This is a genomic window from Bacillus atrophaeus (assembly GCF_001584335.1).
Classification (GTDB): domain Bacteria; phylum Bacillota; class Bacilli; order Bacillales; family Bacillaceae; genus Bacillus; species Bacillus atrophaeus.
Map to the genome: position 1 here is coordinate 862,687 of NZ_LSBB01000001.1, position 57,671 is coordinate 920,357.

56 protein-coding genes (2 of these 56 only partly in view) are annotated in these 57,671 nt (G+C 46.0%); 39 read left to right on the forward strand and 17 right to left on the reverse strand.

The features are described 5' to 3' along the window. Window positions 1–923, reverse strand: the 5' portion of a protein-coding gene (locus AXI57_RS04255; protein ID WP_061669329.1) for a PucR family transcriptional regulator. Its footprint begins 673 nt before the window's first position; 923 of the gene's 1,596 nt are visible here — the first part of the coding sequence; the start codon lies at window positions 921–923; its stop codon lies off the left edge, out of view. Window positions 924–1,095: 172 nt separating this feature from the next. On the opposite strand from AXI57_RS04255, the gene AXI57_RS04260 reads away from it, so the two are divergent. Further along, a complete protein-coding gene (locus tag AXI57_RS04260) occupies window positions 1,096–2,439 on the forward strand; it encodes an allantoinase (RefSeq protein WP_061669330.1) in 1,344 nt (447 codons plus the stop codon). Between the two features lie 271 nt (window positions 2,440–2,710). Here the strand turns inward: AXI57_RS04260 and AXI57_RS04265 are convergent, their stop codons facing one another. Beyond that, complete coding sequence (locus AXI57_RS04265; RefSeq protein ID WP_010789839.1) at window positions 2,711–3,877, reverse strand: MFS transporter; 1,167 nt, start codon at window positions 3,875–3,877, stop codon at window positions 2,711–2,713. Between the two features lie 779 nt (window positions 3,878–4,656). On the opposite strand from AXI57_RS04265, the gene AXI57_RS04270 reads away from it, so the two are divergent. The 6 genes from AXI57_RS04270 to yunB all read left to right on the forward strand — a co-directional run bounded on the left by AXI57_RS04270 (window position 4,657) and on the right by yunB (window position 9,390). Next, on the forward strand, window positions 4,657–5,016 hold the full coding sequence (locus AXI57_RS04270; RefSeq protein WP_003327079.1) for a YunG family protein: 360 nt from the start codon (window positions 4,657–4,659) through the stop codon (window positions 5,014–5,016). Between the two features lie 37 nt (window positions 5,017–5,053). Next, window positions 5,054–5,905, forward strand: a complete 852-nt coding sequence (locus AXI57_RS04275; protein ID WP_003327080.1) for a DUF72 domain-containing protein — start codon at window positions 5,054–5,056, stop codon at window positions 5,903–5,905. An 18-nt stretch (window positions 5,906–5,923) separates the two neighbouring features. After that, window positions 5,924–6,745, forward strand: coding sequence for a sulfite exporter TauE/SafE family protein (locus AXI57_RS04280; protein ID WP_010789836.1), 822 nt, complete (start codon window positions 5,924–5,926; stop codon window positions 6,743–6,745). Between the two features lie 19 nt (window positions 6,746–6,764). After that, window positions 6,765–8,153, forward strand: coding sequence for a bifunctional metallophosphatase/5'-nucleotidase (locus AXI57_RS04285; RefSeq protein ID WP_061669331.1), 1,389 nt, complete (start codon window positions 6,765–6,767; stop codon window positions 8,151–8,153). A 63-nt stretch (window positions 8,154–8,216) separates the two neighbouring features. Continuing rightward, window positions 8,217–8,522, forward strand: a complete 306-nt coding sequence (locus AXI57_RS04290) for a YunC family protein (RefSeq protein ID WP_003327083.1) — start codon at window positions 8,217–8,219, stop codon at window positions 8,520–8,522. Between the two features lie 67 nt (window positions 8,523–8,589). Next, window positions 8,590–9,390 carry a sporulation protein YunB gene (gene yunB / locus AXI57_RS04295; protein WP_003327084.1) on the forward strand — a complete coding sequence of 267 codons (801 nt, stop codon included), beginning with the start codon at window positions 8,590–8,592 and terminating at the stop codon, window positions 9,388–9,390. Between the two features lie 36 nt (window positions 9,391–9,426). Here the strand turns inward: yunB and lytH are convergent, their stop codons facing one another. Next, on the reverse strand, window positions 9,427–10,407 hold the full coding sequence (gene lytH, locus AXI57_RS04300; RefSeq protein ID WP_003327085.1) for an L-Ala--D-Glu endopeptidase: 981 nt from the start codon (window positions 10,405–10,407) through the stop codon (window positions 9,427–9,429). A 232-nt stretch (window positions 10,408–10,639) separates the two neighbouring features. On the opposite strand from lytH, the gene lipA reads away from it, so the two are divergent. Beyond that, entirely contained in the window at window positions 10,640–11,536 is an 897-nt protein-coding gene (lipA, locus tag AXI57_RS04305) for a lipoyl synthase (protein WP_003327086.1), read from the forward strand. A 31-nt stretch (window positions 11,537–11,567) separates the two neighbouring features. Here the strand turns inward: lipA and AXI57_RS04310 are convergent, their stop codons facing one another. Beyond that, complete coding sequence (locus AXI57_RS04310) at window positions 11,568–12,212, reverse strand: YhcN/YlaJ family sporulation lipoprotein (protein WP_061669332.1); 645 nt, start codon at window positions 12,210–12,212, stop codon at window positions 11,568–11,570. 117 nt (window positions 12,213–12,329) lie between these two features. Between AXI57_RS04310 and AXI57_RS04315 the strand changes: the two genes are divergently transcribed. The 3 genes from AXI57_RS04315 to AXI57_RS04325 are packed head-to-tail and all read left to right on the forward strand — an operon-like array spanning window position 12,330 to window position 13,863. Then, entirely contained in the window at window positions 12,330–12,605 is a 276-nt protein-coding gene (locus tag AXI57_RS04315) for a YutD family protein (protein ID WP_003327089.1), read from the forward strand. 21 nt (window positions 12,606–12,626) lie between these two features. Next, a complete protein-coding gene (locus tag AXI57_RS04320) occupies window positions 12,627–13,061 on the forward strand; it encodes a DUF86 domain-containing protein (protein ID WP_061669333.1) in 435 nt (144 codons plus the stop codon). A 31-nt stretch (window positions 13,062–13,092) separates the two neighbouring features. Continuing rightward, window positions 13,093–13,863, forward strand: coding sequence for a TIGR01457 family HAD-type hydrolase (locus AXI57_RS04325; RefSeq protein ID WP_010789830.1), 771 nt, complete (start codon window positions 13,093–13,095; stop codon window positions 13,861–13,863). 31 nt (window positions 13,864–13,894) lie between these two features. Here the strand turns inward: AXI57_RS04325 and AXI57_RS04330 are convergent, their stop codons facing one another. Beyond that, window positions 13,895–14,395, reverse strand: coding sequence for a phosphatidylglycerophosphatase A family protein (locus tag AXI57_RS04330; RefSeq protein ID WP_003327092.1), 501 nt, complete (start codon window positions 14,393–14,395; stop codon window positions 13,895–13,897). A gap of 154 nt (window positions 14,396–14,549) precedes the next feature. On the opposite strand from AXI57_RS04330, the gene yutH reads away from it, so the two are divergent. From yutH to AXI57_RS04355, 5 genes are all read left to right on the forward strand, one after another. Further along, window positions 14,550–15,566, forward strand: coding sequence for a spore coat-associated protein CotNH (gene yutH, locus AXI57_RS04335; RefSeq protein ID WP_034718237.1), 1,017 nt, complete (start codon window positions 14,550–14,552; stop codon window positions 15,564–15,566). Window positions 15,567–15,810: 244 nt separating this feature from the next. Next, window positions 15,811–17,112 (forward strand): homoserine dehydrogenase, encoded by a 1,302-nt coding sequence (locus AXI57_RS04340; protein ID WP_003327094.1) that lies wholly within the window; start codon window positions 15,811–15,813, stop codon window positions 17,110–17,112. Beyond that, window positions 17,112–18,170: a threonine synthase gene (gene thrC, locus AXI57_RS04345; RefSeq protein WP_061669430.1), complete on the forward strand. Its 1,059-nt coding sequence runs from the start codon at window positions 17,112–17,114 to the stop codon at window positions 18,168–18,170. The genes AXI57_RS04340 and thrC overlap by 1 nt, the downstream gene beginning before the upstream one ends. Then, window positions 18,167–19,096 carry a homoserine kinase gene (gene thrB / locus AXI57_RS04350; RefSeq protein WP_061669334.1) on the forward strand — a complete coding sequence of 310 codons (930 nt, stop codon included), beginning with the start codon at window positions 18,167–18,169 and terminating at the stop codon, window positions 19,094–19,096. The genes thrC and thrB overlap by 4 nt, the downstream gene beginning before the upstream one ends. Window positions 19,097–19,194: 98 nt before the next feature. Further along, window positions 19,195–21,171: a S9 family peptidase gene (locus tag AXI57_RS04355; RefSeq protein ID WP_061669335.1), complete on the forward strand. Its 1,977-nt coding sequence runs from the start codon at window positions 19,195–19,197 to the stop codon at window positions 21,169–21,171. 42 nt (window positions 21,172–21,213) lie between these two features. On the opposite strand, the gene AXI57_RS04360 is transcribed toward AXI57_RS04355, so the two are convergent. Beyond that, window positions 21,214–21,549 carry a NifU family protein gene (locus tag AXI57_RS04360; RefSeq protein WP_170316251.1) on the reverse strand — a complete coding sequence of 112 codons (336 nt, stop codon included), beginning with the start codon at window positions 21,547–21,549 and terminating at the stop codon, window positions 21,214–21,216. 108 nt (window positions 21,550–21,657) lie between these two features. Between AXI57_RS04360 and AXI57_RS04365 the strand changes: the two genes are divergently transcribed. Next, window positions 21,658–21,984: a YuzD family protein gene (locus AXI57_RS04365; protein ID WP_061669431.1), complete on the forward strand. Its 327-nt coding sequence runs from the start codon at window positions 21,658–21,660 to the stop codon at window positions 21,982–21,984. A 38-nt stretch (window positions 21,985–22,022) separates the two neighbouring features. Here AXI57_RS04365 and AXI57_RS04370 read toward each other — a convergent pair whose 3' ends face one another. Together AXI57_RS04370 and AXI57_RS04375 are read right to left on the reverse strand one after the other, a co-directional pair. Further along, on the reverse strand, window positions 22,023–22,535 hold the full coding sequence (locus AXI57_RS04370; protein WP_061669336.1) for a phenolic acid decarboxylase: 513 nt from the start codon (window positions 22,533–22,535) through the stop codon (window positions 22,023–22,025). Between the two features lie 218 nt (window positions 22,536–22,753). Beyond that, the gene (locus AXI57_RS04375; protein ID WP_003327101.1) at window positions 22,754–23,821 is read right to left on the reverse strand and encodes an NAD(P)/FAD-dependent oxidoreductase; all 1,068 of its coding nucleotides are present in this window, start codon (window positions 23,819–23,821) and stop codon (window positions 22,754–22,756) included. 265 nt (window positions 23,822–24,086) lie between these two features. Between AXI57_RS04375 and AXI57_RS04380 the strand changes: the two genes are divergently transcribed. The 4 genes from AXI57_RS04380 (at window position 24,087) to AXI57_RS04395 (ending at window position 27,116) form a co-directional block, all read left to right on the forward strand. Continuing rightward, entirely contained in the window at window positions 24,087–24,323 is a 237-nt protein-coding gene (locus AXI57_RS04380; RefSeq protein ID WP_003327102.1) for a YuzB family protein, read from the forward strand. A gap of 159 nt (window positions 24,324–24,482) precedes the next feature. Next, the gene (locus AXI57_RS04385) at window positions 24,483–25,697 is read left to right on the forward strand and encodes a NupC/NupG family nucleoside CNT transporter (protein ID WP_061669337.1); all 1,215 of its coding nucleotides are present in this window, start codon (window positions 24,483–24,485) and stop codon (window positions 25,695–25,697) included. Window positions 25,698–25,819: 122 nt separating this feature from the next. Further along, the gene (dapF, locus tag AXI57_RS04390; protein ID WP_061669338.1) at window positions 25,820–26,674 is read left to right on the forward strand and encodes a diaminopimelate epimerase; all 855 of its coding nucleotides are present in this window, start codon (window positions 25,820–25,822) and stop codon (window positions 26,672–26,674) included. A 79-nt stretch (window positions 26,675–26,753) separates the two neighbouring features. Then, entirely contained in the window at window positions 26,754–27,116 is a 363-nt protein-coding gene (locus AXI57_RS04395; RefSeq protein ID WP_003327108.1) for a HesB/IscA family protein, read from the forward strand. A gap of 129 nt (window positions 27,117–27,245) precedes the next feature. Here the strand turns inward: AXI57_RS04395 and guaC are convergent, their stop codons facing one another. Continuing rightward, complete coding sequence (guaC, locus tag AXI57_RS04400) at window positions 27,246–28,226, reverse strand: GMP reductase (RefSeq protein ID WP_061669339.1); 981 nt, start codon at window positions 28,224–28,226, stop codon at window positions 27,246–27,248. Window positions 28,227–28,515: 289 nt separating this feature from the next. Between guaC and AXI57_RS21275 the strand changes: the two genes are divergently transcribed. Then, the gene (locus AXI57_RS21275) at window positions 28,516–28,659 is read left to right on the forward strand and encodes a hypothetical protein (protein ID WP_010789820.1); all 144 of its coding nucleotides are present in this window, start codon (window positions 28,516–28,518) and stop codon (window positions 28,657–28,659) included. Between the two features lie 33 nt (window positions 28,660–28,692). On the opposite strand, the gene yumC is transcribed toward AXI57_RS21275, so the two are convergent. Then, the gene (gene yumC, locus AXI57_RS04405; RefSeq protein ID WP_061669340.1) at window positions 28,693–29,694 is read right to left on the reverse strand and encodes a ferredoxin--NADP reductase 2; all 1,002 of its coding nucleotides are present in this window, start codon (window positions 29,692–29,694) and stop codon (window positions 28,693–28,695) included. 380 nt (window positions 29,695–30,074) lie between these two features. Between yumC and AXI57_RS04410 the strand changes: the two genes are divergently transcribed. The 4 genes from AXI57_RS04410 (at window position 30,075) to AXI57_RS04420 (ending at window position 32,755) form a co-directional block, all read left to right on the forward strand. Then, a complete protein-coding gene (locus AXI57_RS04410; RefSeq protein ID WP_013390645.1) occupies window positions 30,075–31,298 on the forward strand; it encodes an NAD(P)/FAD-dependent oxidoreductase in 1,224 nt (407 codons plus the stop codon). A 177-nt stretch (window positions 31,299–31,475) separates the two neighbouring features. After that, entirely contained in the window at window positions 31,476–31,619 is a 144-nt protein-coding gene (locus AXI57_RS21550; RefSeq protein WP_157883205.1) for a YuiA family protein, read from the forward strand. Between the two features lie 53 nt (window positions 31,620–31,672). Then, the gene (locus AXI57_RS04415; RefSeq protein WP_003327113.1) at window positions 31,673–31,993 is read left to right on the forward strand and encodes a YuiB family protein; all 321 of its coding nucleotides are present in this window, start codon (window positions 31,673–31,675) and stop codon (window positions 31,991–31,993) included. 105 nt (window positions 31,994–32,098) lie between these two features. Next, window positions 32,099–32,755, forward strand: a complete 657-nt coding sequence (locus tag AXI57_RS04420; RefSeq protein ID WP_141292161.1) for a 3D domain-containing protein — start codon at window positions 32,099–32,101, stop codon at window positions 32,753–32,755. A 106-nt stretch (window positions 32,756–32,861) separates the two neighbouring features. Here the strand turns inward: AXI57_RS04420 and AXI57_RS04425 are convergent, their stop codons facing one another. Then, window positions 32,862–33,338 (reverse strand): divergent PAP2 family protein, encoded by a 477-nt coding sequence (locus tag AXI57_RS04425; RefSeq protein ID WP_003327115.1) that lies wholly within the window; start codon window positions 33,336–33,338, stop codon window positions 32,862–32,864. Window positions 33,339–33,497: 159 nt separating this feature from the next. Between AXI57_RS04425 and AXI57_RS04430 the strand changes: the two genes are divergently transcribed. Then, window positions 33,498–34,997 (forward strand): leucyl aminopeptidase, encoded by a 1,500-nt coding sequence (locus AXI57_RS04430; protein ID WP_061669341.1) that lies wholly within the window; start codon window positions 33,498–33,500, stop codon window positions 34,995–34,997. A 152-nt stretch (window positions 34,998–35,149) separates the two neighbouring features. Continuing rightward, window positions 35,150–36,478, forward strand: a complete 1,329-nt coding sequence (locus AXI57_RS04435) for a Na+/H+ antiporter family protein (RefSeq protein ID WP_013390643.1) — start codon at window positions 35,150–35,152, stop codon at window positions 36,476–36,478. A 72-nt stretch (window positions 36,479–36,550) separates the two neighbouring features. Here AXI57_RS04435 and AXI57_RS04440 read toward each other — a convergent pair whose 3' ends face one another. Continuing rightward, window positions 36,551–37,153, reverse strand: coding sequence for a biotin transporter BioY (locus tag AXI57_RS04440; RefSeq protein WP_061669342.1), 603 nt, complete (start codon window positions 37,151–37,153; stop codon window positions 36,551–36,553). 99 nt (window positions 37,154–37,252) lie between these two features. Between AXI57_RS04440 and AXI57_RS04445 the strand changes: the two genes are divergently transcribed. Beyond that, window positions 37,253–37,849, forward strand: coding sequence for a sulfite oxidase-like oxidoreductase (locus AXI57_RS04445; RefSeq protein ID WP_003327122.1), 597 nt, complete (start codon window positions 37,253–37,255; stop codon window positions 37,847–37,849). A gap of 101 nt (window positions 37,850–37,950) precedes the next feature. Here the strand turns inward: AXI57_RS04445 and AXI57_RS04450 are convergent, their stop codons facing one another. Beyond that, window positions 37,951–38,136 (reverse strand): DUF4177 domain-containing protein, encoded by a 186-nt coding sequence (locus tag AXI57_RS04450; RefSeq protein ID WP_003327123.1) that lies wholly within the window; start codon window positions 38,134–38,136, stop codon window positions 37,951–37,953. A gap of 66 nt (window positions 38,137–38,202) precedes the next feature. Then, window positions 38,203–38,649, reverse strand: coding sequence for a YrvL family regulatory protein (locus tag AXI57_RS04455; protein ID WP_061669343.1), 447 nt, complete (start codon window positions 38,647–38,649; stop codon window positions 38,203–38,205). A gap of 444 nt (window positions 38,650–39,093) precedes the next feature. Between AXI57_RS04455 and AXI57_RS04460 the strand changes: the two genes are divergently transcribed. The 7 genes from AXI57_RS04460 (at window position 39,094) to AXI57_RS04490 (ending at window position 52,415) form a co-directional block, all read left to right on the forward strand. Further along, window positions 39,094–39,954, forward strand: a complete 861-nt coding sequence (locus AXI57_RS04460) for an alpha/beta hydrolase (protein ID WP_061669344.1) — start codon at window positions 39,094–39,096, stop codon at window positions 39,952–39,954. A 377-nt stretch (window positions 39,955–40,331) separates the two neighbouring features. After that, the gene (locus AXI57_RS04465) at window positions 40,332–41,117 is read left to right on the forward strand and encodes a 2,3-dihydro-2,3-dihydroxybenzoate dehydrogenase (RefSeq protein ID WP_061669345.1); all 786 of its coding nucleotides are present in this window, start codon (window positions 40,332–40,334) and stop codon (window positions 41,115–41,117) included. Window positions 41,118–41,141: 24 nt separating this feature from the next. Continuing rightward, on the forward strand, window positions 41,142–42,389 hold the full coding sequence (dhbC, locus tag AXI57_RS04470) for an isochorismate synthase DhbC (RefSeq protein ID WP_061669346.1): 1,248 nt from the start codon (window positions 41,142–41,144) through the stop codon (window positions 42,387–42,389). Between the two features lie 3 nt (window positions 42,390–42,392). Then, window positions 42,393–44,021 carry a (2,3-dihydroxybenzoyl)adenylate synthase gene (locus tag AXI57_RS04475; protein WP_061669347.1) on the forward strand — a complete coding sequence of 543 codons (1,629 nt, stop codon included), beginning with the start codon at window positions 42,393–42,395 and terminating at the stop codon, window positions 44,019–44,021. Window positions 44,022–44,062: 41 nt separating this feature from the next. Beyond that, complete coding sequence (locus AXI57_RS04480) at window positions 44,063–44,998, forward strand: isochorismatase (protein WP_061669348.1); 936 nt, start codon at window positions 44,063–44,065, stop codon at window positions 44,996–44,998. Between the two features lie 14 nt (window positions 44,999–45,012). Then, the gene (locus tag AXI57_RS04485) at window positions 45,013–52,197 is read left to right on the forward strand and encodes an amino acid adenylation domain-containing protein (protein ID WP_061669349.1); all 7,185 of its coding nucleotides are present in this window, start codon (window positions 45,013–45,015) and stop codon (window positions 52,195–52,197) included. Further along, entirely contained in the window at window positions 52,194–52,415 is a 222-nt protein-coding gene (locus AXI57_RS04490; protein ID WP_061669350.1) for an MbtH family protein, read from the forward strand. The genes AXI57_RS04485 and AXI57_RS04490 overlap by 4 nt, the downstream gene beginning before the upstream one ends. A 150-nt stretch (window positions 52,416–52,565) precedes the next feature. On the opposite strand, the gene AXI57_RS04495 is transcribed toward AXI57_RS04490, so the two are convergent. The 3 genes from AXI57_RS04495 to AXI57_RS04505 all read right to left on the reverse strand — a co-directional run bounded on the left by AXI57_RS04495 (window position 52,566) and on the right by AXI57_RS04505 (window position 55,842). Further along, entirely contained in the window at window positions 52,566–53,243 is a 678-nt protein-coding gene (locus AXI57_RS04495) for a YukJ family protein (protein WP_061669351.1), read from the reverse strand. Between the two features lie 122 nt (window positions 53,244–53,365). Next, the gene (gene ald, locus AXI57_RS04500; protein WP_003327133.1) at window positions 53,366–54,502 is read right to left on the reverse strand and encodes an alanine dehydrogenase; all 1,137 of its coding nucleotides are present in this window, start codon (window positions 54,500–54,502) and stop codon (window positions 53,366–53,368) included. A gap of 110 nt (window positions 54,503–54,612) precedes the next feature. Next, window positions 54,613–55,842: a PucR family transcriptional regulator gene (locus tag AXI57_RS04505; RefSeq protein WP_003327134.1), complete on the reverse strand. Its 1,230-nt coding sequence runs from the start codon at window positions 55,840–55,842 to the stop codon at window positions 54,613–54,615. Window positions 55,843–56,310: 468 nt separating this feature from the next. On the opposite strand from AXI57_RS04505, the gene AXI57_RS04510 reads away from it, so the two are divergent. The 3 genes from AXI57_RS04510 to essB form a co-directional block, all read left to right on the forward strand. Continuing rightward, complete coding sequence (locus tag AXI57_RS04510; RefSeq protein ID WP_010789801.1) at window positions 56,311–56,604, forward strand: WXG100 family type VII secretion target; 294 nt, start codon at window positions 56,311–56,313, stop codon at window positions 56,602–56,604. 68 nt (window positions 56,605–56,672) lie between these two features. Next, the gene (gene yukD, locus AXI57_RS04515) at window positions 56,673–56,912 is read left to right on the forward strand and encodes an ESX secretion system protein YukD (protein ID WP_010789800.1); all 240 of its coding nucleotides are present in this window, start codon (window positions 56,673–56,675) and stop codon (window positions 56,910–56,912) included. Window positions 56,913–56,926: 14 nt separating this feature from the next. Then, window positions 56,927–57,671: the 5' portion of a type VII secretion protein EssB gene (gene essB / locus AXI57_RS04520; protein WP_061669352.1), read on the forward strand. Its footprint extends 584 nt past the window's final position; 745 of the gene's 1,329 nt are visible here — the first part of the coding sequence; the start codon lies at window positions 56,927–56,929; its stop codon lies beyond the right edge, outside the window.

Here is a 57,671-nt window from a genome sequence, read left to right on the forward strand (position 1 = left end):
GCGATGCACATATATTTTTGATCCCAGCCAAGCCGGAATTCTTTGGCGCGGTTTTTGATTTCTTCATGGGTTGAAAAGGAATGCTCGATAAAATTGCTGAAAAACTCATTGCGTGCCCGGCGGCTGAACTGCTTCAGCGCGTTTTCCTTCAGCAGCTCGAATGAAATGACATTGGCCGCCTGCTCAATCGTGAGGACAATGCCTTTATCTGCGGCCGGCACCATATCTGGAATTAATAGAAAGCCACAGTTTTTTTCATGGGTATAAATAGGAAGGACAGAATACGTTTTCCGGTCAGACAGCATAGAAAAACAAGTGAAGAAGGGGCCGGATAAAGCGCGCAGCATGCCTTTCAGCTTTGCGGTGTCGATTGGAATCTGATGGGATGCCGAGATCAGCTTTGTATGCTGGTCAAGCAAAATGACAGGAAGCTGGAGAATGGCTGACACCTTTTTGAGCAGGGATTGAAGGCCTTTGCCGCTCATAATGTGGCTGGTGAATTTTTTATGGGCATAAATCGCCTGCTGAAGCTCCTTCGAACGCATATCAAGAATATGGCTCAGCGTAGCGTTCACAATGTCGCCGAGCCGAATATCCTCAGCAAGCTCAATGATGGGGAATTCATAGTGGTCCGCAAGCTCAATAACGTCTTTGGGAATATCATCGAGGTAGCGCTTTGTTTTAATGCCGAGACCGGCGCAGCCCCGCTTGGCCATTTGCTTAATCAGCTCAGATAATTGATAGGGGTTATCTTTAAGATGATAAGCGGTCGTCACGAGCAATTCATTTTTATGGAGGAAATCCGCAATATCAGGCGCATCCATCATATTTACATGCTGAACCTCTCTGGTTGCCCCGGACTGTCCCGCAATGATTTTTGCAGACTGATACGCCGGGATTTTCATGACATCGAAAATATTCATAGATCATTCTCCTTTTCTGTGAAAACTAACTATTGGTTAAGATGAATAAAAATAATCAGAAATTATAGCGCTTTTGCTGATGTAATACGATTATAATAGCAGTAAACTAACATAAATAGATTGAAATTGTTACATTATATGACATTAAAAAGTCATCGCAGGGGGGAAGCAAATGGCTTATGATCTGATCATAAAGGGCGCAAAGGCAGTGGTAAGAGAAGGCGTCAAAGAAGTTGATATTGCAGTCAAAGACGGAATCATCGCGGCGGTCAGTCCGGCTATTGAAGAAGAGGCGGACGAGGTGGTGCAAGCAGACGGGCAATATTTGTTTCCGGGGGCTGTAGACTGCCACGTGCACTTTAATGAACCGGGCAGAGAAGAGTGGGAAGGTATCCGGACCGGCTCACAAATGATGGCGGCAGGCGGCTGTACGACCTACTTTGACATGCCGCTTAATTGCATTCCATCCACGGTGACTGCTGAAAACTTACGTGCAAAAGCGGAACTCGGCAAGCAAAAATCCGCGGTGGATTTTGCCTTGTGGGGCGGATTGGTTCCAGGGCATATAGCCGACATTCGTCCGATGGCGGAAGCGGGAGCGGTTGGCTTTAAAGCATTTTTATCTAAGTGCGGCACAGAGGAATTTCATTCAGCCGATGAGCGGACACTTTTTAACGGAATGAAAGAGATTGCGGCTTGCGGTAAAATACTTGCTCTTCACGCGGAGAGCGATCCGATCACAAGCTTTCTGCAAGCTGAGCTGATGGATCAAGGGAAAATGGACGCCGATGCGTACGCCGCATCCCGTCCGGAGGAAGCGGAGGCTGAAGCGGTATATCGGGCGATTCAGTATGCGAAAGTGACCGGCTGCCCGCTTCATTTTGTACATATCAGCACGAGAAAAGCTGTTTTGCTGATTCAGCAGGCAAAAGAAGACGGAATGGATGTTACAGTTGAAACCTGTCCGCATTATCTGCTGTTCAGCCATGAAGACCTTCGGGAAAAAGGCTCTGTTGCTAAATGCGCTCCGCCGCTTAGGGCGGAAGCGTCCAAGGAAGAATTAATCAACATGCTGCTTGCCGGAAAGATTGACATCGTCTCCTCTGATCATTCTCCTTGTCCGCCGGCGCTGAAACGGGAGGACGATCTCTTTCTTTCCTGGGGCGGCATCAGCGGCGGGCAATTCACATTGCTGGGCATGATTGAGCTTGCCGCAAGCCGGAATATTCCTTTTGAAGCCGTCGCCGAATGGACGGCCGCTGCCCCGGCAGAACGTTTCGGCCTGTTGAAAAAAGGACGGATTGAAGCGGGGCGAGATGCCGATTTCGTATTCATCGAAATGAAGCCGCACACCGTGACAAAAGAAACGATGTTTTCCAAGCATAAACAAAGCATTTACGAAGAACATACATTTCCCTGCCGAATCACAGCGACATACAGCAGGGGGCGATGTGTGTATAAATATGATGGGCAAAAGTCCGCCCTGCATGAGGGAGAGCTGGTTATTCCTTCATAAAGCCGGTCCCGAACGGGGATCGCATGAGTGACTTCCATCCGGTCACAATCTCTTAAGGCTTCATGGAACTCAGTTCCATTGGGGATGGGAAAAGCCTTAATGTGGCGATTGCCCCCGTTACTTTAATTAAGATATTTCACATATTACGATTAAAAATAATTATTCCTATAATGGATACCGCCAACATTCGAAAATTTTGAACGCTAAGCAAATATCAACAAAACAAATCCACCTCTATTAACACAGAAGTGGATTTGTTTTTATATCGATTTTATATATTTTTATACTTTTTCTTTTCATTTAAAAAATCCTTATAGACTAAAACAGCAACAAAAATAAAACTTAGACTAACAATCCGGAAGATCATCTCTAAACTCATCCATTCAGCTAAAATCCCTAATACAAATGCGCTGACTCCAACACCAACGTCAAAACTGGAAAGAAAGGTTGCGTTGGCAGCGCCGCTTTTTTCTTCACTTACCTTTTGAACCGTCCATGTTTGTAAACATGGCATAACAGTTCCATAACCAGCGCCAAATAAAATCGCTGCAATAATAAGATAAAGATTATTTGTCGTATAAGACAGCATGACAAGTGACAAAAATCCTAGAACTGCTGCCACAACGATGATAGACCAAGGTCCTTTTTTGTCATACCATTTTCCTGTAAACGGACGTAGTAAAGTAGAGACAGTCGCATTGATAAGGAAGAATAGAAAAATATGATCTAATCCCTTTTGTTTTCCAAAAAGAACTAAAAAAGTAATGATCGCTCCAAAACCAAGTGTTGTAATAACCGTCAGTAATGCTGGGAACCATGCGTCTTTTTCAAAAATCGCTTCAAAAAATTGAAATGGCTGCCTCTCGTGTTTAACAGGAGCAGGTGAATATACAAATTGAAGCGCAATAACTGCCAATAGACTGAGTACTACGGATGACCAAATTAAAATATTGAAGGAAAAAGAGCCATAGATAAGGATACCTACACTCGGAGCAATGATAGCCCCGACCGTTGTTGAAATAGAAAAATACCCTATACCTTCTCCTAACCGTGTCTTAGGAATTAAATCGACTACAATTGTACTATTGGCTGTGGTTGATACCCCCCACGCTGCGCCATGGAAAAGTCGTAACAATAGCAAAAGCCAAATAATATGAAGAAAAGGATATAGCATTGTAATAATCATTAAAGCTGCACTGGCAATAATGGCAAGACTTTTCCGTTGGTTATCAATTAAATAGTACCCCACAAACGGTCTGATTAGAACAGCGCCTAGTGTAAATAATGTTGTCATTAGACCTACTTGAATGGAAGAGGCATTCATGCTTAACAAATAGGCTGGTAAAATAGGCAGCAGCATTTCAAACCCTATAAATACTAAAAAGTTACTTATAAATAAAAATAGAAATGATTTATTAAAGATTTTTTGTTTTTTCATATTATTACTCCTCGCTTCTAATTATTTTTCTAAATTAGAAGCGTTTGGAACACTGAAACGTTTCTATATTGCCTAAGTTTTTTAAACAATTGTCTCACCCTTTCTGAAACTCCTGGGACTTATTGCAACTTGGTTTTCGTTATTTAGTGGTTCCTTACCTGATCTTTGTCCACTTTTTCATGAATTTCATCCAACAAGAGGCTGTATACACATATTCATCTCAATTCTTCACCTGTATAACGCAAAAAGACGCCATATAAAACCGGCGTCTGGTTATTGCTTAGTATTTAATCAAAATGCACAAACCATTTAAGGGTTTTCTGCAGATTCTAAAATAAAAAGACAAAAAGCTTCCGGTCGCTGGTCTCTATATGAAGTTTGCTTAAAAAAGGACAGACTGGTCCCATTGAAAGTAAATCTCCTAGATGTAAATATGACTTTACTTCTGTTGCAATTCTTCTGAAAACAGCTTCCATGACTTTTTGCCTCCTTTCTTAATATTAGTAAATAGTTTTATCTACTTTAATATATGTTGATAAAAAAAGCAAATCCATCTGAGAATCCGTTATTGGCATTACTAAACACCTTCAATTATAACGAATCCTTCTTCAACTAACCTGACCATTAGTTGAAATAGAAATCTACACAATTTATATTTATCCTAACATATATACCCATTTGCAACTTTATATGTTTATTCTCTAAATCAACCTTTACCATGCCTTTGTTTTTAAAACATGCTAATAGTGGTATCTTTTACATGAAGAAGGAGGAAAACGATGATCCAGGATGAGCAAGAATTAAAAGACATTTTAACGAAATCATGGTCGCAGAAGACCAGTTCGAAATGGACGAAAGAATGCCCGTCGTGCGGCCAGTGCAGTGTGACCGCTCTGGTTATCCAAGACCGTTACGGCGGCTCCATATTAAAAACAAAAGTCGGCGGCAGCTGGCATTTCTATAACAGCATAAACGGGGGCGTGTATGATTTCACGAGCGATCAGTTTCCGCAGCGGATCGTATACCAAAATATACCTTCCTCTAGAGAAGAAGCGTTTTTAGACACTAATGAGGAACAATATCTTTATCTGCGATCAGCTTTTTCTCAAAACATCAACAGCTTTTACAAGGAAACCTGAAAACACGTGTGATAAACTGGAAGAGAGGTGAATGATTGTGATTTATATCGGACTGACGGGCTGGGGGGATCATGACAGCATCTATCCGCCGAAAACAGGCAATCAGCAAAAATTACAGGCCTATTCTTCCCATTTTCCCATCGTAGAAGTAGATGCGAGTTTTTACGCGGTTCAGCCGCAGCGCAACAATGAAAAATGGGTGAAAGAAACACCCGCAACCTTTCAATTTATCATAAAGGCTTTTCAAGGAATGACCGGCCACCAGCGCGGCGAGATACCGTTTGAGACAAAAGAAGAGATGTTTGACGCTTTTAAGGTGTCATTAACGCCTTATCTACATACCAATAAGCTGGCCATGGTGCTGTTCCAATTTCCGCCATGGTTTGATTGTAAAAAAGAAAACGTCGCCTACTTAAGGTGGTGCAAACAACAAATGGGGAGCATTCCGTGCGCTCTTGAATTCCGGCACCGTTCGTGGTTTTCGCCCCAGTTTTATGAACAGACGCTTTCCTTTATGAAGGCTGAAGGCTGGATTCACAGTGTGTGCGACGAGCCGCAAATCGGTGAGGGCAGCGTACCGACCGTTTTAAAGGCGACAGATAAGAACAAAACGCTCGTCAGGTTTCATGGCCGGAATAAACAAGGCTGGATCAAACCTGATGGGGGACAAAACTGGCGCGAAGTCAGATATTTATACCGTTATAATAAACAAGAGCTAGAAGATTGGAAAAAGAACCTTGCCATTCTCCAGCAGCAATGCCGTGATGTTTACGTGCTGTTTAACAACAATTCCGGCGGAGACGCGGCTGACAATGGAAAAGAGATGCTGAGTATGCTCGGAATCGAATATACCGACCTCTCTCCAAGGCAGCTCGATTTATTCAACTAGGGAAAGAGGAGAATGTAAGTGTCTTATATGATTTTAATTGTATTGGGTTTGATTGCGGGTACGGTAGGAAGCCTGATTGGCCTTGGAGGAGGGATTGTCATTGTTCCCGCCTTGCTGTTTTTAAGCAGCGCGACCCCTTTCTTTCAAGATGTAACACCCCAGGTCGCCATCGGGACCTCGCTTTTGGTCATTATTTTTACAGGCTTATCTTCCACGCTTGCTTATATTAAATACAAAACGGTTGATTATAAAAGCGGACTGATTTTCTTTATCGGTTCAGGCCCCGGAAGTATAATCGGAGCTTACGTATCGAAGCTGTTTAATTCTGATTCGTTTTCTGTCTGGTTTGGGATTTTTATGATTCTGATTTCAGTATCATTAATGCTGAAAAAGAAAGCAAGGCCGCTGAACAAAGAGCATCAAGGGATAATTCGGACTTTTCGGGATGATTCGGGCGAGCCGTATACCTATTCCTACAATGCGGCTGCCGGAATTGCCATCGCCTTTGCCGTCGGTTTTTTAGGCGGGCTTTTCGGCATTGGCGGCGGTTCGCTGATGGTGCCCGCCATGATGCTTTTATTTTTATTCCCGCCAAAGGTCGCGGTCGCAACATCAATGTTTATTATTTTCCTGTCTTCTGTTACAGGATCTGTTTCTCACGTTCTCTCCGGCCATGTTGATTGGCTGTATGCTCTTGCTCTCATTCCGGGTGCTTGGTTCGGAGGGAAACTTGGCGCGGCTATCAATAAAAGAATGCAGACCAAAACGATCGTTGCCACCATGCGGATTGTGTTAATTTTAATCGGCTGCCAATTAATTTATGAAGGCATATTCAGATGAAGGATTAGGGAGAGATTGTATGTTAGAGAAACTCCGCTTATATCACACCAATGATTTACACAGCCATTTTGAAAACTGGCCGAAAATCGTCCACTATATTGAGCAGAAAAGAAAAGAGCATTTGTTAAACAGCGAAGAGGCGCTCGTATTTGATATCGGCGATCATGTCGATCGTTTTCAATTCGTGACAGAAGCGACATATGGAAAGACAAATGTAGATCTGCTGAACCGTCTTCATATAGATGCGGCTGCCATCGGGAATAACGAAGGAATTACCCTTCCTCATGAAGAGCTGGCGGCCTTATACGATCATGCCGAATTCCCCGTTATCGTCTCCAACCTGTTTGACAAACACGGAAAACGTCCGAAGTGGGCGGTGCCTTATGTGATGAAAACACTCGAAAATGGAATGACGATGGCAATTTTGGGTGTGACCGTACCGTATTATCCTGTTTATGACAAACTGGACTGGACTGTAACCGACGCTTTCGAGAAGATAAAAGAAATGATCGCAGAAGTGAAAGACAGAGCCGATATTATTATTTTGCTTTCCCATTTAGGCATTATTGATGACCAGGCGGCGGCTGAAGCATTTCCTGAGCTTGATGTGATTTTAGAATCGCACACCCACCATTTACTTGAAAACGGCCAAATGGTAAATGGCGTTTTGCTCGCTTGCGCCGAAAAGTACGGCAACTATGTCGGCTGTGTCGAACTGGTCATTGACAGCAAACGGAGGCAAATTGTTGAAAAGAAAGCATCCGTTCAAAACATGTCTGAATGGCCGGAAGAATCAAAAGAGACGAAGGCATTTCTTGAGGAAAAAGAACGTGAAGCCGAGGAATTGCTGGCTGATGAGATCGGCGTTTTGGACAAGGATGCGGAAGTCAAGTGGTTCGAGGAATCCGCATTGCCTAAACTTTTGGCCGAGGCGCTGCAAGAGTGGTGCGGCAGTGAAATCAGCATGGTGAATTCGGGCATCATCTTGGGGCCGCTGAAATCCGGGCCTGTGACCAAGCTTGACCTGCACCGCATCTGCCCGCATCCCATAAACCCTGTTACCGTGCGTCTCACAGGAGAAGACCTCAAAGAAACAATCCTTCAGGCCGCCACAGAGAAAATAGAGCAGCTTCGTATAAAAGGATTGGGCTTCCGCGGAGAAGTGATGGGGAAAATGGTATATGCGGGGGCCGAGGTTCAAACGGAACGGCTTGATGACGGCATTACTGATGTCATCCATATCACGATAAATGGAGAACACATAGAAAAAGACCGCGTGTACACAGTCGGAACGCTGGACATGTTTACATTGGGAAGGCTGTTTCCTCTTATACGGGACGCGGGAGAAAAAGAATTTTTCATGCCGGAGTTTTTACGGGACCTTCTGGCCTGGAAACTTACACAGTAAGCTTTCTGCCCACAACAAGCTGTGCCCTTCATCATAAAGTATAGATGAAGGGAGTGATTTGATGTGGTAAACCTTACACCGATTCTCATTGAAGGTGAACCTTTTACAGCGGTCACTGTTAAGCTTCCCAAAACAAATTTTATGGCGGTGGCCAATGATCACGGATATATTATGTGCGGCGCGCTGGATGTTGCGCTGCTGAATGACAAATTAAAGGAACGCGGAATCATCGCGGGCCGGGCTGTCGGCGTCCGCACCATTGACCAGCTGTTGGACGCTCCTTTGGAATCCATTACGTACGCCGCGGAAGATCTCGGCATTCATGTGGGAATGAGCGGACGAGAGGCTCTTTTGAAAATGGCAAAATAAATTGTCCCGGCTATTACTATGTCCCCCTTTACAAGCATACATTGTGATATGTAAGGGGGGATTTTGCTTGCCAAGATTTCGCGGCCCTCTTCGTAAAAGAGGACCTTTGCCATTTCGGTACGTTATGCTGCTTACACTTGTATTTTTCCTCATTTCCACAACGGTAAGCCTGTGGATCATTAATGCCTCCATCAAACCGATTTTGATGGATATCGGAGAAATGGAAACGAAACGCGTGGCGATAGAAGTCATTCAAGCCTCAATTGAAGACTATATGTCAAATCGTGATAACATGAAAGACATGTTTGAGATGAACTCCGATGAAAACGGCAAATTAACGACAATCGATTTTAATACACAAATCGTCAACAGTATGAAAACGAAGATAACAAAACAGCTGCAATCGCATCTGAAAGAAGTGGAAACAGGCGAATTCACGCATAGCAAGAAACACGGATCAGGAAAAAATAGCGGCGCTAACGAGAATATTATGATCAATATTCCGCTGGGACAGGTGACCGGCAATACCATTCTCGGCAATTTGGGGCCGAAAATACCGGTAAGGTTTAGTTTAATCGGTGACGCGCTCACTGATGTGAAGACAAAAATTGAGCCGTACGGCATTAATAACGCGTTAATTGATATCAGTATCTCTGTTGAAATTAAAGTGAAAGTCATTATTCCGTTCGCAACCAAAACATCCGTCGTCACAAACACCATTCCGGTCTCTATCAAAGCGGTGCAGGGAGAAGTTCCGCAATTCTACAATGGAAGCGGCGGAACCGGTGTCACCCCGTCTGTTCAGCTGCCAAGCAGCAAAGAGGAAGACAGCGGATCATCAAAAAACAGTAAAAAAAGCAGCGAGTAAAATCAGCCGCCTTCCTTTAGAGGGCGGCTGTTTTCGCTACTTCTTTTTTCGTATTTCAAAACGTTCCCATGCTCTTAAATGCGGGTATGGATCAAACGACCATTCGGTTCTGCCGTTATCTTTGTACATACCGTAATGCAGATGCGGAGGGAATTTCCCGGCTGTTCCGGGCGGGCCGTAGCCTGAGCTGCCGACAGAACCGATCACTTGCCCCGGTTCGACAATCTGACCGGTTTTGATTCCTTTGGCAAAGCCGTTAAGGTGGGCAAAGTAATGATACGTATTATTCACATCTCTGATTCCAATTCTCCATCCTCCGAAGCGGTTCCAGCCTTTCATTTCAATCACCCCGTAGCAGGTAGACCGGACCGGCATCCCGTAATGGGCGAACAGATCCGTTCCTTCATGGATGCGCCTGCCTCCAAAACCGCGGGCATCTCCCCATGTGCTCCGATAGCTATAATCTGTTCTGACGGGCAGAGGAAAGGCATGCTCACCGAGATCAATATGACCGTAAGCCTTAAACAGTTTCATAAACTCTGTAATAATTCCGACAGTCTGATCACGATGATAAAAATTCCATAGTCCGATGCGGATATTGTCCACGTCCGTTCCGTATGACAGCAAGTATTGGGCGAATGTATACAAGATATCCTCGTCATTGCTGACCTCGGCTTTACCGTCGCCATCCCCATCCATGCCGATCCCGTCAAACACTTTTATACTTAGCGGAGCATCATCCTTAGGGTTAGGATTTTCAGGTCCGCTCCATATGTCATCCGGAATATAGATACTGATGATTCCTGATTTTTCGGGCAAATCGTTTCGGTTGCTGCGCACATTTTCTTCATATTGATCAACGGCGGCAAGCGCGTACCAAGGGATTTGCGTGACCGCTTCCGCCTTGCGGTATAATTCCATGCGTGCAGAGAGTACGGAATCCGGCTTTTCTTTGCCCGAAATGCTAGGCTCGAATGCAAACAAAAGGAGAAGAAGAGCGGATAACACAATTTTCACAAAATGATCTCCTTTCATATTGAATACGTATAGTTTGCGGCAACTCGATAAGAAAATGTCAGTAATTCTCTTCCCTTGTCGAGAAATTTTTCCTATGTTAAAGTGTCTAGAGAAAAGACTTTCTTTAGTTAGAAAAATAATATTTTTTGCAGAAACCAAGGTGTCTGCATCCATCGAGATTTCAGAATTTTTCGCGCTCAGGAAAACATATTGGATATTGGAGATGATGGGATTGGCAAAGAAAGACGAACACCTCAGAAAGCCCGATTGGCTTAAAATAAAATTAAATACCAATGAAAATTACACGGGCCTCAAAAAATTAATGCGGGAAAACAATCTGCACACGGTGTGTGAGGAAGCGAAATGCCCCAATATACATGAATGCTGGGCGGTCAGACGTACAGCTACATTTATGATTTTGGGCTCTGTCTGTACAAGAGCGTGCCGCTTTTGCGCGGTTAAGACAGGCCTTCCGACAGAACTTGATTTGCAAGAACCGGAACGCGTAGCTGATTCAGTCAGCATTATGAATCTGAAGCATGCCGTTATCACAGCTGTTGCGCGTGATGACCAAAAAGACGGAGGAGCCGGTGTTTTCGCAGAAACCGTACGAGCGATCCGCAGAAAAAGCCCGTTTACAACCATTGAAGTGCTTCCGTCTGATATGGGCGGCAATTACGATAATCTAAAAACATTAATGGACGCGCGTCCCGACATTTTAAACCACAATATTGAAACGGTCCGCCGCCTCACTCCAAGAGTCCGCGCACGAGCGAAATATGATCGGTCATTGGAATTTTTGCGCCGTGCAAAAGAAATGCAGCCGGACATTCCGACGAAATCAAGCATTATGATCGGTCTGGGTGAAACAAAGGAAGAAATCATCGAAGTAATGGACGACCTGTTGGCAAACAACGTTGATATCATGGCAATCGGCCAATATCTGCAGCCGTCCAAAAAACACTTGAAAGTCCAAAAATATTACCACCCCGACGAATTTGCCGAATTAAAAGAAATCGCTATGCAAAAAGGCTTCAGCCACTGTGAAGCAGGTCCGCTTGTCCGCTCATCCTACCATGCGGATGAACAGGTTAACGAAGCTTCTAAAAAGCGCCAAGCGCAAGCATAATGCCAAAACGCCAGAATATCTGGCGTTTTTGTCATTTGTGATTCGTTTGCAGCGGTCCTTGAGCTTGATCCTGATCCTGATCTGTTTCTCCATTAGCATTTTCGTCTTCAGAGACAGGCCCTCCCTGCGGAGATTTTTTCATTTCTTGAATGGTATCCGCCATGATGTCACTGATATCTCTTGAATCAGAACGAAGCCTGCTGTAGTTCTCAATGGATTGCACAAGGTTTGGATTATCGGAAATATACACATGATAGTACCGCGGGATAACAGAAGCTGCTGTTTTTTTGACCTGGTCGGCCGTCTGCTCCCGTCTTTTTGAATTCGTTTGGTAAACAATGAGCGCTTCTTTGTCTGTCACGAGTGTCGCGGCATCTTGAACATGCGGGAGCTGAACCGTTAAACTGGAAATAACATGTGCGGTTTTTTCACGGTCAATTGTCGGCACTTTCGTTTGAGTGTCATCCGGCATGCTGTTTGCTTGGTAGCGGACATATCCAAACTGGCCATTTTTGTTATCCTGATTGAAAGACTCTTTTCGATCAGACACACTGATGGTCTTGCCGCCGATCTCCTTGTCGGTCTTGATATCCCGTTGCGCATCGTTTGTTTCGGCTCCCGTACAGCCTGTCAAAAGGCCAGCTAAAAGGCAGACGATATAAGCAGTATGTTTCATTTTAGTAAATCCCTCCTTACAGCTTAGGGTAGCCAAATCAGATGATTTACTCTTTAGCAATTGATGGGGACGAAGCAATGAATTATGATATAAATGAGTGATAAAAGAGGTGAAATCATGATTCTCATTCAAAACGCTGAGTTCGAGTTAGTCCGCAACTTCAAAGAGGGGTTCAACGAAGAAGCCTTCAAAGCCCGCTATTCCGACATCTTAAATAAATATGACTACATTGTGGGAGACTGGGGATACAGTCAGCTTCGGCTCAAAGGCTTTTTTGACGACCAGAATCAAAAGGCAACCTTTGAAACGAAAATCAGCACGTTAGACGAGTATATTTACGAATACTGCAATTTCGGCTGTGCGTATTTTGTCTTGAAACGACTACGAAAATAAAGAAGCAAAGGGGAGACTGTCATGTATTTTGTAGACAGGAACAGGATTGAAGAAACCCTCGGATTTCTTGAAAAAGAATTGGCTCTTTTTAAAAAACAAACAGACTGGCAGACGGAGATTGAAAAAAAAGCGCTTGAGCGGATCGGCCATGTCGCCATCGAATGCATTATCGACACGGGAAATTATATGATCGACGGTTTTATTATGCGGGACCCGGGCAGCTACGACGACATCATGGACATTCTTGTTGATGAAAAAGTGGTAACGGAAGAGGAAGGGACGCATTTAAAACAGTTTATTTCCTACCGTAAAAAACTGGTTCAGCAGTATCAGCTGGCGGACGCCGAAGAACTTCTCAAACTGATCCAAGCGCATCACACCGTGCTGCAAGACTTTCCGTCACGGATCAGGAGCTACTTAGAGACGGAACTCGGCCCTGTTTCTGCATTTAAATAAGCCATCAAGAAAAGCAACGGGAGTGTAGTTGATGAAAACATATAAAGGATATTTAATTGATTTAGACGGTACAATGTACAACGGAACCGAAAAAATTGAGGAAGCTTGCGAATTTGTCAGAAAGCTGAAAGAACGGGGCATTCCATATTTGTTTGTGACAAACAACTCGTCCCGCACACCGAAACAGGTGGCGGACAAGCTGGTTTCTTTTGACATTCCGGCGACAGAGGAGCAGGTTTTCACAACAAGCATGGCGACAGCTCAGCATATCGCGCAGCAGAAGCAGAATGCGTCTGTTTATGTGATCGGCGAAGAAGGCATCCGCCAGGCGATTGAAGAAAACGGCCTGACCTTTGCTGAGGAAGACGCAGACTTTGTAGTGGTAGGGATAGACCGCGGCATTACATACGAAAAGCTGGCAACAGGCTGCCTCGCGATCAGAAACGGCGCCACTTTCATTTCTACAAACGGTGACGTGGCGATCCCGACAGAAAGAGGGCTTTTGCCGGGCAATGGCTCACTGACTTCAGTGTTAACCGTATCAACTGGCGTTCAGCCTGTATTTATCGGAAAGCCTGAATCCATCATTATGGAACAAGCCATGCGTGTCCTCGGAACAGATATCTCTGAAACATTGATGGTCGGTGATAATTACGCAACAGACATTATGGCGGGTATGAACGCAGGGATGGACACTCTTCTTGTGCATACAGGCGTGACCAAAAGAGAGCATTTGGCCGATTATCCTGATAAACCGACTCATGCCGTTGATTCCTTAACAGACTGGCTTACCCATATATAAGAAAAAAGAGGGCGGTCCATATGGACTGCCCTCATTCTGTATTTCTGGCACGATGGGCCAGCCTGCTGGATGCGGCGGCAGCGATCGCGCCGACAATATCATCGAGGAACGTATGGCATTCACCGGTAGATTTATCATTTAAACGGCCGAGAATCCCCGGTTTTTCTTTATCAATGTAGCCGTAGTTGGTGAACCCGATTGACCCGTATATATTCACAATCGAAAAGGCAAGAACCTCATCGACTCCATAAAGGCTTTCATCAATAGCCAAAATCGTTTGCAGCGGTTCAGAAAGCTTTTTTTGCTCAGCGAGAACATCCAATTCAATTCCGGTTAAAATCGCATTTTGCACTTCGCGCTTTGCAATCACACGATTTACATTATAAGTGCAGGTTTCAATTGTTAAATCAGGATGGTATTTTTCCTGAAGAAAAAACACAAGCTCGGCAATATCCGCAATTTCTACCCCGCGCTGCCTCATCCGTTCCCTTGCCGTTTTTTCCATCTGGCTTATTTGTTCCTTTTCTGACATCAGCTTCACCCAATCTTTTTTTACTAGTTTATACAAAACGCGATAGATGTGTACGTTATTTTCTTGCGTCTCCGGGAGGTTTAAAATATGTAATCATAATTCCGGCTCCGTATGACTACGATGTGAAGAACCCCAATTCAACAGGCAGGTGATCATTTTGAAGGGTGTCATCAAAGAAAAGTTCGGCATTCAAGTCAGACAGCTTTCGGTGTATCAAACGTACGAATGCTTTCAGACGCCAAATTCCTTTTTTTTAATCATTCCGGTTTCGCAATTTTCCGAGGCGGAACTGACGGAGCTTTATTACATGAGTCAGTATTTACAAGAACAAAGTGACCCATACGTTTCCGTTTTTATCTTTACAAAAGATGGGGAGCTGACGTTTGAACATGAAGGTAAATCCTACGCGTTGCTAAAGGCGGTTCCGCCCGTGACGAACCGTTCTTTTTCTGTCGGAGCAGAGCTTGCGGAGTTCCACAGAAAAGGCAGAGGTTTTCCTTATGAAGTGAAAGATGCCGGAAGAATTGGCCAATGGAAGGACTTATGGGGGAAACGGATTGACCAGCTTGAAGCCTTCTGGCAGCAAAAAATTCAAATGCCTCCGCATGAGCCGTTTGATAAAAAAATGATCGAATCTTTTCCATATTATTTAGGCCTTTCGGAAAATGCCGTTCAATACTTAGTTGATACGGAACTGGATGATAAGCCTCAGGTGACCGATTCGGGAACCATTTGCCATCAGCGGATGGAACGGAATACCTGGTCGCCCGAGTCATTAATCAGAATACCGGCAGATTGGGTTTTTGACCATGCGGCCCGTGATTTGGCTGAATATATGAGACATACTTTTTTATATCATAGAGAGGATTTGCTGAATCAAGGCTTTCACTTTCTGCAGGAGTACGAGCAAATCACCCCGTTGTCCTCTTTTTCCAAACGCTTGATGTACAGCAGGCTGCTTTTCCCCCTTCATTATTTCGAAACCGTAGAGGGTTACTACATTTCTTCGGAGACAGAAAAGCACTATTATGAGGAGAACCTTGACAGTATTCTTGCTGATTCGGGCCGTTATGAACAGTTTTTAAATATAGGTGAGGAATTGATGAATATGAAATCCGGGGAGGTATTTGTTCCCTCTGTCACTTGGCTCGGAAAAGGTACCGTGAAATAGAGCAGGAGCCGGGGCTGAAGGCGGAGAAAGCTCCGGCCTTTAAATGAAAAAATCCAGTAAAAATATTTAGAAAATATAGAATCTTGTCATATCAATGTGTTAAGCGCTTACAACAGGAGAGGCTTGAAGATTGCTGTCTTGTCAAATTGAAGATGGACTTATATAATATTTGTAACTTAAATGTCTGTGTTGAGTTAACAAATGTCTTTTATAAGAGGACAGTTGAATGAAAGGTGGAGTTTTTTTGAAAGCGATTCGAGTGGGGCTTTTAGGATTAGGCACTGTGGGAAGCGGTGTTGTCAGAATTATTCAAGAACATCAGGATAAACTGATGCATCAAGTCGGCTGCCCGGTTACGATAAAAAAAGTGCTTGTAAAAGATATAGATAAAAAAAGGGAAGCGGATTTGCCGAGGGAAGTATTGACGACGGAAGTGTATGACGTCATTGATGATCCCGATGTCGATGTCATTATTGAAGTAATCGGCGGGGTTGAGCAGACGAAGGAATACCTGCTTGACGCCCTGAAATCGAAAAAGCATGTCGTCACAGCAAATAAGGATCTAATGGCGGTCTGCGGTTCAGAGCTGCTTGCCGAAGCAAAAGAAAACGGCTGTGATCTGTACTTTGAAGCAAGCGTCGCCGGCGGTATCCCGATCCTGCGTACGCTTGAAGATGGACTGGCATCTGACCGGATCACAAAAATGATGGGAATTGTAAACGGAACAACAAATTTTATTTTAACGAAGATGATTAAAGAGAAGAGTCCGTATGAAGAAGTACTAAAAGAAGCGCAAAGCCTCGGATTTGCCGAAGCTGATCCGACAGCTGACGTCGAAGGGCTTGACGCGGCGCGGAAAATGGCGATCTTGGCACGTCTCGGCTTTTCCATGAATGTCGATCTGGAGGACGTCAAGGTGAAAGGGATCTCTCAGATTACAGATGAGGACATTAACTTCAGCAAGCGTCTCGGCTACACGATGAAACTGATCGGCATTGCCCAGCGTGACGGAAGCAAAGCCGAAGTCAGCGTTCAGCCGACACTGCTCCCTGATCACCATCCGCTCGCTGCCGTCCATAATGAATATAACGCGGTTTATGTATATGGCGAAGCGGTCGGCGAGACCATGTTTTACGGACCTGGTGCCGGAAGCATGCCGACAGCCACATCGGTTGTGTCCGACCTTGTCGCTGTCATGAAAAACATGCGCCTCGGCGTAACCGGCAACAGCTTTGTTGCCCCGCAATTTGAAAAAAATATGAAGTCGCCGTCCGATATTTACGCCCAGCAATTTTTAAGAATTCACGTCAAAGACCAGGTCGGCTCATTCTCAAAAATTACTTCTGTATTCTCTGAGCGCGGTGTCAGCTTTGAAAAAATTCTTCAGCTGCCGATTAAGGGACATGACGAACTGGCTGAAATTGTTATCGTCACCCACCATACATCAGAGTCTGATTTTAGTGATATTCTGCAAAACTTAAATGATCTGGAAGTCGTGGAAGAAGTAAAAAGCACGTATCGTGTAGAAGGGAACGGTTGGAGCTAATGTGGAAAGGACTTATCCATCACTATAAAGAACTTTTACCGGTAACTGATCAAACGCCGGCCCTGACATTACATGAAGGAAACACACCGCTCATTCATCTGTCAAAGCTGTCTGAAAAACTGGGCATTGAACTTCATGTGAAAACAGAAGGCGTGAATCCGACGGGCTCCTTCAAGGACCGGGGAATGGTAATGGCAGTCGCGAAGGCGAAAGAAGAAGGCAACGACACGATTATGTGTGCGTCTACCGGAAACACGTCCGCTGCGGCAGCCGCTTACGCAGCCCGCGCCAATATGAAATGTATCGTCATTATCCCGAACGGAAAAATCGCGTTCGGAAAACTTGCCCAAGCCGTCATGTACGGAGCAGAAATCATCGCGATTGACGGCAACTTTGACGATGCGCTGAAAATCGTCCGATCCATCTGTGAAAAATCACCGATCGCCCTTGTGAACTCAGTAAACCCTTACCGGATCGAAGGCCAAAAAACAGCCGCTTTTGAAGTGTGCGAACAGCTTGGCGGAGCGCCTGACATTTTGGCGATCCCGGTCGGAAATGCCGGAAACATTACAGCATACTGGAAGGGCTTCAAAGAATACCACGAGAAAAACGGCACGGGGCTTCCAAAAATGCGCGGTTTTGAAGCGGAAGGGGCTGCGGCCATCGTACGCAACAAAGTCATCGAAAACCCTGAAACAATGGCGACGGCCATCCGTATCGGAAATCCTGCGAGCTGGGATAAAGCCGTGCAAGCAGCCGAGGAATCTGCCGGGAAAATTGACGAAGTCACTGATGAAGAAATCCTGCACGCGTATCAGCTGATTGCCAGCGAAGAAGGCGTATTTGCAGAACCAGGATCTTGCGCGTCCATCGCCGGCGTGCTGAAGCAAGTCAAATCAGGAGAGATTCCGCAAGGCAGCAAAGTCGTCGCCGTCTTAACAGGAAACGGCTTAAAAGACCCGAACACTGCCGTCGATATTTCAGAGATCAAACCGGCTGCGCTGCCGACGGATGAAGACGGCATCCTTGAATACTTAAAGGGAGCGTCTCGTGTATGAATGAGGCCGACATGCTGTTTTCTGTCACTGTCCCGGGCAGTACTGCCAATTTAGGGCCTGGCTTTGATTCAGTGGGGATGGCGCTCAGCAGATATTTGAAGCTGACAGTCTATAAAAGTGCGGAATGGACTTTTGAAGCTGAAACAGAAACAGTTGCCGGAATCCCTGCTGGTACAGAAAATCTCATTTATCAAGTCGCAAAACGGACGGCTGATACGTATGGGAAAGAAATGCCTCCGGTGCACGTCAAGGTATGGAGCGACATTCCGTTAGCGCGTGGGCTCGGAAGCAGTGCGGCTGCGATTGTCGCTGCGATCGAACTTGCTGACGAGTTGTGCGGCTTACGTCTTTCAGAGGCTGACAAGCTTCATCTTGCCAGCCTTGAGGAAGGGCATCCGGACAATGCCGGGGCTTCTCTTGCCGGAGGCCTTGTGATCGGGCTGCATGAAGAGGAACATACACAAATAGTCCGTGTACAGAATGTAGACATTGATGTTGTCGTTGTCATCCCTTTTTATGAAGTGCTGACAAGAGATGCGAGGGACGTGCTTCCAAAACAGTTTCCTTATCAAGACGCTGTAAAAGCAAGCGCCGTCAGCAACATTCTCATCGCGGCACTCATGTCACAAGACTGGCCGCTTGTCGGCAAAATGATGAAAAAAGACATGTTCCACCAGCCATATCGGGCGATGCTTGTCCCTGAATTGTCTAAAGTCGAGCATGTGGCTGAGCTGAAAGGCGCTTACGGAACGGCGCTGAGCGGAGCGGGGCCGACGATCCTCGTATTTACCGAAAAAGGCAAAGGAGAGGCGCTGAGAGAGCAGCTTTCCCTTAATTTCCCGCACTGTGAGATTGCCTCACTGTCAGTTCCGAAAGAAGGCAGTGTCATAGAAAGAAACCCGTTACACCAAGTAAAAAGTGTATAGCGAAAAAAAGCGTTTCTTCAGCTTCTGGAGAAACGCTTTTTTTAAAGGGTTTTTTATTTAGAAAATCGAAATATAAGCAGATAAAGGAGGAGAATGATATGAAAAAGCTGATTCTCGCAGAGGATATCACTGCCTTAGTTTCGGTGACTGATCCGCATTATTCGCCCGACGGCAAGCGTGCGGCATTTGTCCAAACACAAGTGAATAAAGAAAAGGATTCATATACCTCACACATCATGGTGTATGACACAGAAAGCGGTCATTCCGTGCCATGGACTTATGGAGAAAAGAAAAACAGCGAGCCGAGATGGTCACCGGACGGCCGTCAGCTCGCATTTATATCCGACCGGGAAGGCGACGCCCCGCAGCTCTATATCTTGAGTACAGACGGCGGAGAAGCCAGAAAACTGACAGATATTCCTTATGGAGTATCACAGCCTGTATGGTCACCGGACGGCTGTTCTTTGCTTCTGTCAGTAAACCTCGCAGCCTCCGAGCATGTAAACGACAAAGAAAAAGCAGAGCATGATAACAATGAACCGGTTGAAATTCATTCTTTAACATATAAAAAAGACGGAAATGGCTTGATCAAAGGGACGTATGCACAGATTATTTTGGTCAGCGCCGTCACGGGTGAAATCAAGCAGCTGACCGCACACAAAGCGGACCATTTGGATCCCGTTTTCTCACCGGACGGCAAATCTATTGTGTTTACGGCTAATCTAACTGATCAAGATGATGCCAGTAAGCCTTATGATGTATACATGATGTCGCTTGACAGCAGTGATGTCAAGCAAATCACCCCTCACCGCGGTTTCTTTGGCTCCTGTTCTTTTTCTCCGGACGGAAAATACATCGCTCTTCTTGGTGAAGAACATGAATATCAAAATGCCACGTTAACGAAAGCATGGCTGTATCACTTTGAGAGCGGCCGTCTCACTTGTCTGACCGACATGCTGGACGTACATTTAGACGACGCTCTCATAGGTGACTCACTGATTGGAGGCGGTCAGCAGCGTCCGGTCTGGACTAAAGACAGCCAAGGGTTCTACGTCATCGGAACAGAGCAAGGCAGCACGGGCGTTTATTATATCTCAATTGAAGGTCTCGCCTATCCGATCCGGCTTGAGAAAGAGCATATCAACAGTTTTACGCTGCATCCAGATGAACAAAGCTATATCGCCAGTATTGCAAAGCCGACGCGGCCGAGCGAGCTTTACAGCATTCCGCTTGGAGCAGGAGAAGAGAAGCGCCTGACAAATGCCAATACACGCTTTATCGAAGAGCATATCTTATCAGAACCGCAAGAGCTTCAATATGAAACAGAAGACGGAGTGACAGTGAATGGCTGGCTGCTGAAGCCCGCCCGATTTGAAGAAGATAAGAAATATCCGCTGATTCTCAATATTCACGGCGGCCCACATATGATGTACGGCAATACGTATTTTCACGAATTTCAGGTACTGGCAGCGAAGGGGTATGCTGTCGTCTATGTGAATCCAAGAGGAAGCCACGGTTATGGGCAGACCTTTGTCAATGCGGTAAGAGGAGATTATGGAGGCAAGGACTATGAAGATGTGATGCAGGCTGTGGATGAAGTGATCAGCGCTCATTCATTTGTCGATACAGAGCGGCTGGGCGTAACCGGCGGAAGCTACGGCGGCTTTATGACCAATTGGATTGTCGGCCATACAAACCGCTTTAAGGCGGCTGTGACCCAGCGTTCCATTTCAAATTGGCTCAGTTTTCACGGCGTGAGTGATATCGGTTTTTTCTTTACTGATTGGCAGCTTGGACATGATATGTTTGAGGATGCGGAGAAGCTTTGGGACCGCTCGCCATTAAAATATGCAAAACAAGTGGAAACGCCGCTGCTCATTCTGCATGGGGAGCGTGATGACCGCTGTCCTGTAGAACAGGCGGAGCAGCTGTTTACAGCACTGAAAAAAATGAACAAGGAAACAGTTTTCGTCCGTTTTCCGGGCGCGTCGCATAATTTGTCACGCAGCGGCCATCCGAAGCAGCGGATCAAGCGTCTGGGTTATATCGGCTCATGGTTTGATAAGTATCTCTAACTAAAAAAACAGGCTGACGTTACATCAGCCTGTTTTGTCTTATTAAAATACTTGTTCTACTTCAACTACACCCGGCACTTCTTCAAGAAGAGCGCGTTCAATTCCGGCTTTCAGCGTAATTGTTGAACTTGGGCAGCTTCCGCATGCGCCAAGAAGGCGAAGTTTGACAATACCTTCATCCACATCAACAAGCTCACAGTCACCGCCGTCGCGAAGTAAAAATGGACGAAGTTTGTCCAGTACTTCCTGCACCTGTTCTTTCATTTCAACCTCAGTCATGACATTCGCTCCTTTCGTCGTCATAAAACCATTATATTCACAGTAACAATAAAAATCTATTGTTTGGTTTGCAAAGTTGCTTACATTATTATAGCATATCTACACTTGAACACAAAAACCGATTTTTATACAAAAAAGCTGCCCGTCTCTGTATACTATTGGCAAGGGGAAGTTCCGAAAAGACAAGAGGGAAAAGGAGCGCTTATCATGACAAAACCGGTTATGCTCAGTGTTTACGGAGCTGAAACAATGTGTGCGAGCTGTGTCAATATGCCCGCCGCAAAAGATACATATGAATGGCTGGAGGCTGCGCTGAAAAGGAAATATCCCGGACAGCCCTTCAAGATGGCTTATATCGATATTGACGAACCGCCCAATGATGAACACATCAAAAACCTTGTACAGAAAATACGTGATGATGAATACTTTTATCCGCTTGTGCTCGTGGAAGACAAAATTGTCGGAGAAGGAAACCCAAGATTACAAGACATATATATAGAAATGGAAAAGCACGGCTATACGGCAGTCAAATAGAAAAAAACCGCTGAAACGAAATCAGCGGTTTTTTTCTATTATTTTAATTTCCCGGCGCGGATATCGTCTGTCATTCCCTCATACGGCGCTTTGGAAATGGTTTCTTGGTTGTCGATGCCGGCATTCTCTAAAAAGGTGATATCGGCAAATTCCGGCACAACGTATTTAGGATATGTTTCGTATTTCTCCCGTGATTCTTCCATTACGTCAATATAATCATTTTGATAGCAAACTGTAATCTCCGGATGCTCGTGAACCCATTTCGGGAAAAAGATGATACCGTGCATTCGTTTTTCATTTGGCATAAAGTTTAAAGAAACGTCGGTTCCGGTCGGTTCAGTCCATGAAACCTTATAAACGCCTTCTGTCAGCTTCACAAGATCTACTTCCTGGTCGCGCACCCAGCGGCCGGCAACCATTCCGCTGTGAATGCGGTAATCAATTGTTTTGTCATTTTTAATATAGATTTCATATTCCCAGCCGTTTTCATACGTATAAATCATATGGCTTCCTACAAAGTCTTTTACATCTTCTCTAGGTTGATTTGTCATCTCAATCTGCTCCTTTTTTAACGATTTCATTTCAGATCACACATGAGTCAACATATTGCCGACAATATTAAGTAAACATGAACATGTTGTTATTTACATATATAATTATAAATCTATAAATTCTCTATGTCAATTAAGAGACTTGAAGCCGAAGAGAGGACCATTCGACATAAAAAAATACGCTGATTTAAAATCAGCGTATCTTCAGCAGTGAAAGCCTATCCGTTATGGTGCTTATACATCCACAGCAAACCGGATTTTAACAGACGCGGGACCCTGCCGATCAGCGGACGGTCCGCCACCAGGCCGAATCCTGCTTTTTTGCCGAGTGAACCAAGCACACCTTTTAATTTAAATTGCGGTAATGATTCAGGGAGCGCTTCTCCGCTCCAGCGTTTTTGCATGATTTGAACGATTTGTTCGGCTTGTGCTTCTGCGAGCTGTGCACTTGGAGCATGAGGAAGGCTGGCGCAATCTCCGACAACATAAACATGTTCATTGTCAGGGAGGTTATGATATGGCGTTAAGACAACCCGCCCTTGGGCGTCTTTTTCCACGTCCAAATCCCGAACCACCTTATTCGGCTGTATGCCGGCTGTCCAGACAATCGTATCGGCGGATATGGCTTCATCGTGGTTATAGACAATTCCGTCCTCCACTTTTGTGATGTTTGCCCGGTTGATGATGGTCACGCCATGCTCTTCAAACCATTTTTGCACATACTTGCTCAGGCGCTCCGGGAAGCTTGATAAAATAAGATCTCCGCGGTCAAACAGAATAATTTTTAAATCGTCCCTGCTTTCACGCAGCTCACTGGCAAGTTCGACGCCGCTTAATCCTGCGCCGACAATGGCGACTGCCGCTCCGGCGCTTAGATTATTCAGCCTTTGATACGTTTCACGCGACTGATCAATCGTCTGAATGCTGAATGTGTATTCCTGCGCCCCCGGTACATTATGATATTTATCCTCGCAGCCAAGTCCGATAACCGCGTCATCGTAGGAAATAGGTTCACGGTCATGAAACAGCACTTGTTTTTGCTCTAAATCGATGGATGAAATATCTCCGTATTGGACATCCAGATTCGGATGCTCAGGAAAAGACACTCTGATATGATGGTCAGAGATTGTTCCGGCAGCCAGAGCGTAGTATTCTGTTTTTAAGCAGTGATAAGGATTTCTGTCAATTAACGTGATTGAAACATCATTTGGCAGCTGATTTGGCAGCAAGCGATGAAGAACTCGCATGTTTCCGTAACCCCCGCCGATCAAGACCAATTTTTTCATGTGGATTCCCCTTTTTACCCGAAGAGTATGATAGACAAACCGAAAAAAAACACGAACTATGTAAAATAACAACTAGAATTATATCGAATTTGATCTAAAATCACAATAATAGTTTCAAAATAACCTACGAATTAGCTAAAAAGAGATCAATAGTAGAACATTAAAACGTAATTAATATGTTACGATAATGTTTGAAGGGAAGTCTTTCCTTTGACTAATTATAACAATTTCGTTAGGATAATGTACATATGTGAGGTGAAACCGCATGAATCCAATGATTGAATTTTGCGTCAGCAATTTGGCTCACGGCTCTCAAGAGGCTCGGGCGATTTTGGAAAAAGATCCAAATTTGGACGTGCTTGAATACGGATGCTTAAGCCATTGCGGAAAATGCATGGAATCCTTATTCGCACTCGTAAATGGAGAAGTCGTCACGGGAAGCGATGCCGCTGAACTTGTCGAAAATATATATACCTTTCTTGAAGAAAATCCAATGTTTTAAAAAAAGGGCCTAAAAGCAGGGCCCTTTTTTTATTGGTTTATTTATATAGGAAAGAAGGATGGGGAATTCAACTGATTTCTAAAAAATCAGTAGACATCAAAAATAAATATTGTTATCTTAAAAAAGGTCTTTTTTAAATAAAAAGTAAGAGGTGTATTGATGAATATAGTGTGGGGGCTGCTTGGTGCAGTGGCGGTGTTTGCCATTGCGTTTTTGTTTTCAGAAAAGAAAAGCAAAATTAATGTAAGAACAGTCGTAATCGGTTTATGTATACAAGTGGCGTTCGGTTTTATTGTCTTAAAGTGGGAGCAGGGGCGGGCCGTGTTTTTATGGTTCTCAAGTCTTGTTCAGCTTCTCATTGACTATGCGAATGAGGGCATCAGCTTTATTTTCGGCCCGCTGCTTAAAGTCGGCGATAGCCCGGCGTTTGCCTTAAGTGTGCTGCCGGTTATTATTTTCTTTTCGGCGCTGATTGCCGTATTGTATCACTTGAAAATCATGCAGCTTATTTTCCGCGTGATCGGCGGAGGATTATCAAAACTGCTAGGGACAAGCAGAACGGAATCACTGGCTGCCGCTGCTAATATTTTTGTCGGCCAATCAGAATCTCCCTTGGTGATCAAACCGTTTATCGCCGGACTCACACGGTCAGAGCTGTTTACGGTTATGACAAGCGGTCTTGCCGCCGTGGCAGGCTCCACTTTGTTTGGCTACGCTCTTCTCGGTATCCCGGTTGAGTACTTGCTTGCAGCAAGCTTCATGGCTGCACCGGCCGGATTGATTATCGGCAAAATGTTTATTCCGGAAACGGAAACTCCGCAAACCGTAAAAGGCGATTTCAAAATGGACGAAGGAGAAGGCGCAGCGAATGTAATAGATGCAGCCGCAAAAGGAGCGTCTACCGGACTTCAAATCGCGCTGAATGTCGGTGCGATGCTGCTTGCTTTTGTCGCCTTAATTGCTGTAGTGAACGGAGTTCTCGGCGGAATCGGCGGATGGTTCGGAATAAAGGGCCTCACATTAGAATACATTCTCGGATATGTGTTTTCTCCAATCGCGTTTGTGATTGGCGTGCCATGGCATGAAGCCTTGCAGGCGGGAAGCTATATCGGGCAGAAACTTGTGTTGAATGAGTTTGTCGCTTATTCCAACTTCGGCCCGCATATCGGCGAGTTTTCTAAGAAAACCGCTACAATTATCAGCTTTGCGCTTTGCGGCTTTGCCAACTTTTCTTCGATTGCGATTATGCTCGGCACCCTTGGCGGATTGGCGCCAAGCCGCCGTTCGGATATCGCGCGCCTCGGATTAAAGGCTGTTGTTGCGGGAACATTAGCCAACCTTCTCAGCGCGGCAATCGCCGGCATGTTCGTATAACAAATAAAAGCTCCTTGCATATTGGCAAGGAGCTTTTATGTATGAAAAACGGGGGATAATTGTATTGTGTCCGCTTATAATAGCTTTTATACTAAGTAAAAGAGAAAAAGTTGGAGGCACCTATGAATTCATTTCGATTTACCAAAATGCACGGTCTTGGAAACAGCTACATTTATGTTAATCAATTTGAAGAACAATTGCCGGAAGAACAATTGGCGGACATTGCTGTCAAGGTGTCTTCCGTATATACAGGCATCGGTTCAGACGGAATGATCCTTATCTGCCCTTCTGACAAAGCGCCGGTGAAAATGCGCATTTTTAACAATGACGGATCAGAAGGAAAAAACTGCGGAAACGGCCTTCGCTGCGTGGCAAAATATGCGTATGAGCATAGGCTGACAGAGGGAACTTCTTTCTTGATCGAAACACTGTCAGGCCTTGTCAAAGCGGAAGTTCAGACAGTGGACGGCAAAGTGAATGTCGTAACCGTCGACATGGGTGAACCGCGCCTGACAAAGGCAGAGCTTCCGATGCTCGGCGGCGGTGACGAGCAAACGATCAATGAAACGATGACATTTGGCGAAGCTGAGCTAAAGGGAACAGCGGTCTCAATGGGAAATCCTCATATCGTTTTTCCGATTGAAGACATCGAACAGGCCCCGCTTACGACACTGGGGCCGGTGATTGAAAAAGACCCGAGATTTCCTGAAGGCATTAATGTGGAATTTGTGGAGACCGTCAATGAAAAAGAACTGCATTTCCGCGTATGGGAACGTGGATCGGGGATTACACAGGCATGCGGAACAGGTGCATGCGCCGCGGCTGTCGCATCTGTGCTAAACGGGGTATCCAAACGTGATGATAACATTACGGTTCATTTAGCGGGCGGCGATCTGGTGATTAACTGGAAAGAAAATGGCCACGTAATGATGACAGGACCGGCTGAGACCGTTTGTGAAGGTGTATATTTCCTCTGAAACGCCTTGTTTGAGAATTAAGCCGATCAAGTTTATAATGATAGAACAACATCCGGTATCTAAAAGGAGGTTCACAAATATGAGCAACCCGGTAACAATTACTGAAGCAGCAGCTTTGCATATAAAAGATATGATGAAAGAGCATGAAGAAGAAAATGCTTTTTTACGCGTAGGAGTAAAAGGAGGCGGCTGCAGCGGCCTTTCTTATGGAATGGGTTTTGAACATGAAAAAGGCGAGCAGGACAGCGCCTTTGAACAGCACGGCATCACTGTCTTGGTCGACAACGAAAGCATGGATATCATGAACGGCACCATTATTGACTTTAAACAATCCATGATGGGCGGGGGCTTCACCATCGACAACCCGAACGCCATCGCATCATGCGGCTGCGGCTCTTCTTTCAGAACTGCTCAAAATGCTGGTAAGCCTGAGGAGTGCTGACGAATTATATCAATTTAAATGAAATGCCTTCTCGATAGTTAATTGAGGAGGCTTTTTGCTGTTTTAAATATGATAATGCCTCAATATGAAACTTAAACCGCTCTTTTCATAGAGCGGTTTATCCATTCATTAGTACTTATCCCCATTAAAAATCGAATTCTTCACAACAACATAATCCACGTTGCGGATGGCATCCAGTTTGTTCCCGCCAGCATATGAAATAGAGGACTGAAGATCCTGTTCCATTTCGATCAGCGTATCCTTTAAAGAACCTTTGTGTTCCACATGCATTTTCTTGCCTTCTACATTTTTCTTTTCACCTTTTTGAAATTCAGAAGCTGATCCAAAGTATTCTTTGTAGAGCTTTCCGTCTTTTTCAATGGTTTCTCCCGGGGATTCTTCGTGTCCGGCAAATAGTGAACCGATCATGACCATAGACGCGCCGAATCTGATTGATTTTGCGATGTCTCCATGGGTGCGGATGCCTCCGTCGGCAATAATCGGTTTGCTTGCGGCTTTTGCACACCAGCGCAGAGCCGCCAATTGCCAGCCGCCCGTTCCGAATCCGGTTTTGATCTTCGTAATACATACCTTACCGGGTCCGATGCCGACTTTTGTTGCATCCGCTCCGGCATTCTCTAATTCTCTGACAGCTTCCGGCGTTCCGATATTTCCCGCAATCACAAAGCTGTTCGGCAAATGTTTCTTAATATGCTGGATCATCTCGATGACTGCTTTTGAATGTCCGTGCGCGATGTCGATTGTCATGTATTCAGGTGTAAGATTTTCCTCAGCTAACTGTTGGACAAATTGATACTCCTCATCCTTGACTCCTACACTAATGGAAGAAAATAATCCGCGTGAGTTCATGTCTTTTATAAAATCTAAACGTTTTTCAGGTTCAAAACGGTGCATTACATAAAAGTAACCATTTTCAGCTAATGAAATAGCGAGATTTTCATCTATAATCGTCTGCATATTGGCAGGCACCACAGGCAATTTGAATGTACGTCCGCCCAGACGTACGGATGTATCACATTCAGATCGGCTATTCACGATGCATTTTGCAGGAATTAATTGAATATCTTCGTAATCAAACACGTTTTCCATAGTATCAGCTCCTAAAAACGAATATTATTCAAATTTTTATATTAAATGTTCGCCTTGTATAATGTACTCTGTTTTATTTAGGTTGTCAAATTTTCAACATGGGTAGCGCGGCTGCTTCGGATGACAATGCTTGTCATACACGATGAGTTTGGGTATCATAGTCTTAATGAATTGTCTGGGCTTGATAGGACGAGGGCATAAAACGAATCATGAGGAACGCTAAACATATAATTTCAAAAAAAGCTTGGTCTTTAGCACCAAGCTTTCTTTATGAAAAGGAGAGTACGGAATGAATCAACATGATCAAGAAAAAACATCTAAATCGCAAAAGATTCAAGACCGAATTATATTAGGGGCAATATGGGTTGTGTCGGCACTCGTTATTGCGCTGGTTGTCGGGACTGCGATGAATTACATCACCATATTTAAATAAAAAGGAGATGTGTCAGCGACACATCTCCTTTTTTTATTTTTTATTTTCAAAAAGACTTGTTGAGTGTAAAGGCTGGACGCGCGCTTTCGGGTCCATGTAAGCCTTCGCGTTATTTACTGCTGTCGGCGCTTCTCCAAATCCGCTTGCGATCAGTTTGACCTTACCTTCGTAGGTGCAGATATCACCGGCAGCGAAGAAACCTTCAATGTTGGTTTCCATTGTGGATTTGACGACAATGGAGTTTTTCTCGATATCAAGTCCCCAGTTTTTAATTGGGCCGAGCGATGACACGAAGCCGTAGTTGACGATCAAATCATCAATTTCAACGATCTCTTTCCGGTCACCTTTTACTTCTTCAAGCACAAGCTGTTCAATGCGGTCTTCGCCGACAAGCTCTGAAGGAACAAACGGCGTCAGTACATTGACCTTTGAATTGTGAAGGTTTTCTACACTGTGCTCATGCGCGCGGAATTTATCGCGGCGGTGAACAATGCTGACTTCTTTTGCGATTGGCTCAAGCATAAGCGCCCAGTCCACCGCGGAATCGCCTCCGCCCAGAATCGCCACGCGTCTTCCGGCAAACTGATTGAGATCATCAATAAAGTAGTGGAGGTTCTTGCCTTCATACTGTGCTGCTGATTCAAGCTCAAGTTTTCTCGGCTGGAACGCGCCGTTTCCTGCTGTGATAATGACTGTTTTGGAATAATGGATTTCTTTGTCCGTCACAAGTTTAAAAACACCGTCCGCTTGTTTTTCAACAGACTCAACGGCTTGTTCCAAACAGATGGTCTGATCAAATTTATCCATTTGTTCTTTTAAATTGTTCACAAGTTCTTGGGCGCGGATTTTAGGAAATCCGGCTACATCATATATATATTTCTCAGGGTATAAAGCGCTGAGCTGTCCGCCGAGCTGAGGAAGACTTTCAATTATTTTAACGCTGGCCTGTCTCATGCCGCCATAAAAAGCGGTAAATAGGCCAACCGGTCCTCCGCCGATAATGGTGATATCATAAACCTTTGAATCCTCTTGCATACAAATAAAGCCTCCTAATTGAAAATTGTTATTAATTATACCATATTTACTTTGATTTATGATGTGTCCTGCCTAAGAAAGTTTTGATGAAAAATAGGGATATTCAAGGCTTCATCAGGAAACATACACTGTTTAGGCTGAGCACTTTTGATCTTGATAAAAAGGACGTAAGCCGCTAATATAGTGGGGAGAACTCAAATGTTAATTTTTTCTGAATTTTTGGGAGGGCGGCCAGTAATCATCATTGCATTGCGATAAAGTGCAGGCTTTCACAAAAAAATTTCAATACATTTCATAAAAACCCGCCAAAAAGCTGAAGCTAACACAAATGAATATTTTATTATGCGTCTTAACAGCAAAATAAAAAGAAGGTGGATGTGATGGCATTGAATAAACCCAAAATCGTAATTTTAGGTGCAGGTTATGGCGGATTAATGACGGTCACAAGGCTGACAAAGCAAGTCGGCCCGAACGATGCTGACATTACGCTTGTGAACAAGCACAATTATCACTATGAAACAACATGGATGCATGAAGCGAGTGCAGGAACGCTTCACCATGACCGCTGCCGTTATCAAATAAAGGATGTTATTAACCAGTCTCGTGTGAACTTTGTTCAGGATACAGTAAAAGCGATTCATATAGAAGAACGAAAGGTTGTACTTGCAGGCGGAGAGCTTCCGTATGATTATCTGGTAATCGGCCTCGGCGCTGTGCCTGAAACATTCGGCATTAAAGGCTTGAAAGAGTACGCGTTTCCGATTGCGAATATCAATACGTCCCGCCAGTTGAGAGAGCACATTGAACTGCAGTTTGCGACTTACAATACGGAAGCGGAAAAACGCCCCGACCGTTTAACAATCGTCGTCGGCGGCGCCGGGTTTACCGGAATTGAATTTCTTGGCGAACTGGCCAACCGCGTGCCGGAGCTTTGCAAGGAATATGATATTGACCGCAGTCTTGTGCGGATTGTCTGCGTGGAAGCAGCTCCGACTGTGCTGCCTGGATTTGATCCCGAGCTTGTTGACTATGCGGTTCATTACCTCGAAGGGAAGGGCATCGAATTTAAAATCGGCACAGCCGTTCAAGAATGTACGCCCAACGGGGTGACAGTCGGCAAAAAAGACGAAGAGCCGGAGCAAATCCAGTCACAGACGGTTGTCTGGGCAGCCGGTGTCCGCGGGCATCCTATCGTTGAGGAAGCCGGCTTTGAAAATATGCGCGGCCGTGTAAAAGTGAACACCGACCTTCGTGCGCCGGGACATGATAATGTTTTTATTCTCGGTGACAGCTCGCTTTTTATCAACGAAGAAACAGACCGCCCGTATCCGCCTACAGCGCAAATCGCCATGCAGCAAGGAGAAACTGTTGCGAAAAACATTGGCAGGCTGATCAAAGGCGGAGGCCAGCTTGAAGAATTCAAGCCGGACATCAAAGGAACCGTGGCCTCGCTTGGTGAGCATGATGCGGTCGGTGTGGTATACGGCAGAAAGCTCAAAGGAACACCGGCCTCCATTATGAAAAAGGTCATCGACAACCGTTCGCTGTTTATGGTTGGCGGAATCGGACTCACACTGAAAAAAGGCAAATTCAAATTCTTCTAAGGAAATCCGCAGCCGCGGATTTTCTTCTTTTTTGAAAAACTGCAATACAAAAAGAGAACGAGAGTAAACAGAGGTTGTTTCCGCTTACATCAAATATCCGGTTATAAAATCTGACTTTATCATTGACACACAGATATGTTATATTATCAGAAAATTAAGAAAAAGGAGGAATCTTTCATGAATACTGTCACACAAAGTGCCTCGAAAACATGTTCACTTTGTTCAGGAAAAGGGTATATTCAGTTGCTGCTCGGCGGATCAGAAACATGTCCTTCTTGCGGGGGAACCGGCAAAGCGGATCGATCATTTTCCAGCCGTTGACTTTTTTGCCGCCCCCGCGGTACACTTAAAGTGGCCGCAGGGGGTGGAATATTTTGATTAGTTTGCCTGTCGTAATTATTTCAGTTGTCCTATTTTTTGTGCTGTTTTTCGGCATTGGTTTTCTATTGAACATGCTGTTAAGAATGTCTTGGATCATGGCTGTTGTCTATCCAATTGTATGCCTTTTCATTATTAGTAAGGATAAGCTTATCAGTTATTTTCACGCGCCGGGAGAATCGTTTTCCAGCCTGTTTCAGCGTGTGATCTCACTGGCAGCAGCCGATGTGCTGATATTGGCAAGCGGTCTGGCCGGCGCTATCGTTTCAGGCGTTGCCATCAATGCGCTTAGAAAAAGAGGATATCAAATGTTTTAAATGCCGCTTTCTTTAATAGAAAGCTTTTTTTGTGCATCCGAAAAAGACACATCTGCTTGAATAATGCTCTCTGAGTTGGGAACACTGACTGAAGGAGAGAGGTGGATGATGTTGAAAATAATCAGACGTTTGCTGATGTCCATTTTGTTTATACTTGCCTTTGGCACGACGTATTTAGCTGTTTCAGGAGTAGAGGCGAAGGACCTGTCAAACTGGGTCAATGAAAACCATGAAAAGTCTCTGAAGCAGCTTGGTCTGACATTGAAATCGATCCAGCAGAAAAAAGCCGAATCTATGTCCGGATCAGTTAAGCCCAGCAAATCATTGGAAGAGGCTTTTGACTGGAAGCAGTATCCCGCGCATAAAGTAACGGCAACCGGTTATACAGCCGGACCGGAGTCAACCGGAAAACATCCTGATGATCCTCAATACGGTCTTACATACTCAGGCGTAAAGGTGAAAAGAGATTTATATTCCACCGTTGCCGCAGACCCGTCCGTTTTTCCGATCGGGACGATTTTGTTCATCCCGGATTACGGATATGGCGTAGTCGCGGACACAGGCTCAGCTATTAAAGGAAGCCGCCTGGATCTTTATTATGAAACGGTTAAGGATGTCTATAGCAATTGGGGCAAAAAAACCCTTGATGTATATGTGATTAAAAAAGGAAACGGTTCAGTGACGGAAGCCGAACTTCTGAAATTAAACGAGAATAAATCCATGCAGGTATTCAGGAATCAGTATAAAACGGTGAAGGAATAACGTTTGCGTGCTTGGTGCTCAGCGTGAGCGCTGAGGCGCAGAAAGAATGGAAAAAAGCCCAAAACTGTCAACAGTTTTGGGCTTTATTATCGCTTCTGTAACGGAATTACATGAAAAAGTAATTTAAAATCAGGGTCAGCAAAATGCCGGTTAACCCGCCGAAAAAGACCTCAATCGGCTGATGGCCGAGCAGCTCTTTCAGCTTTTTCTGCTTTTCTTTTTCCTCCGCTTTCTGAAAATCTTTCGCTTCACTGACAAACCGGTTAAAATCAATGACAAGTTTATTGATGACTGTCGCTTGTTCTCCGGCATGCCGTCTGACGCCTGTGGCATCAAACATGGTAATGACAGCGAAAATTGCCGAGACCGCAAATAAGGAAGAGCCCAATCCGTGTTCCAGAGCCACGCCTGTGGACAGTGCCGTTACTGCGGCGGAGTGGGAGCTCGGCATGCCGCCGGTGCTTGTTACCAGTGACCAGTCGAGCCTTCTTGATACGATAAATTGTATAGGCACTTTAACGACTTGGGCAAATACAATGGCGGCCAGACTTGATAATAAAGGAAAATTCATAAAGAGTTCCATATGTGAACATCCTTTCTTTAAGAAAATCAGTTATGTTTTCATAATAAAAAGCAGCTCTGCTTCATTGTTTGTTAAAATAAGTGTATGGGAAAGAATGTTTTTCCTATTATACCATTGTTGCTGACAAATACCCATTACGTTGACAAGGAGTGTGTGCTCATGTTTTACGCAGTCAATCAATTGGAAAATAAAGAAACGCTTTTGGTCGGGCTTTTTCAAAAAAGCCAGCTGACTGAAAAAGTAAAGGAAATTGATGAAAAGCTGGATGGCCAGCTGACGCAGCTTCTGAAAGACGGCGATGTTTCTGTGAAACGGAATCAAGTATCAAAAGTATTCCCGCCCCTCGCCTCAGGTATGAAACGCATTTATTTTATTGGTTTGGGAAGAGAGGCAGATTATACATTTGAGGATGCAAAGGAATGCTTTGCACGCGCTTTTCAAACCATCCATAAAGATCGGAAAGAAGAGGTTTCTGTTTTGCTTGATACCTTTATTACCGATAAAGTGCCGGCAGCCGATGCCGCTCATGCCTTAGCGGAAAGCTGCCTGCTTGCTACATACGAAGTGCAGGATTATAAACATAAATCAAACGAGCCGGAAAAACAGATGAAGTCGGTCTATGCCTTGACAGAGGGAGATTCTCAAGAGGTTCATGCGGGTCTTCGGGTCGGCCGCGCTTTCGGCCAGGCGGCCAACTCTGCAAGAATGCTTGTCAATATGCCCGGCAATATGCTGACTGCAACTGATTTGGCTTCTTATGCGGTTGAGCTTGCCGCTAAGTACGATTTTGAATGCGAAATTTTGGAAAAAGATGATATGGAAGAGCTCGGCATGGGGGGCATACTTGCCGTGAACCAAGGCTCGGCGGAACCCCCGAAAATGATTGTGCTGAAATATCAGGCAAAAGAAGCTTGGGAAGATGTCATCGGATTTGTCGGTAAAGGGATTACGTTTGATACCGGAGGATATTCGATTAAAACAAAAGACGGCATCGTCGGCATGAAATCAGATATGGGAGGGGCAGCCGCGGTGCTTGGCGCAATGGAGGCTATTGGAGAACTCCGGCCTGAACAAAATGTGCTGGCTGTGATCCCATCGACGGATAATATGATATCAGGCGCGGCGATGAAGCCTGATGACGTTATTGTATCCTTAAGCGGAAAAACCATTGAAATTTTAAATACAGATGCGGAAGGAAGACTTGTGCTGGCGGATGGCATCACATACGCCAAGCAGCATGGCGCGTCTGTATTGGTGGATGCAGCAACGCTGACAGGCGGTGTCGTCGTCGCATTAGGAACGGAAACAACGGGCGCCATGACAAATGATCAAGCGTTTTACCAGCAAGTGGCTGAGGCTGCGGAAGAGTGCGGTGAGGCGATCTGGCAGCTTCCGATCACTGAAAAGGATAAAAAACGTGTGAAAAACAGCCAAATGGCGGACTTGAACAATTCACCGGGAAGAGAAGGCCATGCGATCATGGCAGGAACGTTTATCGGAGAATTTGCTGAACATACGCCTTGGGTTCACCTTGATATAGCGGGCACCGCAACGTCGAAAAAAGCAACATGCTTTGGACCGGCGGGCGCCACAGGTGTGATGGCTAGAACACTCGCGACATTGGCAGAGCGCTTCACACCAGAAAAAACAAAAGCATAACTCCTTCTCCCCCCACTGCGAAACTGCAGCGGGGGATTTTTATTTTCTGCTTAAATCTTTAGTTGACTAAAGTGTTTGTCATATGATAAGATACGTTCATTACTTTACTTGTCTACTACATTAGCAAACTAAAGGATTTTTGGAGGGGTAGTATGAATGCAGTCGTTATCGCAGTGCTGCTTATGCTGGTATTAAGCTTGCTGCGTGTCAATATAGTTATTGCTTTAATGATTGGCGCCTTAGCCGGCGGTTTAACAGGAGGCCTTGGTCTTGGGGAGACCGTTAAAGCCTTCACAGAGGGGCTTGGGGGCAATGCCACCGTTGCCGTTAGTTATGCGCTGCTTGGCGCTTTTGCGGCGGCCTTAACAAAAACGGGCTTGCCGGATGCAATGGTTGAAGCATCTGTGAAATTAATCGGGAAAAAGGAAGATACACGGAAAAAGGCGCTGTCTAAGGTACTGATCGTCTTCATTATTTTAATCGTATCGTGCTTTTCGCAAAACGTGGTCCCTGTTCATATCGCGTTTATTCCGGTGCTGATTCCGCCGCTGTTAAAAATCTTTAATGAACTTGAAATGGACCGCAGGCTGATTGCTTGTGTGATTACCTTTGGACTCACAGCGCCGTATATTGCACTGCCTGTTGGTTTCGGACAGATTTTCCAAGGTATGCTAAGAGATAACATGGCGGATGCAGGGTTGAAAGTTTCTCTCGGAGACATCCCATACGCGATGATCATTCCGACTGCGGGAATGGTTGTCGGATTGATTTTAGCTGTGCTCGTGTACCGTAAACCGAAAGTATATGAAACGAAAGACGTTTCGGGAATGAAAGCATCTCCCTATACGAAAAAAAGCCTCGGCATAGCCGTTTTGGCAATCGTTGTGTCACTTGGCGTCCAGCTTTACTTATCGCAAGTATTAGGAGTAGAAGGAATGATAATGGGGGCGCTTGCCGGTCTCATTATCCTGTTTGTCACCGGTGTAATGAAGCGTGAGGAAGCTGATTCTTTAATTACAGATGGTATGGTCATGATGGCCTTTATCGGGTTTGTCATGCTGGTTGCGGCTGGATTCTCGAATGTCTTGACAAAAACGGGCGATGTCGGTGCGCTTGTGAAATCAGCAGCCGGCATTATCGGACATAGCCAGTCATTGGGCGCTTTTCTCATGTTGATTGTCGGTCTTTTAATCACGATGGGGATCGGATCATCTTTTGCCACGATCCCGGTCATTACCACGATCTTTGTTCCGCTGTGCCTTCAGCTTGGGTTCAGCCCGATGGCGACGATTGCGGTCATCGGTGCTGCAGCCGCGCTTGGAGACGCCGGTTCTCCTGCAAGCGACAGTACGCTCGGCCCGACCTCAGGGCTTAGTGCAGATGGACAGCATCACCATATCTGGGATACTTGTGTGCCGACATTTATCTTTTATAACATTCCGCTTGTTTTATTTGGATGGATTGCGGCGCTTGTGCTGTAAACAAAAAGGCTCTCCGGCCGGAGGGCTTTTTTGTTTGGGCATAAAAAAGAACCACTCAAAGAGAACGGTTCATTATGTGGAAGAAATATGATTTCTGCTGAAGCCGGTTGCTTTATGGATAGAACGGTAAATGGAAGGCGCGATAAAAGCCAAAACAATTGCAAAAGCCATATCCTTAACTATAAACCAGAACATGAAAATCCAGGCTGTTCCATAGCTGATGGGCGCATCAATCCAAATCTTTAAGGCAAGATACATATAAGTAGTGCCGACCAGATACATGATGGCAGTTCCGAGCAGAGAAGCGATAAGAAAACGAAGTCTGCTTGGCTGCGCTTTCCGTTCTAAATACCACCCCGCAGCAAAAGCTGCCGGAATATAAGATAGAATGAAGCCGCCGCTTTTACCGGCAAACGGAGCAAAGCCCGCTGAAAACTGAGCAAAGACAGGCGCGCCGATTAATCCGACAAGCGCGTAAACAATCATGGCGATAGAAGCTCGTCTGCTCCCGAGAAGCAGTGCGGCCAATAGACAGAAAAAGGGCTGCATAGAAAGCGGAATACCTGCCACTTGCAAAAAAGGTGCCATTGATGTAATGTTGGCGCCGACACCCATGAGTGCTGCGAACATGCCGATCAGCGCCATATCACTCACACGAAGTTTATTCTGAATCATCTTTTTTCCCCCTTGGATATATACACAATCATAGAGTAATCGAATCCAGATTAATTGTCAACTTCTTTATCAAATAAGTTAACATAAGGAGGGAGCCGTATGTTTTTCGGAAAACCAAAGCAAACCGATCAATCCGGAAGAGTGCCGCCCAACCAAAACGTCACAACCAAATTTCCTGTGCTTCATGCCGGAAACGTGCCGTATTATAAGGATATGACGAAGTGGAACCTGCAAGTCTACGGCTTAGTTGACGAGCCGATGCTCCTAAGCTTCAATGATATAAAAGCTTTTCCGACGGCTGAGACGAAAAATGATATCCATTGCGTAACCGGCTGGTCCCGGCTTGATAATGTGTGGCAGGGAGTGCGGGCAAAAGATATCGCGGAAAAAGCGCAGGTAAAGAAAGAAGCGGGCTTCGTCATTCTGCATGCGGAAGAAGGCTGGACGGCCAATCTGCCTCTTGCGGATTTTATAGCAGAAACCTCTCTGCTCGCATATGCGCATAATGGGGAACCCTTAACACCGGAACACGGCTTTCCGCTGAGAGGGGTTTTTCCTCATTTGTATTTTTGGAAAAGCGCCAAGTGGCTGCGCGGCATCCAGTTTACGAAAGAAAACCACCCGGGATTCTGGGAACAAAACGGATACCATATGAGAGGCGACCCGTGGCAAAATCAAAGATTTCAATGGGATTAAATAAGGGGAGATTCCCCTTATTTGATTGGTTATGGATTCTCCTTTCATCTCGCCTTGAATGGAAAAAACTCGGTTTACATAAAAAAGGCTCAGCCAAATGACTAAGCCTCTTTTTCAAATATGATCTCAAAATAAGCAGCCGCACCGTAGCCGTCAATACTGGGAGCAAAGATCTGAACAAGCTTCCAGCCTTGTTTCGCATACTCATGTATGATTTCTTGATAATCCTCTTTAGGTCTTCTTCTCATGGAACTTAATTCAACTCTTACAAATTCATATTTCTTCATCAATAAAAGACCTCCTTACTCAATTAATACGGATCAGGAAAGGAAAAAGTTCACGGCTGAAGCAGACTATTGATCAGGCTTATCATCAAATGCCAGTTCGGCGAAAGCCATTACTGCCGAAATAACAGTAATGAGGGAATCTGGAATATAAATAGAATCCATGAAAAAGTCTACAATACTGATAGTGATAACATTGCCAATGAAATAAAATACCAGCCTGGTAATGGCTGTCTTTTTCATTGCCGTTAAATGATAAACAAACATGGAAAACAACTTAATGAATGGTTCTATAATCAATCCCGCTCCAAAACAGCCCAATATAAAAAACAGTAATATTTTATCAGATTCATATGAAACTCCAAGGATTGAAAATAAACCTTTTATGCCAAAGAAATATCCGCCGGCAATGACCCCGATGGCCGCAGCAATAATGATAAATAGTGAAGCGATGACTAGTAATTTAGAACTGAATGGTAAGTCTTTAAAGGGTTCATCTGGTTCTTCGTTGTTCATAACGATATCCACTTCCTGAATACAAGGTTAAGAGTAATAGTACCATATTGTGGATATTAGGTGAACAGCTAAGTCATTGGAATGCAGGTTTTTATGCCGGGGCCGTTCGTTGGTTTTATATGAGTTGATAAAGTATCCAATAGATGCTCCGTATCAGTTTCTTAAACAAGAAATTAAAGTAATTATTTTCCATCATTCTAGTTCCTAGGTACCTTATTCAAATTAGGTGCCTTTTTTATTTGGAAAAAAGTTGACTTTCTTTGTCAGAGAAACTATTATTTGAGGTGTTTAGTTGATATTGAAAATCATTATCACTAGGTATTTTCTAATAAAAACCCATTCCTGATTCACCATGGAATTGATCATTTGAATCCTAAATTGACTATGATATTCGGGCATATCATCACCCTCAGCTAATCGAGGGGAAGAAAGGAGGTACATAAAATGGACGGAAAAAAGACCGAACAGGCGGCAGCCTTGTCCGCTCGCGCGTTCACGATACCGGGAACAGAATCACGTCTGATGTATTCACGTACTGGAAATCGCGAATATCAAATCTTTGTGTCAAAACCGAGTGAAGATCCGCCTCCTGCTGGTTATCCTGTCATTTATCTGCTTGACGCCAATTCCGTATTCGGAACGATGGCAGAGGCAATTCGCGTGCAAAGCCGGCGTCCGGAAAAAACAGGTGTTATTCCGGCAGTCATCGTCGGCATCGGCTATCAGACAGAGGCGCCGTTTTCTCCGGCCCGCCACTGTGATTTTACACTGCCGCTCCCTGATTCAGAGCTTCCATCAAGACCTGGCGGGACACCGTGGCCGGAACAAGGGGGAGCCGAGGATTTCTTAACCTTTATTGAAGAGGAAGTAAAACCTGAAATCGAGCGTGATTATCAGATTGACACCAGCAGGCAGACGATTTTTGGTCATTCTCTTGGAGGACTTTTTGTGCTGCAAGTGCTTTTTACAAAACCGGATGCGTTCCAAACATATATCGCGGGGAGTCCATCCATCCATTGGAACAAACGGTTTATTCATAAGGAGTCCCGCCAATTTGGCGACCGTGTAAGCCGGGAAAAGCTGAATGTCAATGTCATGCTCGCAGCGGGAGAATTAGAGAAAAGCCATAAAAGCCGCATAAATGATCATGCGAAAGAGCTTTCAGAACAGCTATCGTCCCTGGCTGGGTACGGAGTACGAACGCAATTTCACGAGTTTGAGGGAGAAGGACATATATCGGTGCTGCCCGTTTTGATCAGCAGAGCTTTACGATTTGCCCTGCACCCTGCCGGTCCAAACCTATAGTTTAACAAACACCGCTGCAGCATCATGTCAGAGGCAGCTCGGAGATATGATGCTGCAGTGAATCTATTTCCCTATTATTTAGGTAATGGGAAAAAGAGAGCTATTCATGCTTCAATATGCTTGGAAATGACTGAATATTGACTGAAATAGACGCCGATAAGCTAAAAATGTATTTGACTGAAAGATTGGGTTTGGTTATGATAGTTTTGAAGATTAATTGATAATGATTATCATTATCAATATAAAGCGATATTTCATGCTAAATAAATGAACAAGGCCGCCCGCCGCCCTGTCCGGAGGCGCGGTGTGCTTTCGTTCGTCCGCCGGAAGTCTGGTATGGGACTTAAAGCGTCATGAAGAGAAAGGAAATGAGTCAGATGGATGTTATGGGAATTAAGGGCAAGACCGCTTTAGTAACCGGAGCTGCTCAAGGCATCGGGGAAGAAGTTGCTCGTGCGCTTGCTGAACTTGGAGCAAGGGTTGCGGCAGTCGATCTAAATGCGGAGAAACTTAATGGACTGACGGCAGGCCTCAGAGCTGACGGGCACCAAGCGGAAGCGTTCCCGGCTGATGTAGGTGACAGCAGTGCGGTTGATGAGATAACGGCGAGAATCGAACGAGAAATCGGCCCGATAGACATTCTCGTAAACGTTGCAGGGGTACTTCGTCCCGGGCTGATTGAATCTATCAGCGATCACGATTGGGAGGCGACTTTTTCAGTTAATTCCACTGGCGTATTCAACGTGTCCCGATCGGTCAGCAAATACATGATGAATCGAAGATCAGGTTCAATTGTAACGGTAGGCTCAAATGCCGCTGCTATGCCGCGTACGTCTATGGCAGCTTATGCATCTTCCAAAGCGGCAGCCGCGATGTTTACAAAGTGCCTCGGACTGGAACTTGCGGAATATAATATCCGCTGCAATGTGGTTTCTCCAGGGTCAACGGAAACGGAGATGCAATGGTCGCTGTGGCCAGATGAGAACGGGGCTCAGGCAGTAATTGCCGGCTCACTTGAAACATTCAAAACAGGAATTCCGCTGAAAAAGATCGCCAAGCCATCTGATATCGCCAATGCCGTGCTCTTTTTGGTTTCTGACCGGGCAGGGCATATCACAATGCACGATTTGCGTGTTGACGGCGGCGCAACGTTAGGTGTGTAACCATTTTAAAAGGAGGCTATAAAAATGTCGGAACATCATGTTATTTCTGAAGAGAAAGCGGAACAGCTTCTCAGCCAATACAGAGCAGGTTCTTTTTTCTTATCCACCCCGCATCGGACTTTGCTTGCGGAGGGGGCTTTTGCCGAGGTGCCAAACCGGGATGGGCATGAGGATCAATTAAAAGATCTGCCCGGGCGCATTGCCGCTGTCCTAAACGAAGCCAAGGAATGCGGACACAGCAATCCAGCCGTTGTAGGGGCAATTCCTTTTGACTATACAAAACCAGCCAAGCTTATTGTACCGACGAACATTCGCTGGTCGGGTCCGCTTCAATTAGATCCTGCCGGCCGTCATCAGCAGCCGCCAGAGAATACATACGAAATGCAGCCGGTTCCTGAGCCTGCGGAATATATGAGAGGCGTTGAACGAGGGCTGGAAAGAATAGAAGCCGGCGATCTGAGCAAGATTGTGCTGTCAAGATCGCTGCAGCTCACTTCACCGAAACCTATTCATATTGAAAGCCTGCTTCATCATTTGGCGCAGCATAATACAAACGGCTATACATTTGCCGCAGATGTATCGAAGCAGGAAACGGACAGCGCCGATTTGGGCGCGTCCCCTAGCCGGCGGACATTAATCGGAGCAAGCCCTGAACTGCTTGTTTCCAGATCGGGAACACAGGTAGTGTCGAATCCTCTGGCAGGGTCCAGGCCTCGCAGTGAAGATCCAGTTGAGGATCAGCGGAGGGCGGCGGAATTGCTTTCTTCTGCCAAAGATCTGCATGAACATGAAGTGGTTGCTGATGCGGTTGCCGCCGCACTCCGGCCATTTTGCCGGACACTGGATGTTCCTGCTGAACCTTCGCTTGTCCAAACCGAGACAATGTGGCATCTCTCCAGTGAAATCAGAGGGGAGCTTTCTGATCCGTCAACGTCTGCGCTGGAACTGGCAATTGCACTTCATCCGACTCCGGCCGTTTGCGGAACGCCGACCGATTCGGCACGGGAAGCAATTAAAGAAATTGAACCCTTTGACCGCGGTTTCTTTACAGGAATGGTTGGCTGGTGTGATTCTGAGGGGGACGGTGATTGGGTCGTCACGATCCGCTGTGCAGAAGCAGAGGATTACGCGCTTCGTCTGTTCGCAGGAGCGGGCGTTGTCAAGGGATCAAAAGCCGAAGACGAGCTGGCGGAGACTTCAGCCAAGTTTCGCACGATGCTTCTGGCTATGGGCCTGAAAAACGATTTGCTGAAATCATTGTTGGAGGGATAAAGGATGCTGACTGGATGCCATGCATGGCCTAAAGAATTTGCAGAAAAATATCGGAAAGAAGGCTGCTGGCTGGGTGAAACCTTCGGCGGAATGCTGAGGGAACGGGCCGCTTTATACGGCGGACGAATTGCTGTCACCTGCGGAGAAAGAAATTGGAGTTACAAAGAGCTTGATGAAAGAGCAGACCGCCTGGCTGCGGGATTCCGGAAATTAGGAATCAAGCAGCTGGACCGGGTGGTGGTTCAGCTCCCCAATATCGCAGAGTTCTTTGAAGTGTGCTTTGCGCTGTTCCGACTGGGTGCCCTGCCCGTCTTTGCCCTGCCTTCCCACCGAAGCAGTGAAATCACTTATTTTTGTGAATTTGCAGAGGCTGCGGCTTATATCATACCTGACACATATTCAGGATTTGATTATCGCGGACTTGCCAGACAGGTTCAGGACAAGCTTCCTACGCTGCAGCACGTGGTTGTTGTCGGTGAAGCGGAAGAGTTTATAGCGCTCGGCGACTTGCACGCTGACCCTGTCAATCTGCCTGAAGTCAGTTCTGCCGAGGTTGCTTTTCTTCAGCTTTCAGGAGGAAGCACCGGGTTATCGAAATTGATCCCGCGGACTCATGATGACTACATATACAGCCTGCGAATCAGTGCGGAGGTCTGCCATCTTGATGAAAACAGTGTGTATCTGGCAGCTCTTCCGATGGCTCATAATTATCCGCTAAGTTCGCCGGGTGTTCTTGGTACCTTGTATGCCGGTGGAAGAGTTGTTCTTGCCCCGACACCAAGCCCGGATGACTCATTTCCCCTTATCGAGCGGGAGCGTGTCACGATGACGGCGCTGGTGCCGCCGCTTGCTATGGTGTGGATGGATGCTGTGTCAACAAGGCAGGATGACCTATCAAGTCTTCAGGTGCTCCAAGTGGGAGGCGCTAAGTTCAGTGCAGAGGCTGCCCGGAGGGTTAAAACGACGTTTGACTGCACCTTGCAGCAGGTATTCGGAATGGCAGAAGGACTGGTCAATTATACGAGACTGGATGACCCGGAAGAATTGATTGTCAATACGCAAGGCAGACCGATGTCACCGTTTGATGAGGTTCGGGTGTTAGATGACGACGATCGTGAAGTTGAACAAGGCCAAACAGGGCATTTGCTGACCCGGGGACCTTATACGATCCGCGGGTACTATAAAGCCGACGAGCATAACGCGAAGTCGTTTACTCCGGATGGTTTCTACCGTACAGGCGATCTCGTAAGCTTGACCGAATCAGGTTATGTCGTCGTAGAGGGACGTGCCAAGGATCAAATTAATCGGGGCGGGGACAAAGTGGCTGCCGAGGAAGTCGAGAACCACCTTCTTGCCCATCCTGATGTACATGATGCGGCGATGGTATCCATGCCTGATGAGTTTCTTGGTGAACGTTCCTGTGTATTTGTCATCCCGCGCGGAAATCCTCCAAAAGCCGGTGAGCTTAAAGCATTCCTTCGGGAGCGCGGGCTGGCGGCATATAAGATTCCCGATCGGGTAGAGTTCATTGATTCATTTCCGCAGACCGGCGTAGGGAAAGTGAGTAAAAAGGCGCTCCGTGAGACGATTGCCCAAAAGCTGTCTGTCTCAAAAGCCCCTGCAGGAAAATAATAAAAAATCGTTTGCCAAATAGATGAAAGGACGTGATGTAAATGGCTATTCCTGCCATTTCTTCTTATCCGATGCCGTCAGCATCGGACCTGCCGAATAATAAAGTAACATGGGAGCCTGATCCGAAGCGTTCAGTTCTCCTGATTCATGATATGCAAAACTATTTTGTCGATGCTTTTACAGCCGGAACATCTCCTGTAGTCGAGCTTGTAGACAATATTCGCAAGCTGAAAAGCCAATGTGCAGAGCTGGGTATACCTGTCATTTATACGGCTCAGCCGGGCGCACAAGCGCCGGAAGACCGCGCCCTTCTGACTGATTTTTGGGGTCCCGGCCTCAATGACGGTCCTTATGAGCAGGAGATTGTTGATGAGCTTGCCCCTGATGATCACGATACTGTCCTGACCAAGTGGAGATACAGTGCTTTTAAAAAGACCAATTTGCTGGATATTTTGCGGGGAAAAAGCCGTGATCAGCTGATCATCTGCGGTATATATGCAAACATCGGATGTCTATTGACCGCATGTGACGCATTCATGCAGGATGTTGAGCCGTTTTTTGTCGGTGATGCGGTAGCTGATTTTTCATTGGAACAGCACAAAATGTCTCTTGAATATGCAGCCGGACGCTGTGCGGTCACCATTTCAACCCTTGATTTGCTTGAAAAGCTGAAGAACGCGCCGAAATCAGTGTCTGAACCTTCATCCGGTTCGTCCTCACAACTGCTGACACAGCAGGCAGTCCGTCAGCAAATTGCTGAGCTTCTTCAGGAGTCGCCTGCTGATATTGCAGACACCGATGATTTGATTGACAGAGGGCTTGACTCAGTCAGGATCATGAGCCTTGTCGAGCAGTGGCGCCGTGCAGGAGCAGAGGTTACATTTGTTGAACTTGCTGAAAATCCGACACTCGAAAATTGGTGGAGATTGCTTTCTTCACGTTCACAGAAGGTGCTGCCCAACGCAGACTATCTATAAAGGAGGTCATATGAATGCCTGATACAGAAACAAAAGATGCTCAATTGTCTTTATCCGGAGCCCAAGCCGGCATTTGGTTTGCTCAGCAGCTTGATCCGGATAATCCTATTTACAATACCGGAGAATACATAGAAATTGATGGACCTGTTGATGCTGTCCTGTTTGAAAAAGCTTTGAGGCACGCTGTAATGGAAGCAGAATCGCTGCATGTCCGCTTTGGTGAGAATGTGGACGGACCTTGGCAGAAGATAAATCCGTCCCCAGATTTTCCGCTGCACTTTATTGATGTCAGCTCAGAACCTGATCCCCAGGCGGCGGCCTTACATTGGATGAAAGAAGACTTGGCAAAGCCTGTCGATCTGACATCCGGCCCATTGTTCACCGAAGCTTTGTTCAAGGCTGCGCCTAATCGCTTCTTCTGGTATCAGCGCATTCATCATATTGCAATTGATGGATTCGGTTTCTCGCTAATTGCCCAGCGGGTGTCAAAAATCTATACCGCACTTGTGAATGAGCTTCCTTTTGAAGAAGCGGGCTTTGGTTCTTTGCATCGCATTCTGCAAGAAGATGAGGAGTATCGCTTATCAGAGCAGTTTGACCGTGATCGGCAATTTTGGCTTGAGCGCTTTGCAGATGAGCCGGACGTTGTCAGTTTGGCTGACCGGGCGCCTCGGACGTCGGAAAGCTTTCTTCGTCAGACGGCGTATTTGTCCCAATCCAGCGCAGATGAACTGAAAGGAGCCGCACGCTCTCATGCGGTAAACTGGCATGAACTTGTCATTGCAACGACAGCATCCTACATACACAGAATGACAAGTGCTGAGGATGTTGTTCTTGGTTTGCCGATGATGGGACGACTCGGGTCGGTTTCGCTGAATATCCCCGGTATGGTCATGAATCTGCTTCCATTGCGATTGTCAGTGCGTCCGGATATGAGCTTCGCCGAACTTGTCCTTCAGGTTTCACAGGAAATTCGTGAAATCAAGCGTCATCAGAAGTATCGGCATGAAGAGCTGCGCCGGGATCTTAAATTGATTGGAGATAATCATAGGTTATTTGGTCCTCAGATTAATCTTATGCCGTTTGACTACGGTCTCGACTTTGCGGGCTGCCGCGGTACAACACATAACCTCTCGGCTGGGCCTGTCGATGATTTGTCAATTAATGTGTACGACAGATCAGATGGCAGAGGGTTAAGAATTGATTTGGATGCGAACCCTGAAGTCTACAGTACTGAGGATCTGGAGCTTCATCAACACCGTTTTCTGAGATTTCTGGAAACGGCAATAGCTGTCGGCCCGGAAACGCCGATTGGGCAAATGGATCTTCTTTTGCCAGAGGAGCGCCAATGTGTATTAGTTGAGTGGAACGATACAGCCCGTACGGTGCCTCAAGCGAGTCTGCCGGAGTTATTTCAGGCACAGGCTGTCCGTACGCCGGAAAACATTGCTCTCGTTTGTAATGAGGCTGAACTGAGTTATAAAGAACTGAATGAGCGGGCGAACCGCCTTGCTCATTTATTAATTGCCCGCGGTCTGGGCCCGGAGCAATTTGTGGCTTTGGCTTTGCCGAGGTCTGCGGATATGGCTGTTGCAATGCTGGCTGTCCTGAAGACGGGTGCTGCGTATCTGCCGCTTGATCCTGATTTTCCGGCTGACAGAATCTCCTATATGCTAAGTGATGCGAAGCCTGCGTGTATGATCACGATTGAAAAGGTTGCATCAAGCCTGCCAGATGACGGCACAACACCGCAGCTCGTGCTTGACGATCCCGTGACAGCTAAAGTATTGGAGCGTTATCCAGTCGCTGACCCGCTTGACGGCGACCGTACGGAGTCGGTGTCGCTTCTTCATCCGGCTTATATCATCTATACATCCGGTTCGACCGGAAGGCCTAAAGGCGTCGTCGTCACCTTGAAAAGCTTAAGCAACTTTCTTATGTCCATGCGGGAGACATTTTCATTGGATGAACACGACCGGCTGCTCGCTGTAACCACAGTTGCTTTTGATATCTCAGCTTTGGAATTGTTCCTGCCGCTTCTAAGCGGTGCCGGTTTTGTCATCGCTCAAAAGGAAACGATTCAGGATCCGCCGGCATTAACGAAAATGATTGAAAAGCACAACATCACAATCATGCAGGCTACTCCGACGCTGTGGCACGCGCTTGTGACCGGCAGTCCCGAAAAATTGAAAGGGCTCAGAGTGCTTGTCGGCGGCGAGGCGCTGCCGAGCGGTCTAATGAATGCATTACAGGAACTCGAGTGTAAAATTACGAATCTTTACGGACCCACTGAAACGACAATTTGGTCGACTGCTGCCGTGCTTGATGACAAGAAGGCAGGAGTGCCGCCAATCGGCAGACCGATTTGGAATACGCAGGTATATGTGCTGGATAACTGTTTACAGCCTGTTCCGCCAGGAGTTGTGGGAGAGCTGTACATAGCCGGTGACGGGCTGGCCCGAGGTTATTTAGGCCGTGCCGATTTGACTTCCGAGCGTTTTGTTGCCGATCCTTATGGTCCGCCGGGCTGCCGCATGTATCACACAGGTGATCAGGCAAGATGGCGTACAGACGGTTCCTTGGATTACATTGGCCGTGCCGATCATCAAATTAAGATTCGCGGCTTCCGAATTGAACTGGGGGAAATTGATGCCGTACTGGCCCGCCATCCTGATATCGAACAGGTTGCGGTTGTCGTTCGGGAAGATCAGCCGGGAGATAAGCGTTTAGTTGCTTATGTCGTCTTTTCGCCGGAAGCGAACCTTGAGTCTGCAGAGCTTCGGCGGTATGCCGGCGGCAGTCTGCCTGATTATATGGTGCCATCGGCCTTTGTTTCAGTGAATGAATTGCCGCTGACACCAAACGGGAAACTGGACCGAAAAGCGCTGCCTGCGCCTGATTTCACCGCGTCGTCGGCTGGCCGCGGCCCTAGGACGCCGCAAGAAGAAATTCTTTGTGATTTGTTTGCTGAGGTTCTCGGTCTTTCACGTGTAGGGATAGATGACGGATTCTTTGAACTGGGCGGACACTCCCTGCTTGCCGCACGATTGATGAGCCGGGTTCGCGATACCCTTGGAGCGGAGATAGGCATCGGCAAACTGTTTGATGATCCTACAGTGGCCGGTCTTGCCGCACATCTGGATCAAGCGCAGAGTGCTCGTCCTGCTTTGCAGAAAGCGGCGCGACCTGAGGAAATTCCGCTTTCCTTTGCCCAGCGCCGATTGTGGTTCCTGCACTGTCTGGAAGGACCAAGCCCGACCTACAATATTCCTGTGGTTATACGCTTATCTGGCCAATTGAATCGAGCTGCTCTGCAAGATGCTCTATGTGACGTTGCAGCCCGCCATGAAACCTTGCGCACCATCTTCCCGGAGTCTCAGGGAACATCGTGTCAGCTCATTTTGGATGCTGCAAAGGCACGTCCTGAATTAATTGTTACTGACATTCACGAAAATGAGCTTTCTGAAGCACTTTCTGAAGCTGTGAGATATTGTTTTGATCTCGCCGTTGAACCGGCAATTCGCGCCGAACTGTTCGTCACTGGAACGGATGAGCATGTTTTGCTGTTATTGCTTCACCATATTGTAGGTGATGGGTGGTCTTTAACGCCGCTTACTCGTGACCTTGCTGCGGCTTACACGGCACGCTGTCAAGATCGGGCTCCGGAATTGCCGCCGCTGAAAATTCAATATGCTGATTACGCACTCTGGCAGCAGAACCTGCTTGGCAGTGAGAATGACCCGGACAGTCTGATTGCGAAACAGCTTGATTTCTGGAGTGAGACGCTGGCGAATCTGCCTGATCAGCTGGAGCTGCCTGCTGATTATCCGCGTCCCGCTGAGCCGAGTTATCGCGGGGATACGATTCATTTCCATATTGATCCGGACCTGCATCATCGTTTGCATGACCTCTCACGTGATAACAGGGTCAGCCTGTTTATGGTGCTGCAATCAGGCCTTTCCGCACTGCTCACTCGTCTCGGCACAGGCACTGATATTCCGATCGGAAGCCCGATTGCCGGCCGCAGTGATGATGCGTTAGGTGATCTGGTAGGCTTGTTTATTAACACTTTGGTGCTGAGAACAGATACTTCCGATAATCCGAGTTTCCGGGAGCTTCTCGACAGAGTTCGAGAGGTGAATCTGGCGGCATATGAAAATCAGGATGTGCCGTTCGAGCGTCTCGTCGAATTTCTTAATCCGGCGAGATCACGGGCCAGACACCCGCTGTTCCAAATTATGCTGGCATTCCAGAATACGCCGGACGCTGTACTGGATTTGCCAGGTATCCAAAGCGATCTTCACATCAGCAGTGTCGGATCTGCCAAATTTGATTTAACAATAGAGCTTAGTGAACGCCGCCATTCAGACGGCACACCGGCCGGACTCGATGGATTGATTGAATACAGTACTGATATATTTAAGAAAGAAACAGTCGAAGCGCTTGCGGCACGGCTCCTGAGGTTATTGGAAGCAGCAGCCGCTGATCCGGATCAGCGGATTGGAAGCCTGGACATCCTCGCACCTGAGGAGCGTCGGGACATGCTGGCGGATTGGAATAAGGTTTCTCAAGAAAAAACAGAAACATGTTTGCCGCTATTATTCGAGAAGCAGGCCGCAAAAAATCCTGGAGCTTGTGCCGTAGCGTTTGAGGATGCTGCACTGAGCTATGACCAGCTGAATAAACGGGCGAATCGTCTTGCCCATATGCTGATTGACAGGGGAGTGGGACCGGAACAAATTGTTGCTTTGGCCCTTCCGCGTTCGTTAGATATGGTTGTCGGTCTTTTGGCGGTCCTCAAGGCAGGCGCGGCGTATCTGCCGCTCGACCCTGACTATCCGTCTGACCGTCTGGCATTTATGCTCAGCGATGCCCAGCCCGTATGCGTGATCACCGGCACGCAGGCTGAGGCAAAAGTTCCTAATACAGATTCTTTGCCGAAGATTATACTTGATGATGCTAAAACGGCTGAGAAATTAAGCAAGTATAACGACAGCAATCCGAATGATGATGACCGTGTCCGGCCATTGTCTCCGCTTCATCCGGCTTATATTATCTATACCTCCGGTTCAACCGGTGTTCCAAAAGGTGTGATCATACCGCACCAGAACGTCATCAGACTGTTTGGCTCTACCAAACAGTGGTTCCAATTCAGTTCATCAGATGTATGGACGATGTTTCATTCCTATGCTTTCGATTTTTCAGTTTGGGAGATTTGGGGTCCTTTACTGCATGGCGGACGTCTTGTAGTGGTGCCGCACGAGATAAGCCGGTCGCCTGAAGATTTTCTATCTCTGCTTGTAAAAGAAGGTGTGACGGTTCTTAACCAGACACCATCGGCATTCTATCAATTCATGCAGGCGGAACGGGAACATGACGAGCTCGGTCAGGCTCTTTGTTTGCGCTTTGTCATTTTCGGCGGTGAAGCTCTTGAGCTTAGCCGCTTAGAAGACTGGTATAAACGCCATCCGGACAATGCGCCGAAGCTGATTAACATGTACGGCATTACTGAGACGACGGTTCATGTCAGCTATATTGAGCTTGACAGGGACATTGCCGCCATGAGGGCTAATAGTCTTATTGGCTGCGGAATACCTGATCTTGGTGTTTACGTGCTTGATGCGGGATTGCAGCCTGTACCGCCGGGCGTAGTGGGAGAAATGTATGTCGCCGGAGCAGGGCTTGCACGAGGATATTTAGGGCGTGCTGGTTTGACAGCTGAGCGATTTATCGCTGATCCGTTCGGTCCTCCGGGCACTCGGATGTATCGGACCGGCGACTTGGCGCGGCGTCGTGCGGATGGTTCACTTGATTACATGGGCCGTGCGGATCATCAGATCAAAATACGCGGGTTCCGAATTGAATTAGGCGAAATTGAAGCTGTGCTCGTTCAGCATCCTGATGTCGGACAAGCCGCGGTTGTCGTCCGTGAAGACCAGCCGGGAGACAAACGCCTTGTCGCTTATACCACGGCTGCTTCCCAAGCCGTTCCTGATCAAGCAGAACTTCGCCGCTATGCTGCCGGCAGCCTCCCGGATTACATGGTTCCGTCAGCTTTTGTAATGGTGGACGAGCTGCCGCTGACACCAAACGGCAAGCTTGACCGTAAGGCATTGCCGGCGCCTGATTTTGCAGCGGACGTTACCGGACGGGGGCCAAGAACCCCGCAAGAGGAAATTTTGTGTGACTTGTTCACTGAGGTTCTCAACTTGCCGCGCGTAGGCATTGATGACCGTTTCTTTGACATTGGCGGTCACTCGCTGCTTGCTGTACAGCTGATGAGCAGGATTCGTGAGGCTCTCGGAGTTGAGCTGAGCATCGGCAACCTGTTTGAGGCACCGACTGTAGCCGGTCTTGCCGAAAGGCTTGAGATGGGCTCCAGCCAAAGCGCGCTGGATGTCTTGCTGCCGCTGAGAACGCATGGAGAGCAATTGCCCCTGTTTTGCGTACATCCCGCCGGCGGACTTAGCTGGTGCTATGCCGGGCTGATGACATCTTTGGGGACAGATTATCCGATCTATGGATTACAGGCGCGCGGGATCGGACAGCGTGAGAACCTTCCGAAATCACTCGACGAAATGGCTGCGGATTATATCGAACATATTCGTACGGTACAGCCAAAAGGCCCTTATCATTTGCTTGGCTGGTCGCTTGGAGGCAATGTGGTTCATGCTATGGCGACTCAGCTGCAAAACCAAGGCGAAGAGGTTTCGCTCCTTGTGATGCTGGATGCCTATCCAAACCACTTCTTGCCTATTAAAGAAGCCCCTGATGAACAGGAAGCACTTATTGCGCTGCTGGCTTTGGGAGGATATGATCCTGATAGTTTGGGAGACAAACCGATGGATCTTGACAATGCAATTGACATTCTTCGCCGTGACGGAAGCGCGTTAGCCAGTCTCGACGAATCTGTCATTTTAAACTTGAAAGAAACGTACGTCAATTCCGTCGGCATTTTAGGCGCCTATACACCTAAAACATATCATGGCAGCCTTCTGTTCTTCAGGTCAACCGTCATACCGGAATGGTTCGATCCAATTGAACCTGATTCGTGGATGCAATATGTCAATGGACGGATCGAACAGCATGATATTGATTGCCGCCATAAGGATCTGTGCCAGCCTGGACCGCTTGCTGAAATTGGGCAGATTCTTGCCAAAAAACTGGACGAAATGAATGGGGGGAGAAATGACAGATGACAAATCCTTTTGAGAATGCGGACGGCACATACTTTGTGCTGGTTAATGAAGAAGGGCAGTATTCACTCTGGCCAGGCTCCATTGAAGTGCCGAACGGCTGGAATGTAGTCTATGAGCAGGAGGGACGTCAGGCTTGCCTTGATTACATTAATTCACACTGGCATAATATGCAGCCGAACAGCCTTAAACCTAAGGCGGGCATTGCTGAAGAAAAATAAAACTGATCGACGGTCTGTATCAGAAGCCTATAGGCGGTATCTTAAAGAAGACTGCCGGCATCACGCCGGCAGTCTTTCTTTTTTATAAGGATCTTGCGGTTCGCGTATCACTCCATAAAAAAACGCTCCCCGAAAGGGAGGAGCGTTTTTTTAATATTTCTGATGTGTATGGTCACAATCCTCTACAGGATTGCCCTCCTCGTCAGTACACCAAGATTGTGATAAGAAAGCTAAAAACACTGCCGCCCATTGGTCGGCAAATTGTATCAAAATGCCTCCATCATGCCATGAGCCATTATCTTTTTTCCACCGGGTATCCATGGCGTTTCCTTGGTTCATGTGAATATTGTGCATCCCGTTTGTCGGGGTAAAACCAAAAATTTTATCCGGCGCCTGTTCTGGTCCGAACTTTGAGCCGTAAATATAAACGGGCGCTTTTTCTTCTTTGGCCTTTTGCATGTAGGTTTCAATAAAATCATTTAAGTCATTATCAGGCCCCGTCACTTCATGAGGGAGAGGTTTCATTTTTGCAGAATCGAAAAGATTGCCCCGCACATAGTCTAAAGCAAGATCCCGATTCGCGGCATCAATCTTTATATATCCATACGGCAGGTTCGGAAGTAAGGTGATGGAGCTAGAATCAAACTGATCATCAGCCAGATACAAAACCTCTGACTCTTCAGAACTGGACATCACATTAATCGCACATCTATAACGCGTATCCTTTTCACCAATCACTTCTACTTGGAAATGCGGACTGTCATCATCTGTTTCTCTTCTCATGTCTGAAACGATTCCTTTTAACACTCCATATTGTTGAACTGCCATACGAATCCCCCTTTACCTTCAGTATAATCATCTATTTCGGCCTGCCATCTCCTTTTTCCTTTGAAAAAGAGCATATTTTACAAAAAAAGCTTGCAGAATGGAATCTGCAAGCTAACGTTTTATTAAGCGCCTGCTACAGAAGACTCGTCCTGTAAGGCTTTTTCGGCGGATACATAATCATATCCTAAATCTCTTGCAACGGCTTCATATGTCACATGGCCGTTCGCTGTGTTTAATCCGGCCTTTAATGCCTGATTTTCAGCTATTGCTGCAGCAGCGCCTTTGTTCGCAATTTGCAAAGCGTAAGGAACCGTTACATTCGTCAATGCCACTGTTGATGTCCGCGGCACAGCTCCCGGCATGTTTGCAACAGCATAGTGCACAACGCCGTGTTTTTCATAAGTCGGCTGATCGTGTGTTGTGATATGGTCGACAGTCTCCACGATACCGCCTTGGTCAATGGCGACGTCAACAATCACTGAGCCGGCTTTCATTTGTTTGACCATTTCTTCCGTAACGAGAGTCGGAGCTTTTGCACCGGGAATTAATACGGCGCAAATGAGGAGATCCGCTTCGGCTACAGCATCTGCAATATTGACGGGGTTAGAGATTAACGTTTTAATCTGATGGCCGAAAATATCGTCCAGCTGGCGCAAACGGTCAGCGTTTAAGTCGATCATCGTAACATCAGCACCCAGCCCGACAGCCATTTTCGCTGCGTTTGTACCAACCACTCCTCCGCCGATAATCGTTACTTTTCCTCGGGAAACTCCAGGCACGCCTGCTAATAAAATGCCTTTTCCGCCTTTTGGCTTTTCAAGGAATTGCGCGCCTATTTGTGCTGCCATTCTTCCCGCTACCTCTGACATTGGCGTGAGAAGAGGCAATGACCGCCCGTCGCTTACCGTTTCATATGCAATGGCAGTTACGCCTTTATCTTTTAATGCTTTTGCAAGTTCAGGTTCTGCGGCTAAATGAAGGTAGGTGAATAAAACAAGCCCTTCGCGAAAATACACATATTCCTCAGGAAGAGGCTCCTTGACCTTCATTACCATCTCGGCATCCCACACCTGTTTGGCGTCCGCGATGATTTCTGCGCCTGCAGATACATAATCTTCATTTTCGAATCCGCTTCCAAGCCCGGCGTTAGATTCGATGAATACGCGATGGCCTCCGCTGACGAGCTGTGAAACCCCGCCCGGCGTTAAAGCGACACGGTTTTCATTGTTTTTTATCTCTTTTGGAACTCCGATAATCATATCTGATTCCTCCCATTTGTTGCGTAGTTACTATGCTATTAGTGTATCCCGATTTTTAAGAAAATTCTTTGTTTGAAAAAGAAAATAAAAAAACACCGATTTGTGAAATTTCACAAATGAGTGTTTCGAAGCTTGATATCCAGATACATCGTGAATTTCTCATTAATATTCTTTAAATCGAATTCAGCGATCTGGCTGATTCTCTTCAGCCGGTAATTCAGCGTGTTCACATGAATATTTAAAGCTTTTGCGGCTGTATTGACGTTGCTGTCAGCGTCTATAAACCGTTCCAAGGTCTCAACCAGGTTTGATTGATGCTCTTGATCGTACTGTTCCAGCTTTGCCAGAGAGTAATTGAAGTATCCGGTATGCTTGCGTTTTTCATCTAATACATCGAGATACTGATAAATGCCCAGCTCCGAAAAGCTGAATAGGTGTTTGGTTTCTCTCACAAATCGCTCTTTTGCCTTTAAGACAGCGAGAGCCTCCTGATAGGAGCGGTATACATTTGAGATTGATTCGTATATCCCGCCGAAAGCAATTGAAGCGTCCTCCAATTTATAACGGTCTGTCAGCTGTTTTTGTATGCGGAAAGCAAACTGCTTCAAATCTTTAAAGGGCTGATCATTTTTGGGAGCTGTTAAAATTATAAGTTCATTATAATCCGCAGTTGCCAGCAATACATGGACCTGCTGGGTGGTCTCTTGTAAATATTGCAGCTGCCGTTCTTTTTTCTCAGTCATTTCGCTTTGCAAGCGAATAATCATGACAGAAAAAACAGGAGGGACCGCCATCCCGAGCTTATGAAATCCTTCTGCCATTTCACTTTCTTCATGTATGTGACCTGTCAGCATTTTCCAAAAGAATTCTTGGCTGCGTTCTTCATTTTTTGTTTTTCTGATTTGAAGATTGAGGAGCTTATTCCGCACCGCTTTTGCAGCCATTTGCAAGGTCAGCAAATCATCGTCCGATAGCGTCTTTTGAATTTCAAGCGCCCAGATGAAACCAAGCACCTGATTGTTTTTCCAAATGGAAATGGCCACGCGGTTGCTTAGGCCGACCTCATCAATTTCCTTCACTCTGATCGGCTGGTCCGTTTTATGCAAAGCGGGAATCGTCCCGTCCTTCCATAATTTATTAATGACCTTTTCGGGCACTCTTCTGCCGATGATCGTCGACGTCCGGGCCGGATCAGTACAATCGCTGTGGGTGCTGTACGCCAGCAGCTTGTGATTAACATCTTCTATTGTAATGGGGCATTGTAGAACCTCGCTGATATGGTCGGCGACATCCTCAAGCCTGTCAAAACTGTATTTAAACGGATCACTTAGATTGGTCATACATATCCCTACTTTTTCATAGCTTTCATATGTTGTTGGCAAGATGCCATCCCCTGCTTTTATTATGTGTGCAGTTGTTTGGGGAAATCAACAAAAATCCTCTGACACGGCCTGTTTGTCTGCTTGATGAACGAAGGGTTATTCGGATGGAGGAAGACATGCGCAATGAATCTCTTTGAAATTGGTGCAGAGGCCTCAATTTTTCTGAAAGCTTCCTTTTTAAAAAGACGGCGGTGATTGGGTATTTTGAACTAATCGGAAAAAGAAGGAATATGTAAGAGAATAAACCTATTTGTTTCATATTTTATGGAATTTTTACGTAAAGAGAGATACCCCAATGGACTCATTTTGTAAAATTAAAACATATTTGTTTGACTATACCGAAATCTTGTTTTTATAATAGAAACGTTCTAAAAATAAGTGAATTAGCCCATATTTAGGCTGATGGCACAGGAGGTAATGAGGAATATGTCAGGAATTATTCGTGTCACACCCGAAGAGCTAAGAGCAATGGCAAAGCAATATGGCGTTGAAAGTCAAGAAGTAATGAATCAGGTAGATCGTTTAAACAGAATGATCTCCGATTTAAAAGGAATGTGGGAAGGTGCTTCAAGTGAAGCGTTCGCAGATCAATATGAGCAGCTCAAACCTTCATTCATCAAAATGTCAGAATTGCTTCAAGATGTGAATCAGCAGCTTGATCAAACAGCAAACACTCTTGAGTCTACTGACCAAGATATCGCAAGCCAAATCCGCGGATAATAGTATGAAAGCGAAGGAGCGCCTGATTCAAAGAAGATGGCGCTCTTTCTATGTAAGGGTGATTATAAATGTATATTGATATTACCATAGATTTGAAACATTATAACGGCAGTGTCTTCGACCTCAGATTGTCAGATTACCACCCGGTGAAAAAAGTGATTGACATCGCTTGGCAGGCCCAAAGCGTCTCACTTCCTCCGCGAGAAGGCTATTGGGTCAGAGTGGTAAATAAGGAAACAGTGTTTTCTGGAGAGTGCAAATTATCTGACTGCGGCATTACAAGCGGAGACCGGCTTGAAATACTATGAAAGGATCTGGTTGAATGTCAGATAAAAAAAAGTCCTATTTAGAAAACCAATTAGAAGCTGAAACCGCAAAGACGGAAACAGGCTATACATTTACCTTTCAGCGGGAAAAAATCAAACTTCTGAACGGTCTCGAAGCAAATGTGATTAAAGATGTTAATCCATTTTTTCATAAAGAGATCGGTATCACAGAAGATGAAGTGATCATCACAGTCCAACCTCCTCCCTCATACAAAGAATTTCGCTCTATCAAAGCTAAAGATAAAAAAAGCAAGTGGCAATTCGCCTATCAGCTCGTTCAGGCTGTCCAGCAGCACACCATGAAGCGGCTTCATCTGATTGTCGCACCGGAAAATATCGTATTCAACAAGGGCTTAACGCCATACTTCCTTCATTATGGAGTGAAAGAAAGCATCCCTCCATATGACAATGACGAGGAGAGAGTGTGGAACGAACTGAAAGCTGCCGCAGCCTTGGCTGTAGACGGCGAATTTGCGTTTGAAGACTATCTTAAATTCAGCGAAACGATGACCTTTTCAACGGCAGCAAAGGAAATATTAAACGCGAAAACGGCTGATGAATTGCTTGAACTCATTCAGACCAACATTGATCAGCTTGAAGCTAAAGAGAAGACATACATACATATCCCGAGAAAAAAGTGGAGCATCCAAAGGTATATCGGCCTGGCGCTGATTGTTTTGCTCGTTCCGTCGCTGATTTATGCCATGTATTCATTATTTTTCGCCCAGCCGAAGCATGAAG

Coding starts and splice junctions, on each gene's coding strand:
- AXI57_RS04420 (WP_141292161.1), top strand. CDS start 32,099: ATGATGTTGAAAATAATCAGACGTTTGCTGATGTCCATTTTGTTTATA.
- AXI57_RS04475 (WP_061669347.1), top strand. CDS start 42,393: ATGCTGACTGGATGCCATGCATGGCCTAAAGAATTTGCAGAAAAATAT.
- AXI57_RS04355 (WP_061669335.1), top strand. CDS start 19,195: ATGAAAAAGCTGATTCTCGCAGAGGATATCACTGCCTTAGTTTCGGTG.
- AXI57_RS04480 (WP_061669348.1), top strand. CDS start 44,063: ATGGCTATTCCTGCCATTTCTTCTTATCCGATGCCGTCAGCATCGGAC.
- AXI57_RS04260 (WP_061669330.1), top strand. CDS start 1,096: ATGGCTTATGATCTGATCATAAAGGGCGCAAAGGCAGTGGTAAGAGAA.
- AXI57_RS04490 (WP_061669350.1), top strand. CDS start 52,194: ATGACAAATCCTTTTGAGAATGCGGACGGCACATACTTTGTGCTGGTT.
- AXI57_RS04375 (WP_003327101.1), bottom strand. CDS start 23,821: ATGAAAAAATTGGTCTTGATCGGCGGGGGTTACGGAAACATGCGAGTT.
- AXI57_RS04330 (WP_003327092.1), bottom strand. CDS start 14,395: ATGTCAGAAAAGGAACAAATAAGCCAGATGGAAAAAACGGCAAGGGAA.
- thrB (WP_061669334.1), top strand. CDS start 18,167: ATGAATGAGGCCGACATGCTGTTTTCTGTCACTGTCCCGGGCAGTACT.
- AXI57_RS21275 (WP_010789820.1), top strand. CDS start 28,516: ATGAATCAACATGATCAAGAAAAAACATCTAAATCGCAAAAGATTCAA.
- AXI57_RS04285 (WP_061669331.1), top strand. CDS start 6,765: ATGTTAGAGAAACTCCGCTTATATCACACCAATGATTTACACAGCCAT.
- AXI57_RS04450 (WP_003327123.1), bottom strand. CDS start 38,136: ATGAAGAAATATGAATTTGTAAGAGTTGAATTAAGTTCCATGAGAAGA.
- AXI57_RS04315 (WP_003327089.1), top strand. CDS start 12,330: ATGATTCTCATTCAAAACGCTGAGTTCGAGTTAGTCCGCAACTTCAAA.
- AXI57_RS04325 (WP_010789830.1), top strand. CDS start 13,093: ATGAAAACATATAAAGGATATTTAATTGATTTAGACGGTACAATGTAC.
- AXI57_RS04265 (WP_010789839.1), bottom strand. CDS start 3,877: ATGAAAAAACAAAAAATCTTTAATAAATCATTTCTATTTTTATTTATA.
- guaC (WP_061669339.1), bottom strand. CDS start 28,226: ATGGAAAACGTGTTTGATTACGAAGATATTCAATTAATTCCTGCAAAA.
- AXI57_RS04510 (WP_010789801.1), top strand. CDS start 56,311: ATGTCAGGAATTATTCGTGTCACACCCGAAGAGCTAAGAGCAATGGCA.
- dhbC (WP_061669346.1), top strand. CDS start 41,142: ATGTCGGAACATCATGTTATTTCTGAAGAGAAAGCGGAACAGCTTCTC.
- ald (WP_003327133.1), bottom strand. CDS start 54,502: ATGATTATCGGAGTTCCAAAAGAGATAAAAAACAATGAAAACCGTGTC.
- AXI57_RS04495 (WP_061669351.1), bottom strand. CDS start 53,243: ATGGCAGTTCAACAATATGGAGTGTTAAAAGGAATCGTTTCAGACATG.
- AXI57_RS04505 (WP_003327134.1), bottom strand. CDS start 55,842: ATGACCAATCTAAGTGATCCGTTTAAATACAGTTTTGACAGGCTTGAG.
- AXI57_RS04465 (WP_061669345.1), top strand. CDS start 40,332: ATGGATGTTATGGGAATTAAGGGCAAGACCGCTTTAGTAACCGGAGCT.
- AXI57_RS04485 (WP_061669349.1), top strand. CDS start 45,013: ATGCCTGATACAGAAACAAAAGATGCTCAATTGTCTTTATCCGGAGCC.
- AXI57_RS04380 (WP_003327102.1), top strand. CDS start 24,087: ATGAATCCAATGATTGAATTTTGCGTCAGCAATTTGGCTCACGGCTCT.
- AXI57_RS04395 (WP_003327108.1), top strand. CDS start 26,754: ATGAGCAACCCGGTAACAATTACTGAAGCAGCAGCTTTGCATATAAAA.
- AXI57_RS04320 (WP_061669333.1), top strand. CDS start 12,627: ATGTATTTTGTAGACAGGAACAGGATTGAAGAAACCCTCGGATTTCTT.
- yumC (WP_061669340.1), bottom strand. CDS start 29,694: ATGCAAGAGGATTCAAAGGTTTATGATATCACCATTATCGGCGGAGGA.
- AXI57_RS04410 (WP_013390645.1), top strand. CDS start 30,075: ATGGCATTGAATAAACCCAAAATCGTAATTTTAGGTGCAGGTTATGGC.
- AXI57_RS04435 (WP_013390643.1), top strand. CDS start 35,150: ATGAATGCAGTCGTTATCGCAGTGCTGCTTATGCTGGTATTAAGCTTG.
- AXI57_RS04385 (WP_061669337.1), top strand. CDS start 24,483: ATGAATATAGTGTGGGGGCTGCTTGGTGCAGTGGCGGTGTTTGCCATT.
- AXI57_RS04460 (WP_061669344.1), top strand. CDS start 39,094: ATGGACGGAAAAAAGACCGAACAGGCGGCAGCCTTGTCCGCTCGCGCG.
- AXI57_RS04445 (WP_003327122.1), top strand. CDS start 37,253: ATGTTTTTCGGAAAACCAAAGCAAACCGATCAATCCGGAAGAGTGCCG.
- AXI57_RS04455 (WP_061669343.1), bottom strand. CDS start 38,649: ATGAACAACGAAGAACCAGATGAACCCTTTAAAGACTTACCATTCAGT.
- AXI57_RS04270 (WP_003327079.1), top strand. CDS start 4,657: ATGATCCAGGATGAGCAAGAATTAAAAGACATTTTAACGAAATCATGG.
- AXI57_RS04310 (WP_061669332.1), bottom strand. CDS start 12,212: ATGAAACATACTGCTTATATCGTCTGCCTTTTAGCTGGCCTTTTGACA.
- AXI57_RS04370 (WP_061669336.1), bottom strand. CDS start 22,535: ATGACAAATCAACCTAGAGAAGATGTAAAAGACTTTGTAGGAAGCCAT.
- dapF (WP_061669338.1), top strand. CDS start 25,820: ATGAATTCATTTCGATTTACCAAAATGCACGGTCTTGGAAACAGCTAC.
- AXI57_RS04440 (WP_061669342.1), bottom strand. CDS start 37,153: ATGATTCAGAATAAACTTCGTGTGAGTGATATGGCGCTGATCGGCATG.
- yukD (WP_010789800.1), top strand. CDS start 56,673: ATGTATATTGATATTACCATAGATTTGAAACATTATAACGGCAGTGTC.
- thrC (WP_061669430.1), top strand. CDS start 17,112: ATGTGGAAAGGACTTATCCATCACTATAAAGAACTTTTACCGGTAACT.
- AXI57_RS21550 (WP_157883205.1), top strand. CDS start 31,476: ATGAATACTGTCACACAAAGTGCCTCGAAAACATGTTCACTTTGTTCA.
- AXI57_RS04425 (WP_003327115.1), bottom strand. CDS start 33,338: ATGGAACTCTTTATGAATTTTCCTTTATTATCAAGTCTGGCCGCCATT.
- AXI57_RS04365 (WP_061669431.1), top strand. CDS start 21,658: ATGACAAAACCGGTTATGCTCAGTGTTTACGGAGCTGAAACAATGTGT.
- AXI57_RS04430 (WP_061669341.1), top strand. CDS start 33,498: ATGTTTTACGCAGTCAATCAATTGGAAAATAAAGAAACGCTTTTGGTC.